The sequence below is a fragment of the Microcoleus sp. BR0-C5 genome (genome assembly GCF_036705045.1).
GTDB lineage: Bacteria > Cyanobacteriota > Cyanobacteriia > Cyanobacteriales > Microcoleaceae > Microcoleus.
Genome location: NZ_JAUBTR010000046.1, coordinates 1 through 55,233 on the forward strand (window position 1 = coordinate 1; position 55,233 = coordinate 55,233).

Annotated in this window: 39 protein-coding genes and 3 pseudogenes; 23 read left to right on the forward strand and 19 right to left on the reverse strand. The window is 45.8% G+C overall.

Features of this window, described 5'->3' with window-relative positions; all coding sequences use genetic code 11:
• Nucleotides 1-267: 267 nt before the first annotated feature.
• Complete coding sequence (locus tag QUB08_RS20535) at nucleotides 268-852, reverse strand: PAP/fibrillin family protein (RefSeq protein ID WP_333226602.1); 585 nt, start codon at nucleotides 850-852, stop codon at nucleotides 268-270.
• A gap of 154 nt (nucleotides 853-1,006) precedes the next feature.
• Nucleotides 1,007-2,683 (reverse strand): glycosyltransferase family 4 protein, encoded by a 1,677-nt coding sequence (locus QUB08_RS20540; protein ID WP_333226604.1) that lies wholly within the window; start codon nucleotides 2,681-2,683, stop codon nucleotides 1,007-1,009.
• A gap of 412 nt (nucleotides 2,684-3,095) precedes the next feature.
• On the opposite strand from QUB08_RS20540, the gene QUB08_RS20545 reads away from it, so the two are divergent.
• From QUB08_RS20545 to QUB08_RS20580, 8 genes are all read left to right on the forward strand, one after another.
• Nucleotides 3,096-3,335, forward strand: a complete 240-nt coding sequence (locus QUB08_RS20545; RefSeq protein WP_006631296.1) for a DUF3134 domain-containing protein — start codon at nucleotides 3,096-3,098, stop codon at nucleotides 3,333-3,335.
• A 130-nt stretch (nucleotides 3,336-3,465) separates the two neighbouring features.
• Nucleotides 3,466-4,581, forward strand: coding sequence for a phospho-N-acetylmuramoyl-pentapeptide-transferase (gene mraY / locus QUB08_RS20550; protein ID WP_333226606.1), 1,116 nt, complete (start codon nucleotides 3,466-3,468; stop codon nucleotides 4,579-4,581).
• Between the two features lie 413 nt (nucleotides 4,582-4,994).
• A complete protein-coding gene (locus QUB08_RS20555; RefSeq protein WP_333226608.1) occupies nucleotides 4,995-6,155 on the forward strand; it encodes a glycosyltransferase in 1,161 nt (386 codons plus the stop codon).
• A gap of 334 nt (nucleotides 6,156-6,489) precedes the next feature.
• Nucleotides 6,490-8,349, forward strand: coding sequence for an NAD(P)H-quinone oxidoreductase subunit F (locus tag QUB08_RS20560; protein WP_333226610.1), 1,860 nt, complete (start codon nucleotides 6,490-6,492; stop codon nucleotides 8,347-8,349).
• A gap of 104 nt (nucleotides 8,350-8,453) precedes the next feature.
• Entirely contained in the window at nucleotides 8,454-9,170 is a 717-nt protein-coding gene (locus QUB08_RS20565; RefSeq protein WP_333226611.1) for a carbonic anhydrase, read from the forward strand.
• A 203-nt stretch (nucleotides 9,171-9,373) separates the two neighbouring features.
• The gene (locus QUB08_RS20570) at nucleotides 9,374-10,924 is read left to right on the forward strand and encodes an NADH-quinone oxidoreductase subunit M (protein ID WP_333226612.1); all 1,551 of its coding nucleotides are present in this window, start codon (nucleotides 9,374-9,376) and stop codon (nucleotides 10,922-10,924) included.
• 201 nt (nucleotides 10,925-11,125) lie between these two features.
• Nucleotides 11,126-12,448, forward strand: a complete 1,323-nt coding sequence (locus QUB08_RS20575) for a CO2 hydration protein (RefSeq protein ID WP_333226613.1) — start codon at nucleotides 11,126-11,128, stop codon at nucleotides 12,446-12,448.
• Between the two features lie 260 nt (nucleotides 12,449-12,708).
• Nucleotides 12,709-12,915 (forward strand): hypothetical protein, encoded by a 207-nt coding sequence (locus QUB08_RS20580; RefSeq protein ID WP_333226614.1) that lies wholly within the window; start codon nucleotides 12,709-12,711, stop codon nucleotides 12,913-12,915.
• 41 nt (nucleotides 12,916-12,956) lie between these two features.
• On the opposite strand, the gene QUB08_RS20585 is transcribed toward QUB08_RS20580, so the two are convergent.
• On the reverse strand, nucleotides 12,957-13,427 hold the full coding sequence (locus QUB08_RS20585; protein WP_333226616.1) for a hypothetical protein: 471 nt from the start codon (nucleotides 13,425-13,427) through the stop codon (nucleotides 12,957-12,959).
• A gap of 131 nt (nucleotides 13,428-13,558) precedes the next feature.
• On the opposite strand from QUB08_RS20585, the gene QUB08_RS20590 reads away from it, so the two are divergent.
• The 4 genes from QUB08_RS20590 to QUB08_RS20605 all read left to right on the forward strand — a co-directional run bounded on the left by QUB08_RS20590 (nucleotide 13,559) and on the right by QUB08_RS20605 (nucleotide 14,700).
• On the forward strand, nucleotides 13,559-13,777 hold the full coding sequence (locus QUB08_RS20590; RefSeq protein ID WP_333158825.1) for a helix-turn-helix transcriptional regulator: 219 nt from the start codon (nucleotides 13,559-13,561) through the stop codon (nucleotides 13,775-13,777).
• Nucleotides 13,778-13,854: 77 nt separating this feature from the next.
• Nucleotides 13,855-14,067 carry a helix-turn-helix transcriptional regulator gene (locus QUB08_RS20595; RefSeq protein WP_333226618.1) on the forward strand — a complete coding sequence of 71 codons (213 nt, stop codon included), beginning with the start codon at nucleotides 13,855-13,857 and terminating at the stop codon, nucleotides 14,065-14,067.
• Nucleotides 14,068-14,152: 85 nt separating this feature from the next.
• Nucleotides 14,153-14,365 (forward strand): helix-turn-helix domain-containing protein, encoded by a 213-nt coding sequence (locus tag QUB08_RS20600; protein ID WP_006631308.1) that lies wholly within the window; start codon nucleotides 14,153-14,155, stop codon nucleotides 14,363-14,365.
• A gap of 140 nt (nucleotides 14,366-14,505) precedes the next feature.
• Complete coding sequence (locus QUB08_RS20605; protein WP_265239051.1) at nucleotides 14,506-14,700, forward strand: hypothetical protein; 195 nt, start codon at nucleotides 14,506-14,508, stop codon at nucleotides 14,698-14,700.
• Between the two features lie 451 nt (nucleotides 14,701-15,151).
• On the opposite strand, the gene QUB08_RS20610 is transcribed toward QUB08_RS20605, so the two are convergent.
• The 4 genes from QUB08_RS20610 to psaA all read right to left on the reverse strand — a co-directional run bounded on the left by QUB08_RS20610 (nucleotide 15,152) and on the right by psaA (nucleotide 21,885).
• Entirely contained in the window at nucleotides 15,152-15,691 is a 540-nt protein-coding gene (locus QUB08_RS20610; protein WP_333226620.1) for a group 1 truncated hemoglobin, read from the reverse strand.
• An 834-nt stretch (nucleotides 15,692-16,525) separates the two neighbouring features.
• Nucleotides 16,526-17,083 carry an AAA family ATPase gene (locus QUB08_RS20615; protein WP_333226622.1) on the reverse strand — a complete coding sequence of 186 codons (558 nt, stop codon included), beginning with the start codon at nucleotides 17,081-17,083 and terminating at the stop codon, nucleotides 16,526-16,528.
• 168 nt (nucleotides 17,084-17,251) lie between these two features.
• Nucleotides 17,252-19,480, reverse strand: a complete 2,229-nt coding sequence (gene psaB, locus QUB08_RS20620; RefSeq protein ID WP_333226624.1) for a photosystem I core protein PsaB — start codon at nucleotides 19,478-19,480, stop codon at nucleotides 17,252-17,254.
• A gap of 110 nt (nucleotides 19,481-19,590) precedes the next feature.
• Nucleotides 19,591-21,885 (reverse strand): photosystem I core protein PsaA, encoded by a 2,295-nt coding sequence (gene psaA, locus QUB08_RS20625; protein ID WP_333226626.1) that lies wholly within the window; start codon nucleotides 21,883-21,885, stop codon nucleotides 19,591-19,593.
• A gap of 643 nt (nucleotides 21,886-22,528) precedes the next feature.
• Between psaA and QUB08_RS20630 the strand changes: the two genes are divergently transcribed.
• The 3 genes and pseudogenes from QUB08_RS20630 to QUB08_RS20640 all read left to right on the forward strand — a co-directional run.
• Nucleotides 22,529-24,157, forward strand: a complete 1,629-nt coding sequence (locus tag QUB08_RS20630; protein WP_333226628.1) for a hypothetical protein — start codon at nucleotides 22,529-22,531, stop codon at nucleotides 24,155-24,157.
• A gap of 86 nt (nucleotides 24,158-24,243) precedes the next feature.
• Nucleotides 24,244-25,212, forward strand: coding sequence for an arsenosugar biosynthesis arsenite methyltransferase ArsM (gene arsM / locus QUB08_RS20635; protein WP_333226630.1), 969 nt, complete (start codon nucleotides 24,244-24,246; stop codon nucleotides 25,210-25,212).
• Nucleotides 25,213-25,332: 120 nt separating this feature from the next.
• A pseudogene (locus QUB08_RS20640) lies at nucleotides 25,333-26,934 on the forward strand (GAF domain-containing protein); the annotation flags it as partial.
• Nucleotides 26,935-27,078: 144 nt separating this feature from the next.
• On the opposite strand, the gene QUB08_RS20645 reads toward QUB08_RS20640, so the two are convergent.
• Nucleotides 27,079-27,522 (reverse strand): DUF2726 domain-containing protein, encoded by a 444-nt coding sequence (locus QUB08_RS20645; protein WP_333226634.1) that lies wholly within the window; start codon nucleotides 27,520-27,522, stop codon nucleotides 27,079-27,081.
• Nucleotides 27,522-28,232, reverse strand: a complete 711-nt coding sequence (locus QUB08_RS20650; protein WP_333226636.1) for a hypothetical protein — start codon at nucleotides 28,230-28,232, stop codon at nucleotides 27,522-27,524. The genes QUB08_RS20645 and QUB08_RS20650 overlap by 1 nt, the downstream gene beginning before the upstream one ends.
• Before the next feature lie 297 nt (nucleotides 28,233-28,529).
• On the opposite strand from QUB08_RS20650, the gene QUB08_RS20655 reads away from it, so the two are divergent.
• Nucleotides 28,530-30,170 carry a thioredoxin-like domain-containing protein gene (locus tag QUB08_RS20655; protein WP_333226638.1) on the forward strand — a complete coding sequence of 547 codons (1,641 nt, stop codon included), beginning with the start codon at nucleotides 28,530-28,532 and terminating at the stop codon, nucleotides 30,168-30,170.
• 290 nt (nucleotides 30,171-30,460) lie between these two features.
• On the opposite strand, the gene QUB08_RS20660 is transcribed toward QUB08_RS20655, so the two are convergent.
• Both QUB08_RS20660 and QUB08_RS20665 read right to left on the reverse strand, forming a co-directional pair.
• On the reverse strand, nucleotides 30,461-31,261 hold the full coding sequence (locus QUB08_RS20660) for a circadian clock KaiB family protein (protein WP_333226640.1): 801 nt from the start codon (nucleotides 31,259-31,261) through the stop codon (nucleotides 30,461-30,463).
• A 68-nt stretch (nucleotides 31,262-31,329) separates the two neighbouring features.
• Nucleotides 31,330-32,598: a type IV pilus twitching motility protein PilT gene (locus QUB08_RS20665; protein ID WP_333226661.1), complete on the reverse strand. Its 1,269-nt coding sequence runs from the start codon at nucleotides 32,596-32,598 to the stop codon at nucleotides 31,330-31,332.
• 305 nt (nucleotides 32,599-32,903) lie between these two features.
• On the opposite strand from QUB08_RS20665, the gene QUB08_RS20670 reads away from it, so the two are divergent.
• The 3 genes from QUB08_RS20670 to QUB08_RS20680 all read left to right on the forward strand — a co-directional run bounded on the left by QUB08_RS20670 (nucleotide 32,904) and on the right by QUB08_RS20680 (nucleotide 39,924).
• Complete coding sequence (locus QUB08_RS20670; protein ID WP_333226642.1) at nucleotides 32,904-34,301, forward strand: amidase; 1,398 nt, start codon at nucleotides 32,904-32,906, stop codon at nucleotides 34,299-34,301.
• 299 nt (nucleotides 34,302-34,600) lie between these two features.
• Nucleotides 34,601-37,360 carry an NHL repeat-containing protein gene (locus QUB08_RS20675; RefSeq protein WP_333226644.1) on the forward strand — a complete coding sequence of 920 codons (2,760 nt, stop codon included), beginning with the start codon at nucleotides 34,601-34,603 and terminating at the stop codon, nucleotides 37,358-37,360.
• 560 nt (nucleotides 37,361-37,920) lie between these two features.
• Nucleotides 37,921-39,924, forward strand: a complete 2,004-nt coding sequence (locus tag QUB08_RS20680) for a cation:proton antiporter domain-containing protein (RefSeq protein ID WP_333226663.1) — start codon at nucleotides 37,921-37,923, stop codon at nucleotides 39,922-39,924.
• Nucleotides 39,925-40,286: 362 nt separating this feature from the next.
• Here QUB08_RS20680 and QUB08_RS20685 read toward each other — a convergent pair whose 3' ends face one another.
• Entirely contained in the window at nucleotides 40,287-40,454 is a 168-nt protein-coding gene (locus QUB08_RS20685; RefSeq protein ID WP_333226645.1) for a hypothetical protein, read from the reverse strand.
• Nucleotides 40,455-40,529: 75 nt separating this feature from the next.
• Here QUB08_RS20685 and QUB08_RS20690 point away from each other — a divergent pair, with 75 nt between their 5' ends.
• Complete coding sequence (locus QUB08_RS20690; protein ID WP_333226647.1) at nucleotides 40,530-42,188, forward strand: alpha/beta hydrolase; 1,659 nt, start codon at nucleotides 40,530-40,532, stop codon at nucleotides 42,186-42,188.
• A gap of 833 nt (nucleotides 42,189-43,021) precedes the next feature.
• Here QUB08_RS20690 and ilvC read toward each other — a convergent pair.
• Nucleotides 43,022-44,020 carry a ketol-acid reductoisomerase gene (gene ilvC, locus QUB08_RS20695; RefSeq protein WP_246276732.1) on the reverse strand — a complete coding sequence of 333 codons (999 nt, stop codon included), beginning with the start codon at nucleotides 44,018-44,020 and terminating at the stop codon, nucleotides 43,022-43,024.
• A gap of 361 nt (nucleotides 44,021-44,381) precedes the next feature.
• Between ilvC and gloA2 the strand changes: the two genes are divergently transcribed.
• Together gloA2 and QUB08_RS20705 are read left to right on the forward strand one after the other, a co-directional pair.
• Nucleotides 44,382-44,768 carry an SMU1112c/YaeR family gloxylase I-like metalloprotein gene (gloA2, locus tag QUB08_RS20700; protein ID WP_333226649.1) on the forward strand — a complete coding sequence of 129 codons (387 nt, stop codon included), beginning with the start codon at nucleotides 44,382-44,384 and terminating at the stop codon, nucleotides 44,766-44,768.
• A 118-nt stretch (nucleotides 44,769-44,886) separates the two neighbouring features.
• Nucleotides 44,887-46,179, forward strand: coding sequence for an endonuclease/exonuclease/phosphatase family protein (locus QUB08_RS20705; protein ID WP_333226651.1), 1,293 nt, complete (start codon nucleotides 44,887-44,889; stop codon nucleotides 46,177-46,179).
• On the opposite strand, the gene QUB08_RS20710 is transcribed toward QUB08_RS20705, so the two are convergent.
• From QUB08_RS20710 to QUB08_RS20725, 4 genes are all read right to left on the reverse strand, one after another.
• Nucleotides 46,146-47,828 carry a dynamin family protein gene (locus QUB08_RS20710; RefSeq protein WP_333226653.1) on the reverse strand — a complete coding sequence of 561 codons (1,683 nt, stop codon included), beginning with the start codon at nucleotides 47,826-47,828 and terminating at the stop codon, nucleotides 46,146-46,148. The two genes, QUB08_RS20705 and QUB08_RS20710, sit on opposite strands and share 34 nt — an antisense overlap.
• A gap of 14 nt (nucleotides 47,829-47,842) precedes the next feature.
• Nucleotides 47,843-49,921 (reverse strand): dynamin family protein, encoded by a 2,079-nt coding sequence (locus QUB08_RS20715; RefSeq protein WP_333226655.1) that lies wholly within the window; start codon nucleotides 49,919-49,921, stop codon nucleotides 47,843-47,845.
• Nucleotides 49,922-49,954: 33 nt separating this feature from the next.
• Nucleotides 49,955-50,287: a hypothetical protein gene (locus QUB08_RS20720; protein ID WP_333226657.1), complete on the reverse strand. Its 333-nt coding sequence runs from the start codon at nucleotides 50,285-50,287 to the stop codon at nucleotides 49,955-49,957.
• Between the two features lie 441 nt (nucleotides 50,288-50,728).
• On the reverse strand, nucleotides 50,729-51,250 hold the full coding sequence (locus tag QUB08_RS20725; RefSeq protein WP_333149996.1) for a pentapeptide repeat-containing protein: 522 nt from the start codon (nucleotides 51,248-51,250) through the stop codon (nucleotides 50,729-50,731).
• A 227-nt stretch (nucleotides 51,251-51,477) separates the two neighbouring features.
• Between QUB08_RS20725 and QUB08_RS20730 the strand changes: the two genes are divergently transcribed.
• Nucleotides 51,478-53,016 (forward strand): SagB/ThcOx family dehydrogenase, encoded by a 1,539-nt coding sequence (locus QUB08_RS20730; RefSeq protein WP_333226659.1) that lies wholly within the window; start codon nucleotides 51,478-51,480, stop codon nucleotides 53,014-53,016.
• Nucleotides 53,017-53,059: 43 nt separating this feature from the next.
• Here the strand turns inward: QUB08_RS20730 and darG are convergent.
• Nucleotides 53,060-54,049 (reverse strand): annotated as a pseudogene (gene darG, locus QUB08_RS20735) (type II toxin-antitoxin system antitoxin DNA ADP-ribosyl glycohydrolase DarG); the annotation flags it as partial.
• A gap of 61 nt (nucleotides 54,050-54,110) precedes the next feature.
• A pseudogene (gene darT, locus QUB08_RS20740) lies at nucleotides 54,111-54,743 on the reverse strand (type II toxin-antitoxin system toxin DNA ADP-ribosyl transferase DarT).
• Nucleotides 54,744-55,233 lie beyond the last annotated feature (490 nt).

Sequence of the window (55,233 nt, forward strand, 5' to 3'; positions counted from 1 at the left end):
GGGATTTTAAAGTCCCAAAAGCCTTTCGACCCCAATTATTTGACTGCTACCCCTTGACAGGTCAAGACAGTATCTACATCAAATAATAACTTGGTAATTAGGTCGGGGCGGGTTTAAAAGATTGTGGGTCTTAGGCTGAGATTTTTCGTAAAACCCGCCCCTACATTAAATAATAACTTGGCAATTAGGTCGGGGCGGGTTTAAAAGATTGTGGGTCTTAGGCTGAGATTTTTGGTAAAACCCGCCCCGATATCAAATAATAACAAATCACTCTTTTGTCAAGACAAAAACACTGTCTTTATTCCCCCGTCCAATCCGCAAATCTTTATCCAAATAAGTAATATCCAGCCATCCCTGCTGTTCGCGAGTATCCAGCCCGAAATCTACAGCAGCGAACTTTTTCCCCGACTCAATCTCATCGATAAACTTCCCCGGAGATTCATAGCCAATCAACCTGCTTAAACCGACAATTGACCGCTCAAACTTCACCTGCACTCGCCGTTCTGAAGTTGGCTGAAATCTCGCCGCCACACTGACAATTCCTTCCAAATAAGGCAAGCCGTAAAGTTCGGCAATGTTGTAAATTTTAGATTCTTTGGCGCGGATAGATTGATATATTGACCCCAATTTTACTAAGGGAAAAGCGTCAAGATTCAGCAGGTCGCTGCTGCTGGTGTACAATAGTCGCCAATCGCCATTTAAAAGCTCTGCAGCTTCCACAGGGCGAGACGTGGGGTTGTAATCTTCCAATTGGGCGATCGCGCTTAAAATCGCTTGTTTGTCGCTGGGAGTAGCCAGCAAACCTCGATTCTTGCCAGCAATTATCTCTAAGAGTGCAGATTTTCTAAGCATGATTTTTTAAGAAGGAAGAACACGGGTTTTGACACGAATACACGGATTAATTATCGAAGGTGAGGCAAAAGTCAGACCGCTCTTTTCTTCTGTCTCAAGCGAGAGGGAGGAAATTTTGTGTAGTAGCGATTTTAATCGCCGAGTCCGCAGAGTATTAACAACTAATAACTAAGATACCAAATTTCACCAGATAGAGCAGAGTCCGATACAGGTCGGCTAATTCTTGCTCGTTTTTAACGTAGCGTCGGATAAGTTCCCCCACGCCGATCGCACCTTCCTGCTTAATTGTGTCCAATATCTCCATCTGAATGCTAACAGATGTTCTCCTATCCTCACCAAAACTGGTAAACCTAATTGTCCGTACCTGCTTTAAAAGTTCTGGTGTGGCGATCACACCCAGACTCAGCATCATCTCATTGCTTAAACTTCTAGTCGCATAATTAGCCAATACCCGAAACGGATCGTCGCCTAGGGGATAAGGCGACTTCCCAGGTTTTAAAGGTGCTGACTCCGGTGCCTCCAGGCGAATTTCTGCTAATTCCCGCCACAATTGTTCGTAAGCAGCAATTACTACTTTCCAATCATAAATTTCCCTCGCCCTTTGTCTGGCATTTTCCCCCATCCGCTTTCTCAATTCGGGGTTTTCAATTAATTGACACAACGCCAGGGTGCAAGCATCAATGTCTACTGCTGTCGCGAGGGAAGTGTGACCCATGTAAGTCGGCCAATTTAAGCTGTCGTCGAGATAATTTAGGGCTAAATCTAAACAAGATTCCGGGGGTGGGATGAGTGTGGGAATGCGGAAGCCGTCTATTTCGTGGCGTACAGATTCTTTGTATCCGTTCCAATCGGAGACTATGGCCGGCAGTCCGTTCGCCATAGCTTCTATTGGTGTCAGTCCAAAGGATTCTTGAATGTTGTCGGAAAGCGAAATGAAAATGTCGGCGGCCGACCAAATATTTATTCTAATTTCCGGCTGTCTCCCATCTAAAAAAATAGCATTCACCGAGGGACAAAATATTTGTGCGCTATTTTTAAAGTCGGGTTCTTCTCTCGGATCTTCGATCCAACCGGCTTGAATTAAGTGGATTTTGGCTTTTGTCTGTTGTGCTGCCCGTTCTAGGGCGATGTACATGGGTACCGGATGAGCTTTTGCAGAAAAAGTCAATCGACCTACAAATAACACAACAATATCTTCCGGAGAAATGCCGAGTTCTTGTCGCAGTTGGCGGCGACTATTAACTGCTTCCAAACCCTGCGGAAACGCGCTGCAATCGACTCCTAGGGGAATAACGGGGAATTTGACCAAAATTTCCGGTTTACCGCCGTTCCGCTGGGCTAAATATTCAGACCACTCCCTCATAACTCCTTCTACTGCTGTTTTTACGGCTGCAGAGGTGCAGATCAGGGCGTCCCAAGGCTGCATGGGTGCGGTGATCAAATCGCCGATCGCCCCCATGATGTATTTTGTACCGATCGTGTGAGTAACGCCGCAAACGCTGTAGGCCCGCTGATCGACAAATCTGCGCGCCCACACCATCTGCGACAGAACCGGATCGGGTCGGTAAATTGTGCCCGGTTGAGATAGCAAATCCGGTCGTTCCATCGGAATCCAGCGCACTTTCCGAGGTGTTTGCAGCCAAGGTTGGATGTGCGAACAAAACTCTTTAAAGGTTGTTTCGCTATCGGCGCAACAGTAGAGAGAGTCGGCGGTTCCGTGTTGGACTAAGCTTTTGAGAAACCCTTCTCCGGCTGAATGACGCCCCAGAAGTTTTTGCCCTCCGGTGTCGTAGCCCTCTTTGTTGTATAAAACCGCTGCCGTTGTATCCATTCTGAGATTTATTGCTTGAGAGTTGACTGAAGAAGCCAGAGGGCATTCGAGCTCAGGCTTTGATGAAAAACCAGGAGAATGTTGTGAATCAAACCCTTGCTGTTAGGGAGGCTTGCAGAACAGGATCGCCGCTTGTCCCGCGATATCTTAAAGACGATCGTCTTAGAGTACAATGCTTACGGCTAAAGAAGGATTGGCAAGAGCGGATTTTAGTGCTATCCTCATGCCCATGCTTGGGGGCGATCGCCTTTTCGGTCTCCCATCTTATCCGATCCGGAACCAAACAGTGCCTGTGGTATAATGCTTTAGCCTTGCTAAATGCCCGATTTGCAAGTGCTTGATCAAAGGAGCAGTTCGTCGGCAAAACGTTACCTCTACTCGATCGCGTCTTTGTCTTTAAAAACCGATAATCATGTACAACCCATCTCTGCGTCAAATTCCTCGCCACTTACCTGCGGATGTAATTCCATTAAAACAGCAATCTTCTCTTTTAGACTGGTTGGAATCTAACAATCGCCTGTTAGCAAGGGATGTCCAAGAACCCGACTATCTGCACGAAGAAGAAATTTCGGAACTGATGGCAGTTGACGACAGTCCTTACGATGATTTAGAAGAGGAAGTAGAAGAGGATGTGAGTGTAGGCGAAGAATAACGGGTAGAAGGGTGAAGAAATCAACCGGAAACAGGGAAGAAAAACTAAGAGATTTCTCAATCTCCTGTATCGCACCCTATTCCCACATTGTCAATTGCTTATTCTCAAATAGTGTGTGGTGAGGAGTGTTATGGATAACTTTTTGGATGAGAAAATCCCTTTTAGTCTGCCTTTCAAACTTACAGGCAAGAATTTATTCCTGCTGCTGGGTTTGGGACTCGGCATTGTAGCGATCGGTTTAGATGTAGCAGCGGGTAGATTTTTGAATTTACCTGCATCGCTATTTATGCCGCTAGTTGTTTGTGCTGTAGTTGCGTCGGGGTTGGGCTATGCAGTGGTGCCCGTACTCCAGCAACTAAAAGCAGGACAAATAATTCGCGAAGACGGCCCCCAAGCCCATTTGAAAAAAGCGGGAACGCCGACAATGGGAGGCATCTTTTTTATACCTGCTGGGGTAGCAGTCGCTTTACTTTGGTCTAAGTTTAACTCAGATGTTGTTGCCGTATCGGCTTTAACTTTAGCTTACGCTTTCATTGGCTGGATCGATGACTGGCAAATTCTGCGACGTAAGTCTAACAAAGGTATTTCACCTCGGATGAAATTGGCTTTGCAAATAAGTTTTGCTGCTCTATTTTGTCTGTGGCTGATGTTTCATCAACCAGCAATTTCTACGAATGTTGCTTTGCCTTTCGGTTGGGTATTGCCATTAGGTTTGCTGTTCTGGCCGCTGGCTGGTTTTGTGCTAGTTGCCGAAAGCAATGCTACTAATCTTACCGATGGTGTTGACGGGTTGATGGGAGGTTTGGGGGCGATCGCACTTTTGGGATTGGGCGCATCTGTAGCCTCAACTTCGCCAGAATTAATGATATTTTGCGCTTGCATCAGCGGCAGTTGTATCGGTTTCTTAGCACACAACCGCAATCCAGCCAAGGTGTTTATGGGCGATACAGGTGCTTTAGCTTTGGGCGGTGCGTTGGGTGCGGTAGCTTTATTAACAAATAGCCTTTGGATATTATTAATTATCAGCGGGATTTTCTTTATTGAAACGCTGTCAGTAATTGCTCAAGTAGGTTATTACAAAGCTACAAAAGGGCCGGATGGAATCGGCAAGCGTCTGTTAAGAATGGCTCCACTGCACCATCATTTAGAGTTGTGCGGCTGGTTGGAAACTCAGGTTGTTGGCATTTTTTATATAACTAACGTGGCGTTAGTGTTAATGGTTCTGATGTTGACGGGGAACAGTTGAGAACGGATGGGGTGACGGATTGTACAGGGGATGTAAGAGATATTTTCTACTATTTCAAAGAAACAGGCAAGATGCCTGTTCCACAAGAACTGAATGCAGTTGTGGAACAGGCATCTTGCCTGTTTAAGGGAAAGAAACAGGCAAGATGCCTGTTCCACAAGAACTGAATGCAGTTGTGAAACAGGCATCTTGCCTGTTTAAGAGTCCGAAGTTATAATTTTGACAAGTTATATCCCCGTTAATGCCATGGAACTTAGTAACACTTTTTAATTATTTGAAGAACCGCGAAGACGCTTATAGGACAAAGTAAGAACTACATTTGCTTATTTATCTTCCTTAGCGTCCTTAGCGCCTGCGCGGTTCGTTTAATCTTACTCAATATTAGTTATGCTATCGTTTACGGTTGTTTGTGAATGACTAAAACGTTTTTACCGCAAGTTTCGGTGGTTGTGCCAGTTTACAACGGCGAGATGGGTTTGCCGGAGTTGATCGAGTGCCTGCGATCGCAAACTTATCCGATCGACAGTGTAGAATATCTCTTAGTAGACAATAACAGTCGCGATCGCACTTCAACCATCATCCAAACAGCAGCCTCTAACCCCCCCTCACTCCCAGGGCTGTTTCGGGGCAACCACGGGGGGATTGCCCCTACGGAAAACCAGGCTTTTGTAGGGGCGATGCCCCCGTACCCGCCCCCACCCACAGATGATTTCATGGGCATTTCAGGCATCGGGGCTCTTCACGAGGGTTTGCCCCTACAAGAAAATGAAACCGCCCTGCCCTCACTCCCCCCCTTACCAAGGGGGGGAAGCAATTTCAATCGAATAACCATTCGCCACCTCACCGAAAACCAGATTCAAAGTTCCTACGCCGCCCGCAATAAAGGAATTCGCGCATCAACAGGCGAAATCATTGCATTTACTGATGCAGACTGTCGCCCGGAATCTGACTGGCTGGAAAATTTAGTTAAGCCATTTGTTGACTTAGAAATAGGAATTAGCGCTGGGGAAATACTCGCACTGCCCGGTAAAACTATTTTAGAACAACACGCCGATCGCCAAAATACTTTATCTCAAAAACATACTCTCGCTCACCCTTTTTGTGCTTACGGCCAAACCGCCAATTTAGCTGTACGGAGGCTAGTTTTACAACAAATAGGTTTGTTTCGCCCGCATCTCACCAGCGGCGGCGATGCGGACTTATGCTGGCGGATTTTGCGGGAAACATCCTATAAAATGTATTTTGCCGAAAATGCGATCGTCCGACACCGCCACCGTTCTACAATAAAACAGTTGCAAAGTCAATGGTATCGGTACGGCGAATCTAATAAATATTTGCACGAACTCCACGGTGTCGATTTGATGCGAGAATTCACAACAGGGGAATATTTTTACCGGCTGGCTAGGTGGCTGTTAAAGGAATTTCCGGTGGCAGCGGCCAAAAGTGCGAGCAGCCGATCCGATATGGTAGATTTGTTTAATACGCCGATCGGTCTTTTGAATGTTAGGGCAAGGGCGATCGGACAGCGCCAAGCCAAACTTCCCGAATCAGCTTGGCAGATTGAGCGGTTTTAATCGGTTTTAATATTTTAGAGCAATAAATAATTGTTCGATCGCACTTGCGATCGACAAATATTCGTTTGTACACAATCCCCCCTATATATACCTATAAGTATAGTTTATCAGTACAGATAAGTATGCTGAATCGGAAATATGAAAATTTAACGCAATACTTAATATAAAATTAATAAGTCTATTCTGAAGCGCTCGTTTTGACGAGGGGAAGAAACTCAGAGGCAAACCCCAAAATTTTCTTTACTTCTGCCTTCGGGCTTTTCACTGCTGTCGTCAGCGCGTTGGGAATTATTCTCATAATTTTAAATTTTTGTAACCTTTACAAGTAATGCCAATGGCTCAAATCTTACTCCAGACCGTTTGGTTTATACCTTGCTATCCACTCATCGGCGGAGTTCTGTCGATGCTGTGGTTTCCGGCTGTTACCCGCCGCACGGGGCCAAGACCATCCGGTTACGTGAACGCCATATTAACCTTGTTCGCTTTCTTACACGGCGTCATCGCCCTGACAGCTATCTGGAACCAACCAGCGCAACACCAGTTGATTCCCTGGCTGAAGGTAGCAGGTTTAGACTTAACCATTCCCGTAGAAATCTCTGCTGTCACCGTCGGCGCGACAGTTTTGATTACCGGACTGAACTTGCTGGCCCAGATTTATGCTTTCGGTTACATGGAAATGGACTGGGGCTGGGCTCGGTTCTTTTCTCTGATGGGGCTGTTTGAAGCGGGGATGTGCGGCTTGGTACTGTGCAATTCCCTGTTCTTCAGCTACATGATTTTAGAAGTTCTGACTTTGGGCACTTACCTGCTAGTCGGGCTGTGGTTCAATCAGTCTTTGGTGGTGACAGGAGCCCGCGACGCTTTCTTAACAAAGCGGGTGGGAGATTTATTCCTGCTGATGGGAGTAGTCGCAATTCTGGCGCTGGCTGGAACTTGGAATTTTGACGAGTTGGCTGTTTGGGCTCAGACTGCAAAGCTTGACCCTACTGTAGCGACGCTGTTGAGCTTAGCCTTGATTGCCGGGCCGATGGGTAAGTGCGCTCAGTTTCCCTTGCACCTGTGGCTGGATGAGGCGATGGAAGGCCCGCTGCCGGCGACGATTTTGCGGAATACCGTAGTTGTCGAAACTGGTGCTTGGATATTGATTAAGTTGCAGCCGGTGATTGCTTTGTCGCCGATCGGACTGAAGACAACTATTATTGTAGGTGCTGCGACGGCGGTGGGTGCTTCATTAATTGCGATCGCCCAAATTGACATCAAGCGCACGCTTTCCTATATAGTCAGCTCTTACATGGGCTTAGTATTTATCGCCGTCGGCACCGGACAAGCCCAGACAGCCCTGACATTAATATTTGCCTACAGCTTGGCAATGGGTTTGCTGGTGATGAGCATCGGTTCGGTAGTTTGGAACAGCATCACTCAGGATGTCCGAGCTCTCGGCGGTTTGTGGGGAAAGCGGCCAATATCGGCAATATCGTTTATTGTCGGTAGCGCTGGATTGGTGGGACTACCGCCCTTCGGCTGCTTCTGGGCTTTAGAAGACTTCACATCCGGGCTTTGGCAAACTCATCCTTTGCTGTTAGGAATAGTGCTGTTTGTAAACGGCGTCACTGCTTTTGGGTTGATGCGCGTCTTCGGTTTAGTTTTTGGCGGCCAACCAAAGCAAATGACCGAACGCTCGCCGGAAGTTCACTGGCCTTTTATCTTGCCGATGACTGTTTTAATGGGCTTTACTTTGCACGTTCCGCACTTGCTGGCTGCGTGGCATTTATTGCCGGGGGCAAGTTTGAATTATACCGCAACTGGACTGCTAGTTTTGTCAACGGCGATCGGCATCGGTGCCGGAGCATTTATTTACCTGAACGAAAAATGGGAAAAACCTGTACGAATTGGTTCTGAAGCTTTGCAAGACTTTTTTGCTTACGACTTTTACACGGCAAAACTTTACCGGGTGACAGTGATATTTGCAGTCGGTTTAGTTGCTCAAATCATCTCCTGGTTCGATCGCAATATTGTTGACGGATTCGCGAACTTAATCGGTTTCGCAACGGTTTTCGGCGGGCAAAGCCTCAAATACAACGTTAACGGTCAAACTCAGTTTTACGCCCTGACAATTCTGTTCGGAGTAGCAGTTTTGGGACTGCTCATAAGCTGGCCACTGCTAGCTCGCCTGTCGCTGATTGTAGGCGGGTAAAGAGATATAAATTTTAAGATTTTAGGTGACAATTTTAATCTAAAATCTTAAAAACATGAAGTCTTGAACAAAGATTTCCAACTCGTTCAAATAAGGCAGCATAAATGACCTCAAACAACAGACAATTCAATCTTTCCCGACGCAATTCCCTCAAATTGGTCGCAGGTGCTATTGGTACAGGGATACTCGCAGCAGGAGCAGGCGCTGATTTGGCTGCACCCGAACCGGCAATTGCTCAAAATGACTCGACTCCCGATGCAGCTCTCCAAAAGTTAATCGACGGAAACAAACGGTTTGTTGACAGCAAACGCCAAAATCCCAACCAAGACTTTGGGCGCCTCACCGAAGTTGCCAAATCTCAAAAACCCTTTGCTGCGATTCTGGGCTGTGCAGATTCCCGCTTTCCTTCGGAAATTATCTTCGATCAAGGATTGGGAGATTTATTTGTCTGTCGCGTGGCAGGAAATGTTGTTACTTCCGAAGAAACTGGCAGCCTGGAATTTGGCACGCTGGTACTGGGAGCAAAAGTGCTTGTGGTAGTCGGGCATAAAAGGTGCGGTGCGGTAGACGCAACCATCAAAGGAGCTCAAGTTCCCGGTCAAATTGGCAGTTTGCTCGACGCAATTAGGCCTGCTGTAGAAAGCTCGAAAGACCAAGCGGGCGACAAGTTAGAAAATGCCTGCAAAGCGAATGTTAGGCTGCAAGCTAACAAATTGAAAGCCTCTCCAGTTATCTCTAAGTTAATTGCGGAGAATAAACTGAAAGTTGTTGGTGGCTACTACGATTTAGACACGGGGACAGTCACTATTATTCCTGAGTAATGATGCAATTTGGAATTGATAATTTGGGATAATTTAACATCTAAACTTTCAACTTATCAAACCATAAAAGCGTGCTAAATTGAGAGTTAATATCAAATAAGTTAGCATCGGAATAGGAAATTCGAGTTAACTGTCAACCGTCAACCGTCAACAATCATTCCGGTGCAACCGGAATTGATATTACTCTTTACTCTTGACACATTATGCTTAGTGCCTTGCTCTGGTTGCCCGCGTTGGGCGCTGCGGTAGTCGGGTTCCTGCCCGGAAATATCAATGGGATGCGTCTGCGTTCAATAGCCTCGGCTTTTGCAGCAGCTATTTTCATTTTGAATATCTGGCTGTTGACTCAATTCGATCCAGCAAATTCGGGACTGCAATTTCAAGAATATTTGCCTTGGATTCCACAATTAGGTTTGAGCTACAACTTGGGCATTGACGGCTTGTCCTTGCCGCTGCTGGTTTTAAGTGCTTTGCTGACGCTATTAGTCATTTACGGCACGGGCGAAAAGATGGAGCGCCCCCAGCTTTACTACGCTTTGATTTTGCTAATCAATGCTGGTATTGCCGGAGCTTTGATGTCTCAAAATTTGCTGCTGTTTGTACTGTTTTACGAAGTAGAATTAATTCCTTTTTACCTGTTGATTGCGATTTGGGGCGGAAAGCAGCGGGAATACGCTGCTATGAAGTTTTTGATCTACACGGCAGTTTCGGGACTTTTAGTGCTGGCAGCATTTTTGGGTGTGGCTTGGCTGAGTGGTTCTTTAAATTTCGATTACAGTGCGATTACCACTCAAGAATTGCCGAGAAATATGCAGTTAATCCTGCTAACAATTTTGCTAATTGGGTTGGGAATTAAAATTCCCTTGGTGCCGCTGCACACTTGGCTACCGGATGCTTACGTGGAAGCTTCGCCAGCAACAGCAATTTTGCTGGGAGGGATTCTGGCGAAGTTGGGAACTTACGGTTTAGTGCGGTTTGGCTTGCAGATGTTTCCCGAAACTTGGTCGATTATAGCTCCGGGTTTAGCGATTATCGGGACTGTGAGCGTGATGTACGGGGCTTTGAGCGCGATCGCCCAAAAAGACATCAAACGCATGGTAGCCTATAGTTCGATCGGGCATATGGGCTACATCCTGGTTGCCTGCGCTGCGGGTACGAAGCTGGCATTAATCGGCGCTGTCGGGCAAATGGTAAGCCACGGCTTAATTTTAGCTTTGCTGTTTTATTTGGTAGGTATCATCGAAACCAAAGTTGGCACGCGGGATTTGGACGTGCTCAACGGTTTGATGAACCCGATGCGGGGTTTACCCACTGCCAGTTCCCTGTTAGTTTTGGGCGGTATGGCAAGCGCCGGAATTCCCGGTTTGGTGGGTTTTATTGCCGAATTTTTAGTATTTCAAGGCAGTTTTTCAGTCTTTCCAATTCCAACTTTAATCTGCATTTTAGCCTCTGGTTTAACAGCAGTTTACTTTGTGATTCTGCTCAACCGCACCTGTTTTGGGAAGTTGGACAATGCCACGGCTTACTACCCTCCAGTTACGTTTGCTGAAAATATGCCGGCACTGGTTTTGGCAGGCATCATTTTTGTGTTGGGAATTCAACCTGCTTGGCTGCTAAAGTGGAGCGAATCCACTACAAATGCGATCGTTGCTACTCTGCCTGTAGACAGAAATACCCAAGTAGCTATTAGCTATCCCCTAGAACATTCGGTTCTTGAAATCGCGTCTACACAAACGAAGTCCGCCAGGGAATGAATTCCACGGGGCTTATAGCGAAAGTCCTCGCTATGAGGACTAATGAGTTTTCTAGTCCTCATAGCGAGGACTTTCGCTTTGAGGCAGGGGTTTCAACCCCTGCCGGACTTCTGGACTATCGGTTTTACGTTAAGTTCTAACCAATAGGCAGAGGCTGGAAGTAGATAAATATTCAATTTCACTCAATCCAAGGAAGAAACAATGGTACAAACCCCTAATAAACCAGCAACTAAACTACCTCCTTCCAAACACGAATTTGCCGAAATAATTCACAGGCTGGAAGCGGGTGGCGCAATGATTCCAGATACGCCGGAAAATCTGATGCAAATCATCGCTATTTGGAAAGCTTACGCGGTGCCGATGGACTTTTACTGGCGGGATTTGCTTTACATCGCCGAACGAGTATTTTTACACCCGCTTCCCTTCTTTAAATACTTCTTGCCCCAGGAATATTTAGACTTGCAAAATCACTATGCAGGTGACGGTGCAGATTTGCGGATTTGGCGCGGGACTGGAAGTGTTCACCCGGAACTCTTGGAGTTCATGGAAAAGGGTGAAACTGGGAAAAAGCCGCGACTGTTTCACCATTTGTGGCACGATCGCATTAACATGGAATTTGCCGAAGAGTGCATGAGGTCAATGCTTTGGCACAGGGGCTTGTACGTGCCCACCAATCAATTCGATCCTTATTTGGACAGTGACGAATATAAGGCTAATGCCGATCGGGCAATTAAAGCTTATTTCAAAAAAGACCCGTTCATGCTGGCACTTCACAAAGCATTTCCCGAAATGTTTTTAGAACAGTGCCGCCAAATGTCTTATTACAGCAATCTCGGTTTATTCTGGGAAGTAATGGCACCAGTATTTTTTGAGGTTTCGGATCTTTATGACGAAGGGAAAGTTACCACAGTCCCTCAAGCTATGGATTTTCTGGTAAATGGCATATTTGCGATCGCCGGACGCCCGATTTACCACCACGTTCAAATCGACGGCGAAACCTACGAAATCATCCCCAAATCTAAGGGTTTCACTTGGCTTTACGAAGCAGCGTTACCTTACGTGGAAGCTGTATTTTATCGCACTTCGCCATTCCGAGGCACTAAATCTTACAACGCTCAGGCTAAGGAAGTTCCTGACGACCAAAAAGACTTCCACTTCGGAGTATTGTATGCAGACAAATTCCCGGTAGGTACGGCGGGGATTCCGCCGACTTTGCTAGCACAAGATATGCTGCATTTCCTGCCGCCTTATTTGAGGGATTTCTACAAACAGCGCTGTCGGGGCGAAGATGATATCCTCAATCAAATTGGGGTGACATTTCAGCGATCGATGTACTGCGTTACTTCGGCGGTGATTCAAGCTTTGCGGACTGCTCTTTTGTATCCTTTAGATGACCCGAATCCCAAGCATTTGAAGGCAAATCGGGCTTTCTTTGAGTCTCAGATTGATCGCTTCTGTCGCCCGGAATACGGCATGAAATATGCGGCGAAGCTCAAGAATATTCAGACTTCGGATTATAGGTAAAGCATGTTTTCGGGCGGGCAAGATGCCCACCCCACAAGAAACCTGATGTTTTGTGGAACAGGCATCTTGCCTGTTCTGGAGAATGGTTCAAAATATCGGTTAAAAGCGACGGGAAAAAATGAGGTTTTTTTAAAGGGATTTCAAAATTGGTATAATATACCAGTCCACCTACCAACAGATAACAAATAACAAATAACAAATAACAAATAACAAATAACAAATAACAAATAACAAATAACAAATAACAAATAACAATAACTATGGACAGCAACGATCTAGCCAAATATATCGAAGCAACGGATGGGATTTCCAAACCTTGGCTGTTGGTGCAACTGCGGCTGAAAAAATTGCAAGAAAGGCGATCGGAGATTTCTGCTGAAGAGTATATGACAGAACTTACGGACATTCACAAAGATTTAATGAATCTGGGGGAATGGTGGCTGGGAATCGAAGATGAAGTGTTTTAAAATTTAATTGAAAGTTCAAGTAGGATTAAGTCGATCGCACTTTAAAATTTATCCATCAAATCTTTTTCTTGGGCATAGACATCTCGTAGCTGTTGCAGCGCGGGCCCAGAAATGACCGATTTAACAGTAGCTACCAATTGGCCCCACTCTAGCAAGCTGTCAACTGAAACAGCTTTTTTGAACTTGTACGTGTAGAATTTCGTCCAAAATGCTGGTGCTTGCTTGCTTTTCCAGCGTTTGTACCACCTGCCAAAATCTTGAAGTGCGATCGGCTTTACTTCTACAATAGGGGGAAAATCGGCGTAGCTGACAAAGCGACTAATGCCTTTGGCGTGCACGTAAACCATGTAGCGACAGCATTCGATGCGGTAAATCTCCTCTGCTGAGATATTGAACAGGAGTGCGACTGTTTCTTCTGTGACAAATCTCGCCATCGGATGCAGGATTGGCGATTTGTGGAAAATTTTTGAGCAGGTGAGGGTGCTTGATTTTAGCTGGGATGATGCTATCATGGCTGGTAGACAGCTAGTAACTGTCTATTTAATTTTTGAAGGCGATCGCCCTTAGTTGTTCAGACGTGAGGCGATCGCTTTTTCAGATATCTAATATTAAACGACAGCAGATTGTCATTTGTCAAGTAAGTATGAGCAAAGGCTTGGTGAGGTTGCGGATTCGGGAGTTTGCAGACCAGAACGGCTGGACACTTAAGGAAGTTTCAGATCGATCGGGTGTTGGTTACAGCACCATTAGAAACTACGCCCAATGTCAAGGCATGACAACCGTTAATTTTGCCTACTTGCACAGGCTGGCTCGCATTTTCGATATTATGATTGAGGATTTGGTGGAGATTTTAGAGGAGTAGCCGATCGCCGCTAAGTATTCTTGGTCAAAATAATCTATCTTTACAAAAACACTACGCAATTGCATGAATTGTCAAGCATGGGTTTAGTAAGAATTAAAGTCAGAGAACTAGCGGCCGAGAAAGGGTGGACATTCAAGGAAGTTTCAGAACGTTCTGGCGTGGTGTACAACACTGTCAAGCATTATGCCCGCTGTCCAGGGCTGACAACTGTTGACTTTACTTTGCTGCGGAAGTTAGCTCGGACTTTTGATGTGATGATTGAGGAGTTGGTTGAGGTTTTGGAGGAATAGCCGATCGACCTTTAGTTTTCTAGACCGGGGCGATCGCTTTTTCAGATGCAATTATCTTAAAACGCAACTGCATTATTTGTCAAGCATGGGTTTAGTCAGAGTAAAAGTGCGAGAGTTAGCGGCCGAGAGGGGCTGGACATTCAAGGAGGTGGCTGAGCGATCGGGCGTGATCTACAGCACCATAACCAGCTATGCTCGTCGTTCAGAAATATCAATGGTTGACTTTACCGCCCTGTACAAGTTAGCGCGGGCATTTGATGTGATGATTGAGGACTTGGTGGAGATTATTGAGGAGTAGGCGCTCGGCCTTTCCAAGTTTCTACTATAAACTTTTTGTCACGTCTTGTCAAGACGCGCTTAAGCATTTTGCATCGCAGCTAAAAGCTCAGCTTAAAGGTGCTACGATTTAGTCAAAGTTGTTAATCTCCCGTTACCTTTGTGACTAGAGCCAGTACCGCCATTGGAGTCAGCCCGATTATCAAGGATCTTGTGCAGAAAAAGGCGCTAGCAACCCGACTAACGCTGAAGGAAATTATCTATGTAGGGATGCTGGCGATCGATGATTTAGATGAAAAGCGCTTGCAAGAATTGGCTGACAAGGTGCATCAGATGCAGGTGAATGGTGAAATTTGAGGCGATGAGGGCGATTCCCTACGGGATAGCTACGCTTCACACACTTCGGGTGAAGTAAGGCAAGGGCGCTCCTATGGAATTCGTCTACTGAAACAAATTCTCATTTTTCTACCAATAAATTGGGGTCTTCTTCTCCTCAACAGGAGCGTTCTCCCATCTAGTATTTGTACCCGTTTCGGTGCTCTTAGCCCCACAAAGTCTGCTCAAATCAACTATCGTGCTATCGGAGCGCTGATAAAAACAAAAAGGTTGATCGTTCGATTGAGCAGGGGGTGGAGCAAAAATAGCAGGCATGGAAAAGCGCTCAGAAGACTGCCTTGGCATTGGGGATACTGGAACTTTCATCTCGGTGGTTGGCTCTGACGGTTTTGCACGGGCTGCCTCGGCCGTTACCATTCCTGACAGTAGCAGAAATGCCACCGAAAGCAGGAGGAGAGGGGAGCGTTTCATCTTACTTTTCGACAATCTTGCTTCTGAGACTATTAACAAATGCCAGGACTTGGACTTTTTCTGGTTGATTGACGCTATTTTTATCGAGAGCTTGGGATATATCATTAGCAAAAGCATTAAATTCAATGTCCGTCAGGCCTCCATCCATTCCACTATGGGAAAGCTTCATAGTCCGCCCTGTATAAACACAAGGCCCCCCTGCTGCTTGGCAGAATTGATCCACTAACAACTGACGCAGCCTCTGTTGTGAGTTTGTGCCCAAGCCAATAAAGTATTTACCAATTACTGGATCAGCGAATATGAAAGTTGCTGAATCATCAATGACCTTTGCGATCGCGTTGTAGCCTCCTAGCCTATTGTAGAGAGAATTTCCTCCGGGAATTTGTGCAATCAGATCTGTAGTTACTTTTTCTGCTGATTCTTGTGCTGAAATCACCGACGTAGAACGAGCGAAACTAGGGCTTAATCTGAAAGTAGTCACAACTATGACTGTGATACAAATTAATGTCAACAACATGGCCAAAGATTTACTGAGTTTCATTGAAAAATCTCCAATTGTGATGGTAATACGGTTAATTGAATCTTCAGCACTCAGTCATTTACAGATACATAGGGTTAAGAAGCCGGAAGCCGAAGTATAAGCCGAACTAAACTTAGTCTTTCGCTCTGTGCGATCGTAAAGAGGCGAGGGTAAAGAGCGAGCAATCGTCACATCACTTGATAAGTTTAGCATCAAATTATCTTACGGTAGATTTTGTAATATTTCTTAGATAAGTCAGCATTTGCTCATTGATTGACTTCACATTGTGTTGCGTCTTGTCAAAACGCGGTTAAACAAGTTGCATCCCAGCTAAAAGCTTAGGTTAAAAGTGCTAAGATTTAATCGAAGTTGTTAATCTCCGATTAGTTTTGTGACCTGAGCAAGTACCGCGATTGGAGTCAGCCCCATTATCCAGGATATTGTGCAGAAAAAGGCGCTAGCCACCCGACTAATGCTGAAGGAAATTTTCTATGTCGGGATGCTGGCGATTGACGAGTTGGACGAAAAGCGCTTGCAATAATTGGCAGATAAGTTACATCAGATGCAGGTGAATGGGGATATCTGAGGGGAGAAGGGCTCTCGCACTTTTGGTGAAATGAGGTTCGGGGCGAGCGCACTTCTCAAAACTTCAAGAACTGGGGAAATTTGTATATATTCTTTGTAGTTAAAACTTTTGGTGTCATAGTCTTTCAAAAACTCTATAACTTCTTTTCTATCCTGAAAAAAATCCAAAACCTTATCAAATTCTTCTAAGGTAGAGGCTTTGTCAAATTCGTCAGCTTTGTTGACTCCCAAGGATAGGCTGGCATGGGCTTGATCGTCTAAGTCAATAACTCAAACTCTGTTACCTATTTTTGCCACCTCATAGGCAATATTGACAACTAAAGTAGTTTTACCAACCCCACCCTTGGATGTATGAATTGCAATTGTACGCATTTTAACTGTCTCCAAAAAATTCCTAACGAAATTTGCTACTGGTTGAACTTGTTCGGGGTTTTCTATATTGTGCTTACATTTTAGAGTCGCGTACCCTTGTGTATATTCGTAAATCTCCACTGAAAACGGATCAATCAGTATCCCAAATCTTGTATGAGAGTATTTCAGATACGTTTCTAACTGAATGCGAGCTGCCGCATCAAGTCTAATTTTAGCCGTCTTAATTTCAACCAGAAAGTTAATATATCTACTCAAGTCTTCTACTAAGAAATCAACTTCTTTTTGAGTCCAAACTATCTGACTATTGGCAGTCAGTTTAGGTACTTTAACCTTAAACTCTGGAATCCAGTGAGAATAACTACTCTTGCGAGGCAAACCCGCCATCTCCAGCATTGTCTGAACCAGATGCAGAGACACATAAGCCTCATTATTCCAGTCAGAAGACAGTTGAACCATGTTGAAGACTCAGGCTTTTCTCTATTATTACCTAAAAGGAGGTTTAATGGACAGCGCGCTCGCCCTCAGATTCCTGATTAACAGCTTCAGTTAAACAAAAGACCTAAAAAAATCCCCCGCCATAAGGCAGGGGATTTCATTTAATTACCTAGAAACCAGAGTTCAGAGTTACCCGAATTTCCCGGCCGTCGAGGCAATTACAAAGGCCGCGTAAGTGAGGACGTTGCCCACAGTAAAGTGAACTAAGCCAACCAAACGACCTTGGACGATCGACAAAGCAACAGGCTTGTCTTTCCAGCGAACCAAGTTAGCCAAAGGAGTGCGCTCGTGAGCCCAAACCAAAGTCTCGATCAACTCTTGCCAGTAACCTCTCCAAGAGATCAGGAACATGAAACCAGTTGCCCAAACGAGGTGTCCGAATAAGAACATCCAAGCCCAGACTGACAAGTTGTTAGTACCATACGGGTTGTAACCGTTGATCAACTGAGAAGAATACAGCCAGAGGTAATCGCGGAACCAGCCCATCAGGTAGGTAGAAGACTCATTGAACTGAGCCACGTTACCTTGCCAGATGCCCAGGTGCTTCCAGTGCCAGTAGAACGTTACCCAAGCTAGGGTGTTCAACATCCAGAATACAGACAGGTACATCGCGTCCCAAGCAGAGACATCGCAAGTACCGCCACGGCCGGGGCCGTCGCAAGGGAAAGCATAACCGAAGTCTTTTTTGTCCGGCATCAGCTTAGAACCGCGTGCATCCAGAGCGCCCTTGACCAAGATCAAGGTGGTGGTGTGCAAGCCTAGTGCGATCGCGTGGTGAACCAAGAAATCGCCAGGTCCGATCGCCAAGAACAGAGAATTAGTACCGCTGTTGATCGCATCCAACCAGCCTGGGAGCCATACGTTGCCGTAGTTCGGCCAAGCGGTAGAAGCAATGCTGTCAGGGTTAGACAACAGCACGTCCATGCCGTAGAGAGCTTTTCCGTGAGCAGCTTGGATGAACTGTGCGAACACTGGTTCAATCAAGATTTGCTTTTCAGGAGTACCAAAAGCTACTACAACGTCATTGTGAACGTACAAGCCGAGAGTGTGGAAGCCCAAGAACAGCGACACCCAGCTCAAGTGAGAGATAATCGCTTCTTTGTGCTGCAACACGCGATCGAGCACGTTGCCTTTGTTTGCTTCAGGATCGTAGTCCCGCACCAAGAAGATAGCTCCGTGGGCGAAAGCGCCGACCATGATGAATCCAGCAATGTACTGGTGGTGGGTGTAAAGCGCAGCCTGAGTCGTGAAGTCCTTACCTATGAAAGCGTAGGGAGGCATCGCGTACATATGCTGTGCTACCAAGGAGGTAATTACGCCCAAAGCAGCGAGGTGAAATGCCAGTTGGAAGTGCAGCGAGTTGTTGTAGGTTTCATACAAGCCTTGGTGAGGCAAGTTGAACTGCCCTTCACTCTTGCCGCCGACCAAACCAGCCTTAGAATCCAACATCTCTTTGATGCTGTGACCGATACCGAAGTTAGTCCGGTACATATGACCGGCAACGATAAACAGAACTGCGATCGCCAAGTGGTGGTGAGCGATGTCTGTCAGCCACAGGGATTCTGTTTGAGGGTGGAAGCCACCCAAGAAAGTCAGAATAGCGGTTCCAGCGCCTTCGGAAGTACCGAAGACATGGTTCGCTGTATCTGGGTTCTCGGCGTATACGCCCCAGTTACCACTGAAGAACGGAGCCAAACCAGCCGGGTGAGGCGGGGTTGACAAGAAGTTGTCCCAACCTACGTGCTGTCCGCGAGATTCGGGGATAGCAACGTGAACCATGTGACCAGTCCAAGCCAAAGAGCTGACACCGAACAAACCAGCCAAGTGGTGGTTGAGGCGAGATTCAGCATTTTTGAACCAAGACAAGCTGGGGCGGTACTTGGGTTGGAGGTGCAACCAACCTGCGAACAGGAAGACAGCGGCCAGCAGTAGCAAGAAGATAGCTCCTTGATACAGGTCGGCGTTTGTCCGAATCCCTTGGGTGAACCACCAATGGTAGACACCAGAGTAAGAGATATCCACCGGGTTAGAAGCGCCCCCTTGAGTGAAAGCTTCTACAGCAGGAGCGCCAAATTGCGGGTCCCAAATCGCGTGAGCGATCGGGCGGACGTTTAGAGGGTCTTTAATCCACTGTTCAAAGTTACCTTGCCATGCTACGTGGAACAGGCTGCCCGATGTCCACAAGAAAATGATTGCTACGTGGCCGAAGTGAGAAGCAAAAATCTTTTGGTAAAGATTTTCTTCGGTCATGCCATCGTGGCTTTCAAAGTCGTGTGCTGTGGCAATCCCGTACCAGATCCGCCGTGTGGTCGGGTCTTGGGCAAGGTCTTGGCTAAATTTTGGAAATTTCGTTGCCATAAGCCTTGATTAATCCTGAATCCTGAACAAAATTGAAGGGATTCGGTTCGGAGTTTGGATTCTCGATTTGAGATTCCTCCCAAATCGAGAATCCAAAACCTAGGGGTAGTTTACCCTACCGAAATGATTCGCGCTAGGAAAAATGCCCACGTAGTGACAATTCCTCCTAGGAGGTAGTGAGCTACACCCACAGCCCGACCCTGAATAATGCTCAGAGCGCGAGGCTGAATCGACGGAGCTACCTTGAGCTTGTTGTGAGCCCAAACAATCGACTCAATCAGTTCTTGCCAGTAGCCGCGGCCGCTGAACAGGAACATCAAGCTGAAGGCGAATACGAAGTGTCCAGCTAGGAACATCAGACCGTAGGCCGACAGTGCCGAACCGTAGGACTGAATCACCTGAGAAGCTTGCGCCCAAAGGAAGTCCCGCAGCCAGCCGTTAATCGTGATCGCACTTTGTGCGAAGTTGCCGCCGGTAATGTGAGAAATTGTGCCGTCTGGCGATACTGTTCCCCACACGTCCGACTGCATTTTCCAGCTAAAGTGGAAAATCACGATCGAGATGCAGTTGTACATCCAGAACAAGCCTAGGAACACGTGATCCCAACCAGAAACTTGGCAGGTGCCGCCACGGCCAGGGCCGTCGCAAGGGAACCGGAAGCCCAAGTTGCCTTTGTCAGGAACCAAGCGAGAACTGCGTGCAAACAACACGCCTTTCAAAAGAATCAGGACTGTAACGTGAATGGTGAAAGCGTGGATGTGGTGGATCATGAAATCCGCCGTACCCAACTCGATCGGCATCATCGCTACTTTGCCGGCTACTACTACTGCACCGCCGCCAAAAGCGTGGCTAACGATTTCCGTAGCATTAGGCGCTGTTGTGCCCGGAGCCAAAGCGTGGATGTTTTGCACCCACTGGGCAAATATCGGACGCAACTGAATCCCGGTATCCGAGAACAAATCTTGAGGACGACCGAAAGCGCGCATCGTGTCGTTGTGAACGTACAAACCGAAGCTGTGGAAGCCCAAGAATATACAAACCCAGTTCAGGTGGGAAATGATCGCATCTCTATGACGGATCACGCGATCCAACAAGTTGTTGACATTTCCAGCGGGATCGTAATCCCGAACCATGAAGATTGCTCCGTGAGCTGCTGCTCCAACAATCAGGAATCCGCCAATCCACATGTGGTGGGTGAACAGGGATAGCTGAGTCGGGTAGTCGGTCGCGATGTACGGATACGGAGGCATCGCGTACATATGTTGGGCGACGATGATGCTCAAAGAGCCCATCAGTGCCAAGTTAATCGACAGTTGCGCGTGCCAAGAATTAGTCAGGATTTCGTAGAGACCTTTGTGACCTTCACCAGTGAAGGGGCCTTTGTGGTTCTCTAGGATTTCTTTCATGCTGTGGCCGATGCCCCAGTTCGTCCGGTACATATGACCAGCGACGATGAACAGCACTGCCAAAGCTAAGTGGTGGTGTGCTGTATCAGTCAGCCACAAACCGCCTGTGGTGGGGTTCAGACCGCCTTTGAAGGTCAGGAAGTCTGTATATGCGCCCCAGTTGAGGGTGAAGAAGGGGGTTAAACCTTTAGCGAAACTCGGGTAGATGTCAGCCATCAAGCCCGGTGTCAAAATCCACTCGTGCGGCAGGGGGATGTCGGCAACTGTTTTGATCAGCTTGCCGCCGACTGTCAGCGGTGAACCTGCATCGATCGCGTCCATGCAAGCATTGATCGGCAGAGCAACGTGAATTTGTTGTCCTGCGAAGCCCAAGCACCCGCAGCCTAACAAAACTGCCAAGTGGTGGTTCATCATCGATTCCACGTTCTGGAACCATTCCAGTTTCGGAGCGCGGACGTGATAGTGGAACCAACCGGCAAACAGCATCAAAGCTGCCATTACCAGGGCGCCGATCGCAGTGCAATATAGCTGGTATGAGTTAGTGATGCCGTTGGCGCGCCACAGTTGGAATAGACCAGAGGTGATCTGAATCCCATGAAAGCCGCCGCCTACATCTGCATTTAAAATTTCTTGACCAAAAATCGGCCAGACCACTTGAGCGCTGGGCTTGATGGCTGTAGGATTTGTCAGCCAAGCTTCGTAATTGGAAAATTTAGCGCCGTGGAAATATGCGCCGCTCAACCATACGAAGATTACTGCCAAGTGGCCGAAGTGAGCGCTAAAGATTTTGCGCGAAACGTCTTCTAAGTCACTTGTATGACTGTCAAAGTCGTGAGCGTTAGCGTGGAGGTTCCAAATCCAAGTGGTGGTTTTTGGCCCCTTAGCTAGAGTGCGATCAAAATGACCGGGTTTTGACCACTTCTCGAAAGAAGTTGGAACCGGATTTTTATCGACTACTACCCTAGCTTTTACCTCTCGCTCTGGAGGACTAATGGTCATGAAGACTCTCCTCTCGGTAAGACAAGGAACGAGAACTGAACACTGTACCGGACACTCCCCACGCTTGATTAGGCGGGGGATTCTCGAAAAAGCCGACACTACACGGCACTTTACTCTTTGCAGAGCTAGACGCAGGTGCATCGTCTCCCCAAGCATTTTGCTTCTGTGAAGAAGCCAGTTTCCCAGTGTCGCTAACAATGTGCCTGGGTACTGCCAACTCTTCTCTCCAGATGAGCCGCCGATCGCGTCCTTGATTCAGACTTGATACGGCTGCTCCTTTTGAGGGAGTTTTATGAATTATAAGCTTGCTAGAGAAGTATTAATCGCTTGTTAACAATACTTAAAAAAGGCTCAATTCTTGATGTAATAACGCCTTTAAATCCCACAGTCCCTCAAAAAAGTCAAGGGGTACTGCCATTAACTTTACAAAACTCAAAGATAAGGTAATTTAGGAATACTCATTTGTAGATATATGTTTGGGAAAAAGGCTGCGGCAATTAAGAGTGGGAGAGGATGGGTTGCCCGCTGCTGCCTCAATCCGGGTTCCTACGCGACTTGGGAATTCCTCGCCGGCAATTCCCCAATACTAAATTCATTTTTGGGCTATAGTTCCCTATGAGAAGGCTTCTAGGAGTATGGTTGCGTGATTGGGATCAATTGGCACAGAACGGTTGCGGGCAGGCTGCTGGCATTGTTGGCAGCAGCAATATTAATGTTGGGTTTAGCAAGTTGTGGCGCGGGCAATCCCGAATTGCCCAAACCAGGGAACAAGAGCGGCTCAGCTACAGCCCCAGTAAACAGAATCTCAGAGGTTTCTCCCCCAGAAGCCCTTCAACAACTGCGTCAGGCTCTAGAAATCTACCAGCCTCAAATTAGTATTTTGAATCCAAAACCTGACGAAGTGCTTCAGGATATAAATGTGTCTGTTGAGTTCCAAGTTAAGGACTTGCCCATTTTCAAAGATGCAAACTTGGGTTTGGGCCCCCATCTGCAAGTTTTATTAGACAACCAACCTTATGCAGCAGTTTACGACATCAACCAACCTTTAACGCTCTCGGACTTAGATCCCGGAACCCATACTCTGCAGGTGTTCGCCGCTCGTCCTTGGGAAGAAAGCTTTAAAAACGAAGGTGCCGCAGCTCAAACCACCTTTCACGTTTTTACCAAAACAGACGACAATAATCCCGATCGAACATTGCCCCTATTAACGTACAACAGCCCCCAAGGCAGCTACGGGGCAGAGCCCATCCTGCTGGACTTTTACTTGACAAATGCCCCCCCGCACCAAGTGGCGCAAGAAAATTCCCAAGATGAAATACTCGATTGGAAAATTAGAGCCACAGTCAACGGCCAAAGCTTTGCGATCGACCAGTGGCAACCTCTATATCTTAAAGGATTCAAACCAGGGAAAAACTGGGTACAGCTAGAATTAATTGACGAACGGGGAAATATCGTCAAAAACGCCTTTAATAATACAGTCAGACTGATAAATTTCCAACCGCTCGGCCAAGAGCCTCTTTCTAAATTAGTGCGGGGCGAACTAACAGCAGCAGAAAGTCGCGGTATAGTCGATCGTAGCTACCAAGCCCCCGAACCGACACCAACCCCAACCCCCGAACCGACACCGACACCTGCATTAGAAAAAACACCAGTTGTCCAACCCTCACCAGCTGTTCCAGAGACCCCTGTTACCCAACCGAGCTTAGAGCCAACAGTCGCTCCCGAAGTTGCTCCCATTCAAGTAATAGAACCGACACCGACAGCAACCCCCCAACTCGAAGCGCCGAAAATTGTAGAACCAGTTCAAGTAATAGAACCGACACCGACAGCAACCCCCCAACTCGAAGCGCCGAAAATTGTAGAACCAGTTCAAGTAATAGAACCGACACCGACAGCAACTCCACCGTTAGAAACCCCGAAAGTTGTTGCACCCGTTAAAATAATAGAACCGACCCCAACAGCAACTCCCCAAACAAAAAAACAGGAATATAAAGGATACTACAATCGGTTCCGCAACTTCTTGCATCAAGAAACCCAACCTGGTACTCCTTCATATCCACCAACCCTGCCAGAAATAACAGAAAAAGCTCCAGTACCAAAAGTAATCGCTCCCGCGATACCAGAAGAGTCTCCCAATCTTGTACCGCCAACGCCACCAGTTGCCGCTGAAACTCCTAGCCAGCCAACCACTGAATTAGTAGCTCCCAAAACAACTGTTTCCGAACCCGAAAATCCGCCCAAATCCGAACAAAAAGTCGAATTTGCCACTTAACAAAAACTTTCTGGGCTTCTTTGTGGCATGGGCGTCCCGCCCGTACTCCATCTGCGGTCAAAAATCCCAAATTAGGACACTAAAAAATGACCTACCTCGAAACAGCAGCCAAATTCTACAGCGATGTTGCCGAAACACCCCAAATCGGACTTTGCTGCGTCCAAAGCAGCCCCTTGCAATTGCCAGGATTAAAAATTCCCCAACAAATGCAAGAAATGAATTACGGCTGCGGCACAACCGTTCACGCCGCCGAACTCGTCGGCAATCCCTTCGTGCTTTATGTAGGCGTCGGCGGTGGCTTAGAAGCACTACAATTTGCATATTTTTCTAGACACAAAGGAGCGGTTATTGCCGTCGATCCGGTTCCAGCCATGCGAGATGCGGCTGCACGAAACTTGCAACTAGCGGCCCACGAAAATGATTGGTTCGATCCGAGTTTTGTAGAAATTTGTGAAGGCGATGCTTTTGCATTGCCCGTGCCGGATGCTTCTGTAGAGGTTGTCGCCCAAAACTGCTTGTTTAATATCTTTGAACCAGCGGATTTAGCTAAAGCATTAAAAGAGACTTATCGGGTGTTAAAGCCGGGTGGCAGATTGTTGATGAGCGATCCGATCGCAACTCGACCCATTCCGCAGCATTTGAAGGAAGACCAACGCTTGCGCGCCTTGTGTTTGTCCGGTGCTATGACATACGCAGAATACGTTCAACAGCTTGTAGACGTAGGTTTTGGGCAAGTGGAAGTGCGGGCGAGAAGGCCTTACCGATTGCTGGATAAACATAATTATCAATTGGATGCGGATTTGCTGTTAGAAAGCCTTGATTCGGTGTCTTTCAAAGTGGATGTACCGGATGACGGAGCTTGCATTTTCACTGGCAAGACGGCGATTTATGCGGGAATTGAAGAGCTATTTGATGACGGGGCTGGCCACGTTTTGCAGCGGGGAGTTCCGGCGGCGGTGTGTGATAAAACTGCTGGGAAGTTGGGCGGATTAATGCCAGATAAGGTGTTAATTACGGATTCGACTTGGCATTATAATGGCGGCGGTTGCTGTTAGATTTGGTTGGGAATGGGGGAGGTAGCTTTCACCGCAGATATACCTCTTTCAACTCTTTCTGCTGATAGTTATCTCTAGACAGTGCCTGATGAAAATTATCATAGGAGTTATTGTATGAGTTTGAGCGATATTTTAAAACCTCTGAACCCTGATGATTTTGCAGATATGATTCGAGATGTTTGTTGCAAGGGACATCGAGAGCGTCAAACTCTCAATCAAATTCTATCATTGATAGATTGTATAATTGACGGTGTAGGATTTGAGCCAGTCATTTATGAAATGATCCAAGACATTACTCTAAAAACAGGGGAATGGTTGAAGGCAGATAGAACGACAATTTTTATATTCGATCAAGAGCCAAATGAACTGTGGGCTATTGTAGCTAAAGACGAAAACGGCAAAAATTTAGAGATCAGATTTCCCGCTAATCTGGGCATTGCGGGAGAAGTAGCCACGGAGAAAAAAGTGGTAAATATTCCCTATGATTTCTATGATGACCCACGTTCTGTCAAGGTCAAAAAATTTGACGAAAGAACAGGATATCGCTGTTATACCATGCTGGCGATGCCTCTGCTCGATGAAGGAACAGGCGAGTTAATGGCAGTAGTCCAACTGATTAATAAACTCAAGCCGAACCACAAAGATTATGATACTTTAGGCGAACAGATTGACAATGTAGGGTTTACTCAAGCAGACGAACAAGTTTTTAGAGAATTTGCCTCGTCCATTCGCTTAGTTGTAGAGTCGTCCAAATCTTTCTACGCCGCAAGTCAAAGACAACGGGCCGCGACAGCGCTGATGAACGCCATCAACGCCCTTTGTCAGAGCAGTCTAGACTTAGATGATACCTTGAAGCGGGTGATGGATCAGGGCGAAGAACTCATGAACGCCGATCGCAGTATCTTGTGGCTAATCGATGAAGATAAAGACGAACTGTGGACGAAAATCCCGATCAGCGGCCAACTTCAAGAAATTCGCATACCTAGAACCGCAGGTTTCGCAGGCATCGTCGCCCAATCGGGGGAACCCCTGCTGATTCCCTTTGACGTGTACGACGACCCCCGCGCAGAAAATGCCCAAAAAATAGACCCACAAACTGGCTACCGTACTTGCAGTATGCTGTGTATGCCAGTATTTAATTCAGACCGAAAATTGATTGGAGTCACCCAATTAGTTAATAAAAAACGACCAGGAGAATTCCCCTCCTACAACCCGGAAGATTGGCCTCACGCCCCCGATCAGTGGAAAGCGAGTTTCAATCGCAACGACCTGGAATTTATGAAAGCATTTAACATCCAAGCAGGAGTCGCCCTGCAAAACGCTATCCTATTTTCCGAGGTCAAACAACAAGAAAACAGACATAAAGATATAGTGCGCTCGCTCCCTAATGGTGTCATCTCCACAGATGAAAAAGGTAAGGTTATTACCGCTAACTATCGGGCTAAACAATTGCTAGGTGGCGCTCAAGAACTCGTAGAGGGTGTACCTTTGGGTGATTTAATTAAAATCGACAATGATAATTTTAGTCAATGGTTAAATGCGGCTTTGTCACCAGAAGGCGATCGAGATAGAGAGCAATATTACCCCAATCTGGTTCTAATGCCATTGCAAGGAGAACCGCAGAATATCAATCTGTGGGTTAACTCGATCGCAAGTGCGATCGACCAGAATAAAATTAACGGTGTATTGGTTATTTTGGAAAATAACAGCAGGGAAAACCAAGGATAAAAATTGAGAGAAGCAAGAAGACTATATTGTTGGTGTCCCGCGCGCAAGCCATATATTAATTAGCTTGGTATTTTCGGACATAAATAACTTAACTATTCCTACTTACCAAGCTATAGCCGGGACTTGAGGCGCGACTGATTACCTGCAATATTGCGTGATTAGCGCTTGGGCATTTTCCCTGTTTTGTCCTGTGAATAAATTGAAAACTACTTCCTCATCTTGAGAAAAGAGATATAACAAACCATAGTCTTTTACCCGCGAGTAAATTAAGGGAACTTTGGCAAACTCAAGTAAAGTAGCTTTTTTGCGATCGCGCTCTGTCGCTTCTGGGCTATCGTGGTAGTGAGACTGAAACTCTACTACTAGACAAGGATTGTAGTTTAAGTCTGTGATTAGAGCATCCACAGAACTGGGGCTAAATAAAAACTTTCTTAGTTCCCAGTCAAGGTTGCTAACTTGTTCGCACATTTGGGATAAGCTCACCTGTGTATGAATTTTATAGTTGTTGTCTACACAGGTATGAAGAAATTCGAGCATTCTTGCTTCGTAAGAGTTGACAATTGGTTTGGCTATTACAGACATTATTGTGCCTCCATGAGAATTTTTGCAAAGTGACCAAGGAACTCTTCTAGAACTTCACTTGAATTGATAGATACTTGCCATGCGTAGGGAAACAGTTTATCGGGATTAATTATTAGATAAGATTGGGGGTCATTGCTCAAAGTATCTGCTTGAAATTCATCCAGTATCTCGCTGGGAAAAACTTCTACCCAATTTGTATATGAGTTTTCGTAATCTTTATAAGAATTTAGGTAAACATCTCCTTTGATTTCCCTCTTGACCCCTATTTCAAATTCCTCAAAAAGATGCCAATATTCTCCTTTTATGGAATTCAAAAACTGCTCTCTTTTACTAGGTAATATCCAATAACTTGCTTTGAGATTTTCACCTCTAACCACTTGTTCTTGGATGACTACATGAGACTTCATGTTGAGGAGATATGGTTCTAATCTGTCTTGGGGAATGGAAATACATAAACCCTCTTTCCGCTGAGCTAAAACAAGTTGATAGCGCTTATCTCCTTTCCTCGGGTTTTTAAGTCTGTACCCTATATATTGAGATGTGCGCTTTTCGTCAAACTTGTCATAGAAGCCCAGTTGCTTGAGTAAATTTGCAGCTAAAGACATCAAATCTTCGCCACCTTCAATCACTTGAATATTGGTTGAAATCAGGCGGGGTACGCCTTTTTCTACCTCAAAACGCTGGATGACATCATAGATAGTTTTGGACATTGGGTGATTTCTCATAACCTTAGCTAAAGTTCCTAGATATAGCTTAAGCTTGTCATCCTGAAATGTCAAGTACCTTTGATAATTGTTTTAGATTTTAGATAAAGAGAGATTTTTTGAGTATTTATACGCAATAAGGGCGGTGATGCTCGATCGCACCTCTCGCCCCCCTGTTGTAGTACAGACACTCCGAACTGTACCACAAGCCCTCGTTTAACCTCCCCTTTTCCCCATCCTGCCAAACTTCCCGCTAAATTAAAGAAGTAAAAAAAATCATTCACCCGCTACCCAGGAGATGCCATGCCCCGCGTCAGAGCACCAGAATTCCCCGGAAACTACCCCTGGCTGAACACCGAAAAACCTTTATCCATTGAATCTCTAAAAGGGCGCGTCGTCCTTCTCGACTTCTGGACATACTGCTGCATCAACTGCTTGCACGTCCTGCCCGACTTAAAATACCTCGAACAAAAATATAAAGATTCCCTCACCGTTATCGGCGTTCACTCGGCTAAATTTGAAAACGAAAAAGAAGTAGAAAACATCCGCCAAGCTATCCTCCGCTACGATATCGAACATCCGGTAATCGTTGATAGCGGCATGAAAGTTTGGCAAAGCTACGCGGTTCGCGCTTGGCCGACTTTAATGGTGCTCGATCCTGAAAGTTATGTCGTTGGCTTTGTTTCAGGTGAAGGCAATAGAGAAGCACTTGACGAGTTAGTTGGCAAGTTAATTGCTGAATACAAAGATAAAAATGCACTCAAGTTTAAACAACTCAGTTTTAGCTTAGAAAAACAGCGCAAACCTGTATCAACACCGCTGGCTTTTCCCGGTAAAGTGCTGGCATTTGCGATCGCTGCAACGGAGGCAAAACATCTTCACCAACAGGTCGCGCTTTTGGGCGAAATGAGTCAGGAAAATGAATCTGTAGATGAAACTGTATTGCCCGGGCCTGCTAATTCAGTTATACAAAACTTAGTCGGTTCTTGCTTATTTATTGCCGATTCAGGACACAATAGGATTGTTGTCAGCACCCTCGAAGGTGAGGTGCTGCACGTCATCGGTAGCGGCAAACCGGGTTTAACTGATGGGGACTTTGAAGAGGCTGAGTTTTATGCACCTCAAGGTATGGCTTTTGATGCAGAAAGTCAAATTCTATATGTTGCTGATACGGAAAATCATGCTCTCAGAAAGATTGATTTTACGACTCAACGGGTGGAAACTGTTGCTGGTACGGGCGAACAAAGTCACGAAATTTCACCCCGCAGCGGCAAGGGTTTAGAAACGCAATTGAATTCGCCTTGGGATTTAGAAAGAGTTGGAAATAGACTTTTTATTGCAATGGCTGGTTCCCACCAAATTTGGGAAATGCAGTTAGACACTGGCACGATCGGCACTTATGCGGGTATTGGCCGAGAATCCTGTGTGGACGGGAATCTTGCAGAATCTGCTTTTTCTCAGCCCAGTGGCCTGTCTACCGATCGATCGGAGTTGTTTGTTGCTGACAGCGAAATTAGTTCGATTCGGGCTGTGGGTATTGATGAAGACCCGAAGGTTCGCACTGTTTGCGGTAGTGGTGAATTGTTTGGTTTTGGGGATAAAGATGGTCGCGCTGAGGAGGTAAGGTTGCAGCACTGTATGGGTGTTGAATACGCTCAAAATTACCTCTGGGTTGCTGATACTTACAATCACAAAATTAAGCGGATCGACCACCGGGGGGGTACGTGCAGAACAATGATTGGAGATGGTAAAGCAGGTTTGGTTGATGCTAAAGGTCTCAAGGCTCGATTTTTTGAACCTTCAGGGTTGAGTGCGATCGGGCCTCATTTGTTTGTTGCTGATACGAACAATCATGTAATTCGGAGAGTTGAGTTGGATACGCTGGAAGTCACAACTTTGGATTTCCCCAGTTTGTGTCCTCCTGATGTTTGTCTTCCTGATTGAGTCGATCGACTTTTTTGACTTCAGGCAGGGTTTTCAATTCTCGTGATTGCCCGATTGATTGTGGTAAAGTAGGGTGCTCTTCGGCGCACCTTACCACAATTTTCAAGCAAAGTAAGTTAACCTAGCACGCAGAAACCGGGTTTTTTACCGAATCTGCGGCCTACAACAGGTCTTTTCGTAAAAAAAACCCGGTTTCTAAACAATCGTGCATAAGTCTTATGTGGTTAATTCAATGGTGAGTTAACCCGCGATCGCCAGTATTAAATAATCGCAAAACTCCCCGCCCCAATCTAAAATTCCGAATAGCTCAGCAGCCGCACTATTTTTTCATTATCATTCAATTCGCCGACAATTCGTCGCACGGGTTTCGGCCAGATTTTAATCAAAGTAGGAGTTGCTGAAATCTGATCTGCCTCAGCTTGGTCTGGATGTTTCAAAACATCAATTACTTTTAAAGTGTAGGGACGATCGAGGCATTTCTCTAAGAACTGGTGTAAAGTTTCTAGGGTGCGTTCGGTGCTGGGGTTGCTGCCGGAAACAAACAGACGCAAAACGTATCCTTGAGTTTGTGGCGGTGGGGTAAGTGCTGTTGGTTTGGGAAGCCGAGTCTGCTGCGATGGCGGAAAGCCCAAGGGAGGTACTATGGAACTGCTCCAGTCCGATCGAGCTTCGGGGCTGGCATACTGTACAACTAAGTCGTGATTTTCCCAAAGTTCGGGGAATTGTTCGTGATAAGTAGCGATTGCCATCGGTTCGCACATTTCTTCGCTCCGGGGCTGCCACACTAAGTCGCCAGTCCCAAAAATGGCGTTCAGCAGCGTTTGATGTCGCAGCACGGGGGGGTAAGCCTCGGCAGCAACCCGCACCTGCCGATCGCCTGGATCGAGCCAGGAGTCAACGGTTGCCGTGTAGCAAGGTATCAGAAAATGCGGCGGTTCCGACAAACCGAGGATCTCCTGTAGAGCTACGCACAACTGCAAATGCCAGCGAGTTTGCTTGTGGGGGTCTATGCAATAGATTAAGTCTCCCCCTGGTGTAAACAGCGCAATGCCTTTGAAAATTTCTGGCAAAATCGGGCGATCGACTTTCAATTCAGTACACCAATTAAAGTTAACAGTTAACAGTTAACTTTTAACTGCTAACTGTTAACACTCCACCTTTAGACTCGACCGCGAAGCATCTGAGCCATTTCGTTCGGGAACGGCGAGTTCTCTACACAAAGTTCTTCAGTAATCCGACCTTCTTGATAAAGGCCGTAGAGCGACTTATTCATCGTCGTCATGCCTTCATAAGTATCTTTGATCATGATTTGATTGATTTCCTCATTCTGCCCCTTCAGAATGTATTCCTTAACCACGTCGGTATTGATCATAACGTCGTGGAAAGCAGCCCGCTTTCCGTCTGTGGTTTTGCACAGCAGTTGAGCAATAATTGCCACTAGGGATTCGGAAATTGAGACCCGTATGGCATCCTGTTCTTCCGCCCCGAACATATCCAGAATCCGGTTCAGGGTCTTAACCGCACTGTTGGTGTGCAGGGTTCCTGCAACTAAGTGACCGGTTTGAGAAGCTTTGAGGGCGATTTCCACCGTCTCTCTGTCCCGAATTTCTCCTACTAGCAGCATATCCGGGTCTTGCCGCAGAGCGCCTTTGAGAGCGCTCATAAACTTGAGGGTGTGCCTGCCGACTTCCCGGTGCTTAATCAAGGATTTTTTGCTTTCGTGTACGAATTCTACGGGGTCTTCGATCGTGATGATATTGTAGGCTTTATTCTTATTGATGTAGTCGATCATCGCGGCCAACGTGGTAGACTTACCCGAACCTGTCGGGCCTGTCACCAAAATCAGCCCTTTGTGGTAGCCGCATATTTTCTTAAAGACCTCCGGCAGCTTCAATTCCTCCATTGTCAATATTTTGGCAGGAATTAGCCGCAGCACCATCGCCGGACCGGCCAAGGAGTCCATGCAACTGATCCGGATGCGGACGAAGCCGAAGTCGAAAGCGCCGTCAAAGTCTAGGGTTTTTTGGAAAATTTCAATTTCTTCATCGCTCATGCACTCCCGCAACCAGCCAAAAAACGTATCTAAATCCGTCGGTGGATAGCCGATGTCGGCAATCTCGCCCCGCGTGCGGAAGCGGGGAACTTCGTTTACTCCGAGGTGAAGGTCGGATACTCCTTCTTCTTTGGCTCGGATTACTAGCTCTTTCAAACTCGGAACTCCGCCGCTGCTAGAGCTCTGGCCTTTAGGTGTGGCGAAGGATTGCGGCGCTGGTGCGGGTGGCGCTGCTGGTGCTGGAGCCGGGGGCGGTGCGGGTGGCATTCCTGCTGCTCTGGGGGGCATTCCGGGAGCAGGAGGGCGGGGCATTCCTGGCGGTGGAGGGGCTCCGGGTACGGGCGGGCGAGGAGCGGGCGGATGCTGTTGTGTCATATGCGCTACCTTAAGTTGGTGAGAAGGCTGACTCGAACAGATGATTTGTGGGAGTTGAACAATGCCGATCGCCATTGTGCGTCTCTTGCACAAGAGCTTAACTGTTGTTCTCAGTCTATCCCAAGAGGGGGTCGTAGTGCTGCACTACTAAGGAACTATTCTGCCAATTGGAGGATGCCATCACTCTCGATATATGATCAAATATGGATTTTTGACTTTTTTGAATAAATTTCTTCAGGAAAAGAGTTTGCCGCAACTCAACAGTATTAAATTATACTTTGCCCAACTATTAAGGAGTTAAACGGATGAATTCTGTCGATCTGGCTTTTACTCCAGCTTTGGAGTTGGCGGAGTCGATCCGCACCCTGGAAGTGTCGCCTTTAGAAATTGTCAATCTGTACTTGGAACGGATCGATCGATTAAACCCTGAGCTTGGCAGTTATTTTACTGTAACGGCCGAGCGGGCGATCGCCCTAGCTAAATCTCAAACCGAAAAACTAGCTGGGTTAAACAAGCCACAGGAATTGCCACCTTTTTTCGGAGTGCCGATCGCCATTAAAGACTTGACACCAGTTACGGGCGTTCCCTGTACCTACGGCACTCAGGCTTTGCTGGGTAACATCTCTGCCTACGACGAGTCAGTAGTATGGCGGATCAAAGCAGCGGGATTTAACATTCTGGGCAAAACAGCCACCTCTCAAATTGGCTCATTACCTTACACCGAACCAGAAGGTTTCCCGCCCGCGCGCAATCCCTGGAATTTAGACTATACGCCCGGAGGTTCCAGCGGTGGCTCAGCGGCCGCTGTAGCAGCGGGTTTGTGTGCGATCGCCCAAGGTTCAGACGGCGGCGGTTCGATTCGAGGCCCAGCTTCCTGCTGCGGTTTAGTGGGCATTAAACCATCGCGGGGGCGAGTTTCCTGGGCACCTGTCGGAGATTACCTCAGCGGCATTTCTGCCAACGGCCCCCTGGCGCGCACAGTAGCTGACGCCGCCGCACTTTTGGATGTAATGTCAGGCTACACAACAGGCGATCCGTACTGGCTACCAGATGCAAATCCGACTTTTCTAGAGGCTTCGCGTCAACAGCAGGGCAAACTGCGAATTGCGTTTTCTACGACTATTTCCCCTGTGGGCGAGGCTGCGCCTATCTGTCAGCAAGCGGTACTCGAAACAGTAAAATTATTGACTGATTTGGGTCATGATGTCGAACCTGGATGCCCGGATTTTACGGGTTTAATCGAACCGTTTATCGCAATTTGGCAGTCGGGGGCGGCGGCAAGTGGCATTCCCGGCCCTGCTTTGGAACCGATGAATCGCTGGCTGTTAGAAAGAACTATTTCGGCTGGGGAATATTTGCGGGCGGTGAATCAAATGCAGGTGATTTCACGGCGGATTGTGGGATTCTTTGAAAAATTTGATGTGTTAGTTTTGCCCACTTATATGCACTCGCCAATCCGGGTTGGGGAGTGGGCGGATTTGAGTTTTGAAGAAACTTTGCAGCACATTATTAATTGGGTTGCTCCTTGTCCGCCGTTTAATGCTAGCGGTTTGCCTGCGATCGCACTTCCTGCCATTTTAGATAACAACGGTTTGCCCGTGGGAATTCAAATTATCGGGCGGCCGGCGGCGGAAGCAACTTTAATTGCTTTAGCGGCGCAGATGGAAGCGGCGAAACCTTTCCCGGTTTTAGATTTTAAATAGGGAAGAGCAAGGGATAAAATCACTTTTCCCTTTTTTAGGGGTATGCCAAATCAGGACTTGTGCGCGGGGAACAAGAAAGCCTGTTTTTGGCAGAAATTTCTATTGACTGTTGACTGTTTGACCTTTGAACAATACCGATGCAACGGCAAACGATAGGATTGAGAAAGGGGACAAATTTCAGCTTTAATTTTGGTAAGCAAATATAAAACACTTCTTAAGGTACTTGACATTTTTTGGAAAGAGGCTATAATTTTTTCAAAATTATTCCCGATGGCGGGTGTATCTAAAAAAAATAGCTTATGTTTAACACAGCAGGACGGTTTCCAGAAAATCCGATTCCGGGAAATGTTGAGGGTGTTTCAGCGGAAATACTAGACTTATTTGACAGTAAGTTCGATCGCTTAAATCCGCTCAGCCCAAGTGCCGTCGGCGATACCAATGGTTTATTTAATACCAGCTACGATTTGACTGAAAAACCAGATTGGGCGGCTGCTGCGACTGGTAGTGCGATCCTCTACGAGGGCTTCGCTAACGGCCTTTTTGGGCCATCCACCGACTTCGGTCTCCAATCGTCAGGAAGCGACAATATTAAAGTTGATAGTAGTCTAAAATCCCAGACCGCTACCTCCACTCAAGGTGAGATAGACGAACTGACAGGGATAGCTTTACCTGTTGGTGAACTCTCCCTATCCCAAACTTCTTCCCTATTTCCTGATGAAAACTGGGCTTTCAATTTTAAAGATTACACCATCGAACACCAAGGTTTAAACACCCTCAACCTTAAAGTTGGTTACGGGTTAAAACCGGGAATTACCCCGAACGAATATCCCGATTTTGTTCCCATTTACCAAAGTATTGATAATTTCCTAGTTAACTACCCGAACGAAACAGATTTTTGGGAAATTCTAAACAAAAATTTGACGGAAAAGGTGCTAAATGAAAATCCGGTACTGACAGATGTTACGATTCAACTGGAAGTTTTGCCAACGGAGATATTGCCCTACGATCGCGCCAGTACAGTTTTCCGCAGTCAATCGGGCAAAAGCACAGAAGATTGGAATTTTTCAGTCAAAGACTACGCCATCAATCACCAAGGATTGAACAAGCTCAATCTCGATATAGATTACCAGTACAAGCCGGAAATCGCTCCCAATGAATATCCCGATTTTGTGCCAATCTACAAGAGCATTGATAACTTTTTAACCACATATCCGAACGAAACTGATTTTTGGGAAGTTGTCAATAAAAACTTGATTCAAAATATCCTCAACGAAAATCCTGCATTGGCGGCAATTAAGATAGATTTCAACGTTCTGCCAAGCCAAACCTTGCCCTACAACCGCACCAGCAAAGTTACTCGCACTCAACCCAGCAATCCTCAAGGAACTTTCCTAGTTGGCAATAGCCGGGGAAATAATGTACTTCGGTTTGACGGCAAGACCGGCAATTTTCTAGGCGAATTTGTTTCACCGGGAAGTGGCGGTTTGTCCAATCCAGATACGATCGTTTTTGGACCCGATGGTAATGGCGATGGTAAGTCGGACATTTACGTTAGTAGCGGCGACAAGCCCGGAAATTCGGGAGAACCGACAGCATCTGCGGTATTGCGGTATGACGGAATGACTGGCGCATTTATTGACAAGTTTGTCGCCGATAATCCGAACACGGCGGCCGATGAAACTGGCGGATTGTTTCGCCCTTACGGTTTAGCTTTTGGCCCTGACGATAATTTTTATGTCAGCAGTTTTTTGAGTGACCAAATTCTCCGATATAACGGCAAAACAGGACAGTTTATTGATGTATTTGCTTCGGGAAATCAGCAAGCGGGAGGATTGAATGGCCCGAACGGTTTACTGTTTGCTCCTGACGGCAATTTGTACGTGACAACGCAGGGGAGTGTTGCTCGCAATGATAAAGCAGATTTTAGCGCAGGTTTCCCCAGTCAGGTGCTGCGTTACAACCCGCAAACCCGGCAGTCAAGTATCTTTGCTTCGCCCGATCCTTCGCCTCGGAGTCAGGGATTTGCAAGTCTTTTGGGAATGGCAATCGGACCCGGTGACGGCGACCTTTATGTCAGCGATTTTGCTAACGATATCAGGCGCTACAATTTAAGAAGTGGGGAATTGGTCAAGGTTTTATCTACCAATTATACTGATACTTCGCCCAGTAGCAATTATGTAGGTAGTTTGGCCTTTTCGCCGATCGGCAATTTGTTTGCAGTTGGCTTTGACAACCGCACCAATGCTAACGGTGCCGGCGCTGTTTTGCGGTATAATGGCAAGACTGACGAACCGCTGCCAATATCGGGAAATCCTGGGTCGAGTAACAGTTCTATTTTTGTCCCTCCCGACAGCAAGCTACAGCGTCCAATAGGAATTGCTTTCTTTCCGTCCGATGCTCAACTGACGCAGAAATGGAATTTTACATTGGCAAATTACCCAATTAATCATCAAGGGTTAAACAACCTGAATATTGATGTAAATTATCAGTACCAAGACGGAATTCAAAATTATCAGTATCCTGATTTTGTGCCGATTTACAAGAGCATTGACAATCTTTTAGTTAACTACCCGAACGAAACAGATTTTTGGGAAATTGTTAACAAAAATCTGACCGAAAAAGTGCTCGCTGACAATCCGGCACTTTCGTCGGTGACGGTTAATTTGGATGTTTTACCGACGAACCGATTGCCTTACGATCGCAGCAGTACCGTTACTCGTACTCAAGATGGTAAATTAGGCGAAGCATGGGATTTCAAGATTCCTAATTACTCGATCGATCACCAGGGTTTGAATAACCTCAATATGGATGTCAAATATCAGTACAAACCAGGAATTACGCAGGATGAGTATCCAGACTTTGTGCCGATTTACAAAAGCATCGACAGTTTCTTGACTAATTATCCCAATGAAACGGATTTCTGGGAAATTCTTAATAAGAGTTTGACGCAAAAGCTGCTAGCAGAAAATCCGGCTTTGGATTCGTTGCAAATTAATCTGGAGGTTTTGCCGACAAACAGATTGCCTTACGAGCGAGCTAGTATTGTTTCGCTCGCTTAGCCTATCATTGAAAATTAGATGGGAAAATCTTGACAACAAATACATACTTAGCTACCGTAAGGGTACGGTTAAGTATGTTGCGTAGAAACCAGGTTTTTTCGCGTCCAAGACTAACCCATTTAAATAGTCGGTTGTGGTGAAAAACCCGGTTTTTTTAAGAAACCGGGTTTCTGAATTAGGAGCGAGTTTGCCAAAGTCCATCTTGGGATATATGTCTGTTTCCCCTTGCATTTGATACATACATAGTGGGGGACGTAAATAGGATAAAAAACCAGGTTTCGGCGTTAAAGTCGATCGCTCACAACCTGTTATTTTGACTCTTAACTAGGTTTTTGTGCCTCCAAATAAAAATATACTTTTTTTAAGCGGAGTTCGCGAGCCACCCAATTTCTAGTTATCAAACCCATATTTTACCAATAAACCGAGTTACTCGCGCCCAGTATTACTTATTACCAATTACCCTGTAATATATTGAGAATACCTCTTTAGATTGATAGACATTTTGATTATTTCCTTTTAAATATGGTAGCAGTTCGCTGCCAATATTTAGGGTGAAATTTATGTTAACTTCCGGGCCAATTACCGCCCCCGTTCCCGTTTTTCTAGTTCTTTTAGCAATCATGCTACTCGCGCCGCTGTTATTTGAGCGCTTGCGACTGCCGGGAATAGTGGGTTTAATTATTGCTGGCGTAATTGTCGGGCCCAACGGTCTCAATTTGCTGCAACGAGACGCTACTATTGTTTTGTTAGGTACTGTAGGATTGCTGTTTTTGATGTTCCTAGCGGGGCTGGAAACTAGCCTCGATGACCTCAAACTCAATGCGGACAAAGCTGTCATATTTGGGCTGGCTACTTTTTCGCTACCGATGATATTGGGAACAGCAGCTATGCTGCTGTTGGGATATAGCTGGCTGGCTGCAATTTTAGTCGCTTCTTGTTTTGCTACACACACCCTTTTAGCGCTGCCAATTCTCACAAAATTGGGATTGATGCGAACTCAGACTATTACTACGACTTTGGGCGGGACTTTAATTACGAATGTGTTGGGGCTGTTGGTGCTGGCAATTGTTGTTAAAGCTTTCAAAGGAAATCTAACTCTCGAATTTTGGCTGTTTCTCATTCCATCTCTTGCTATCTACACTTTTGGTACTTTGTGGGGAGTTCCCAAAATCGGTCGCTGGTTCTTTAAGAAATTCGGACACGACGAAAATGCCGAATTTATATTTGTATTGGCAACCCTATTTCTAGTTTCTTACGCAGCAGAACTAATTGAAATTGAGGCAATTATTGGTGCATTTTTATCGGGAATTGCCATTACTCAAATTATTCCCAAAATGAGTCCCCTGATGAATCGGATTGAGTTTATTGGCAATACGCTGTTTGTGCCGTTTTTTCTGATTTCTGTGGGGATGTTAATTGACCCGCTAATTTTGGTAAAGCAGCCGCAGTCTTTGTTGGTGGCTGCGGTGATGATTTTAGCTGAGGTGGTGAGTAAGTTTTTGGCAGCTTGGCTACCGGGGAAATTATTTCGTTTTGAGTTTCCGAACATTATGGTAATGTTCGGTCTTTCTGTTGCTCAAGCTGCTTCTACTTTGGCGGCGATTACGGTTGCTTTTGAGATTAAATTGGTCGATCGCGTAACGGTGAACGGCATCATTGCCATGATTTTAGTAACTTGTGTCGCTTCTCCTTGGATTGTATCTCGGTGGGGTCAAGAAATGCAGCAGCCGGGGTCGAGTTTGCCGGCTGGTACTTCGGGAAAGCATTCCTGGGGAGACCGAGTTTTAGTGCCTGTTGCTAATCCGAATACGGAAGATAATTTGCTGCGTTTGGCTTTGATTTTAGCAAAAACATCTCAGGGAACTTTGCTGCCACTGCATATTTTGTCCGATCGCGGGGAAGCCATTTCGCCTGCAGATAAAATGCAGCAAACTCAACTTTTGACGGCTGCGGAAACTGTGGCCCATGCGGCTGCTTGTGCGGTTGAACCGATCGCGAGGATAGATGATGCGATCGATCGCGGAATTCTGCGGAGTGCAACCGAACGCGAGGCTAGTTTAATAGTTTGCGGTTGGAAGGGATTTTCCACGACTCGCGACAATTTTTTTGGCAGCATCATTGACAATGTGGTAAGGCGATCGCCCGTACCCGTAATGATTGCTCGATTTCCCGATCCTCTCCAGAATACAGCCAGAGTTATTTTGGCGGTAACTGACAGCGAGTTGACTCGGTTTGGATTTCAGGAAACCGTGGATATTGCTAAGAGTTTAGCCGAGGAACTTAAGGCGAGTTTGCAAGTGTTGTTGGTGGCGACAAAACGGGAACAAAGCAACCAAAGTGGGGCGGAGGTGGAAATTCTTTCTGAGATACCAGTAAATCGGGTGCGGGGAAATTTTATCAAGCTAGTTTCGCAGAATTTGTTAGAACACGATTTGCTGATTTTAACAACAATTTCTCAGCAACAGAATTTGTGGGAAAAACCGGGAACTCTCAAGGAACCTGAAGCCATCGCCCGGACTCACCAAAATATTTCGATGCTTGTTGTTTATTTTCCTGTATCTTGAGGAATATTTTAACTGCAGATTACGTTAGGAATCTGCCCTCATCTGCGGTTAATATTTTAGGACTAAAGCCAACTGGCAAATTAAACAAAGGTATAGCCTTTCTCAGGAACATGAGGTGCTCTAGGGCATAGGGCATAGGGCATAGGGCATGAGGCTCTCCTCACTTTATTGAGAACTGCTATATGTAGTTGCGCTCGACTCGCTCTTTTCCTAACTAAGAGCGGACAAGCGCAACTACATACCTAAACTTTAAGCTTTATTTGTGACAATTGTATAAGTCTTATATTTAATCCTAATCCAACGGAATTGCTATAAAAATTTCCGCACCTTTGTGCGGTTCGGAAAAACACTAGATCGCTCTTTTAACTCGCGAAGTTTGTATTTTTTGGGCGGTCGATTAAAAAATCCTTCAACTCCTCATCATTAGCACCCGCACCAGAAGTGCACTTAGGTACTGAATGTGCGATCGCCAAGTAAATATGCGTAGAGGTCTTGACGATCGCACCCCGATGGAGGCAGTTTCTCGGCATCTAGAACAATTTCTCGGTATCTGGGAGAATTTTGAGAATATGGTGATATACCCCCTCTAGTTCAATAAGGTAAAAATGAGCATCAGACCAAATTTCAGATGGTTTTCTTCGGTGGCGAGTGTTTTGGGTTCGATTTCGATTAATCCTTTCAGCGGGGCGACATCCTCTGCAAAAGCGGCAGAAACGGTTGTTGTCCGCAAAGGTATTTTAGAATCGTCAATATCGGTTGCGGATTTGCGCGAACTCGCAGAAACAGGAAAAGTCCCCGCCAAACTCCAAGCTTATGCCAATCTCCTGTCTGAGGAACAGCGGAGTAAAATTTTTCGGGCGCTGCAAGCGAAAATTCCCCTAAATGTAGTCGGCCTGAGCAACTTGCTAAATACGGGCATCGGCACTGCCATCCTGACGGATTTGACTACAGTGATACCCAGGCGCGACGGTGGGGGTGTGGAAGCGCTGCGAGCCGCTCTGGTGCAGGGAGCAAAAGCACCGGAAGGCTTATCTGTCTTGAGTTTCATTGAATCTTATCCGAGCTCGCGGGTCGTGGTGGATCTCGATCGAGCTTTCGCAGTTTTGGGAAATTTGAACGTAAGTTTTTGGCAAACTCAGCGGTTTATGACGGCGATCGCACCTCAGTTAGCAGTGGCTAAACCCGCGTTTAACCTGCCTTTCGATCCCACCCAGCCCGGGCCTAATTTCGTGCAGGTACGGGCGCTAGATTTGAACGATAGCACCCGCAATCGACATATTCCGGTTGATGTGTACTGGTCGAAAGCTGCGACAGCCGACAAACCGGCGATCGTTTTTTCTCACGGGTTGGGTTCCGTCCGCACGGATTTGCGCTACTTAGCCGAGCATTTGGCGTCTCACGGCTATGTAGTAGCAGCTTTAGAACATCCGGGCAGCAATGAAACGAATACCAATGCTGCGATGGCGGGGAAGTGTCCCTTGCTAGCTCCTCAAGAGTTTTTAGAGCGTCCCAAAGACATCAGTTTTGTACTCGACGAACTGACAAAATTGAACCAAACTGATGATAACTTGCAGGGGAAAATTGCGATCGACCGATCGGTAATAATTGGCTATTCATTTGGCGGCGCTACGGCCTTGTGCTTGGCCGGCGCCGAACTGCAATTGAGCGGACTCAAACAAAGGTGTCAGGGGGATTTGATTGGGTTCAGCTTGGGCGAAGGCATTCAGTGTGCGGCGGCCGGATTGCCCGCAGAACGGTATCAATTGCGGGATGGGAGGATTAAAAGGGCGATCGCCATGAATCCGATCACATCATTACTATTTGGAGAAACTGGTTTAAGTGCAATTCAAATTCCCACATTAATAGTAGCATCTTCTGCAGACAAAACCACTCCCGCCTTAGCAGAACAAATTGCCGGATTCCCAAAAATTCCCTCTCTCAAATGGCTAGTCGGTTTTGTAGGAGGAACCCATTTAAGCGTCAAAGATCCCAGTACAACTTTAGACCAATTTCGCAGGCCAAGCACAGGAATTACCGGAGATGAAGTTGTGGGCGACCAAGCTGTTAGCATACGCAATTATATTAAAGCTGTAAGTTTGGCTACCGCCGCTCAACTGACTGCTGAAGCTGACAAATATGCAGTCTTTCTAACACCAGAATACGCGCAATTTGCTTCCACATCGGCAATCCCGGTGCGGCTAATAACAGAAATTTCCCCGGAAATTAATGCAGTAGTGCAAACTTTTATTCAAGGGAATAAGTAGTGATTAGTCCTTAGTCGTTAAGTAGGTAAGCGCCAAAAACCATAGTATTTTGTAGAGTTCTCGACCGAACACATAATTATGTATGGTTCGCACTGCGAACCTTACCACTATTAGTCATTAGCTAATAATCTGATCTCCGCTCGAACACCTATAATAAAGGTGTTTGTAGTGGTAGTTCGAGAGGACATCATATTGCGACTAGCAGGCTTTCCTGTTGTAGGCGGCGCGCCTTAGCCCCCAGGGGGGTATTTTCTTCTTAAGCTGTTTCTGATATATTTTGTCCGTGCAAGGGCAAAATATAACAAACTGCTTTCACAAACTCTACTCCCAAACTGCCATGCCTAAAAAAAATATTATCCCGCTATTGCTTCTGTTGGCAGCCCTGTTTACCCTTTACGGTGACACTTTAACTTTTCTCCCCAAACCTGTAAGAGATACTAGCGTGGCAAGCCGAAAGTTCTTCGTCGGGTTGTGGCCAGATTGGTTGAGGCCGAGAGATTTCAACGAGCAAAGGCAACAGGATATTGAGAAATTGCAAAAAAGTCCTAGCCCGAAACGATAGTTTTGAGCTACCAGCGAGAAACCCGGTTTCTTTAATAATACCTAGCCATTTTCTTGTAGGTTGGGTTAAGCGAAGCCCAACCAAACATGACGATTTGAGATTGTAGATTTGAGATTTTTCCTTCAATCTCAAATCGATTAAACTTGAGATTTTAGATTTTCCTCAAACCAGTAAGGTGTGCAATGCACACCCTACAGATAGAGGTTATGCGTCCAGACTGTTTTAGATTGGTCTTCCCATCTAAAATCTAAAATCTAAAATCTAAAATTGATTAAGCGTGCTTTTTCAACCAGCTAAACATAGCTCGCAAATCTTTACCAACTTCTTCAATAGGATGTTCTGCTTCCTGACGGCGCATGGAGGTAAAGCCCGGTTTGCCGGCTTGGTTTTCCAGAACGAATTCGCGGGCAAATTGACCGGATTGAATTTCGCTGAGAATTTTACGCATTTCGGCGCGGGTTTGATCCGTGACGATGCGGGGGCCGCGAGTTAAATCGCCGTATTCTGCGGTATTGGAGATGCTGTCGCGCATTTTGGCGAGGCCTCCTTCTACTACTAAATCAACGATAAGTTTAACTTCGTGCAAACATTCAAAATAAGCTAATTCCGGTTGGTATCCGGCGTCAACTAAAGTTTCAAATCCAGCTTTAATTAAGGCGCTCAAACCGCCGCACAAAACTACTTGTTCGCCAAAAAGATCCGTTTCTGTTTCTTCGCGGAAAGTGGTTTCCAGGATGCCAGCTCTGGTGCCACCGATACCTTTAGCATAGGCCATTGCCCGATCGCGCGCTTGACCGGAAGCATCTTGATATACTGCAAACAAACTCGGAACACCTTCCCCTTGTTCGTAAGTCCGTCGCACCAAGTGTCCGGGGCCTTTGGGGGCAACCATTACTACGTCTACATTGGCAGGGGGAACAACTTGGCCGAAGTGAATGTTAAAACCATGAGCAAATGCTAAAACATTTCCTTCAGAAAGGTTCGGTTCGATTTGTTCTTTGTAAATAGTTTTTTGAACTTCATCGGGCAATAAAATCATGATGAAGTCAGCGGCGGCGGCTGCTTTGTCTACCGGGTGAACTGTTAAACCCGCGTCGGTTGCTTTGGCTGCAGATTTGCTACCGGGATACAAACCGACAACGACATTCATGCCACTGTCTTTGAGGTTAAGGGCGTGGGCGTGTCCTTGGGAACCGTAGCCGATGATAGCAATCGTTTTGTTGGCTAAGAGGTCTAGGTTCGCGTCGGTGTCGTAATACATACGGGCCATAGTGCTTGTCTCCTGAGATGCAAATAGGGGTGATTGACTGCAAAACTCTCATTTTATCAAAGTAAGGTGCTTTTTTTGCAGAAATTTTTCAGATTAAGATTTGAACGAGGGAAAATAAAGGGCGATCGCGCTGAATTTCGCAGGGTTTCTCGCAGAGTTTGCGATCGTCAAATATAATTGTTAATAGCGTGCTGTGCATTTGAAAAAACCTCACATCTGGCACGATTCTCAAGAACAGGCTTTTCGGCCTGTTCCACAAGAAAATTCACTCTTTGTGGAACAGGCATCTTGCCTGTTCATAAAAAGCTTATTGAGAATGGTGCAACATCTCAGAAAAACGCAACTAACTAACTTTTTTAAGATGAAAATAAAAGCAATACATCATGTGGCGATTATTTGCTCGGATTACGAAGCATCGAAGAAATTTTATGTAGAAATATTGGGATGCTCCATTATCAAAGAAACTTTCCGAACCGAGAGGAATTCTTACAAACTAGATTTGCGAGTCGGAAACGGCGACACTATCGAGCTTTTCTCATTTCCCCATCCTCCTGAAAGAGTTAACAATCCTGAAGCTTGCGGTTTGAGACATTTAGCTTTTGCCGTAGAGGACATAGAAGCATCCGTTGCTTACTTAAAATCCCAACAAGTAGAAGTAGAACAAATTCGCCTTGACGAGATTACCGAAAAACGGTTTACATTTTTCAGAGATCCAGACAACTTACCCTTAGAAATCTATGAAATTTAAGGAGTATCCCGATTTTGTAAAGTCGCTCTTAAGTCAATAGGTGGGGTGTGCATTGCCCTAAAAACTGCATGATTCATTCCCAATCTAAAATCTAAAATCTAAAATCTAAAATTGTATAATGGACTATATCATCAGAAACACAATCACGATCGGATTGCCTGCTTTAATGCTATTTATCGCCATAGCAGCTACAGGGAAAACAGGTGACGCAGCCGTTTGGTCGGGTTTGGTCAAAGTCGGCGGTTCCTTTGGTATGCTGGTCGGTTTAGGTGTGTTGGTATTTGTAGGATTTGTTGCCAATTATTTTAGTTATTTTGTGGTAGATAGCTTGCTGGTGAGATTTTATCAAAAGCGGCGAGAGTTGGAACAGCCAGAACAATTGGTAACAGAAATTGATAAATTGCCGATTACCAATGACCTCAAAATTAAGCTGAAATGGGCGGTGATGCACAGCAATCCCAACAAAAGCCTTAGCTTGAAGCACGTAATTTTAAAATGGTTTATTATCGCAGCAACGGTAAATGCCGTATTGTCAATAGTCGGTTATTTGGGAGAATTCAACATTTTTTTTGAATTGAGTTCTCATTTTAAACTACAATATCTGCTGGTTGGTTTCTCTACTTTTATATTATTCGCTCTCGTGCGCTCAAAAAAAATATGGTGGCTGGTGAGCGCATTTTGCATTATCATTAATTTGGCAGAAATTGTTCCTTGGTATTTCCCAGCGCCAGCCTTTGCAGGAGCGACTCCCGGACACAACTTGCGGATTTTGCATTCAAATGTTTTAAGGAGTAATCGGCGATATTCTGAGGTGATATCGCTGGTTAAAGCAGAACAACCTGATATCGCAGTTTTTGTAGAAGTCAACTCAACTTGGGCAAAACAGTTATCGGTTTTAAGCGAGATTTTTCCTTACTCTTCTACCCAGCAAGAATCTGAGAGATTTGGCAGTGCAATATACAGCAAGCTACCTTTAGAAAAATCTTCTGTTAAAGCCTTTTCAAATAGAAGAAAGAGCTTGTTTGCGGATGTTAAATTTCAAGGTAAAATCATTTCTCTGATTCTTGCTCATCCGACTGTGCCAGTCAAACAGGAGAGTTTTATCAATCGCAATAAACAGCTAGCCGGCATCGGCGAGTATGCAGCCCAAGTCAAAAATCCGCTGATTGTGGTTGGGGATTTCAATACCACAATGTGGTCGCCATTCTACAAAAATATGGTCAAAACCGCAAACCTGCGAAATGCGCGATCGGGCTTTGGCATTTTACCGACTTGGCCAACTTTTATGCCGCTGGCTTATATTCCGATCGATCACTTTCTAGTCAGCAAAGAAATTGGTGTTTTAAAGATTCGTACTGGCCGCAATGTCGGTTCGGATCATTTGCCGTTAATTACAGATTTGGTCATTTGAAGGCAGGATTCGATATTTTCTAACAAATTATTGATTAACTGGATCTGGTATTGCTGAATATTTGTCTGTAGTGGCTCTTTGCTGTCTTGAAAACAGATAACTTTTCCGGCGATTTCCTTGTAGTGTTGCAGCATGGAAAAAGTATCGGTGCTGAAGCGAGCGAGATAGTTTTTAGCAGCCTCGTTGCAAATTTCCGTTACTTGATTTAGATAAGCTTGTGGCGATTCAGGCGGCTTTTCATACCCAGTTCTTTTATTCAAAATATAGCTAGCACCGCCGACTACTGCTGCTCCCACAGGCCCGCCCAATAGCCAACCTAAGCCGGTGGCGATCGCCACTGGAGCCACTTCGCTGTCGATCGACTTTTGAGCGGGAGGTGGTGGCGGCTCCGGTAAACTGACTTGCGGGGATGGGGGAAACGAAATCAAAAGGGCGATCGGCTGTTCTTTCTCAAAGAATTCGCAAGCTTTATTTACCCATTCTGCGATGGTTTGCTGCTGATGTAAGACCTCTCGCTCAAATTTTAGCTTCCACGCATCAAAACTCCCTTCCTGGAGCGAGAGCGCCATTTCCGATTGATATCGCTGCAAAAGTGTGGGCTGGTAAAGCCAAATCTCGAAATCGGAAACGCTGGCGTGAAAGCCTTTTAATATCAATTTTTCTGCTTTTTGTTTAATTTCAATTTTGTCTTTGTGCTTTTTTTGAGCTGCAGCTATTTCTGCGGTGACAGTTTCAGCTTTTGCCCGGAGAGATTGGCAAATTTTAGTAGCTATGGCTTCAATTCTGGGCAACTTAACTGCTAGTTGTTCCTGTTGATCTGCCACAATACTTTGCAAAGCCGATTCAAACATCGCAATTCCTGAAGTTTGGGCGGCCGCCACATCTCCTTTCAGCCTGGCCCTCAAAGCCGGCAAAGCATCGACGCGGTAGATATTGCTGATATTGTTCGGCAAATTGGATCGAAAACTTTCGGCAACAAACAACAAGCGATTGTAAACTTGTTTTTGGTCGTCTGGTTCGAGTAGATTGAGAAAATTGGCAACAAAGACGACAGTGTTGATGTTGCGATCGCTCAACCAATCTCTCAAGTTCTCCCGTTCGCCTAAAGTCATCAATTTGCGAGCATCTAAAACCTGCACAACTAAATCAGCCGTTAACAATTTATCCCGAACCAAATTATCCTGTTCTTCGCGATCGTTGGTTCCCGGCAAATCCAGCAATTCCACACCGGTTTGCAGGAATGGATGGGGACAGTAAACATTCACGGCCGCCACATCATCCCGCATTTGTCTCGCGTCGTCAAGGATGGCGTAGCGTTTCAAAACATCAGTCCCCGGTTCGCTAATTTCCGTGCCGTCTTTCAGGGTAATTTTTGCGTGCAATTCCTCGCCGTAGTTGACATAAATGGCAGCACCTGTAGTGGGCACAAGGTCGATCGGCAAAGCACGATTTCCAAGCATTGCATTGAGCAAAGTTGACTTGCCGTAATTAAACGGGCCAAAGACAGCTATTTGAAAAGTTGGTTTGGCGAGATAGTCGCAGATTGAGGTAGTATCTCGATACAGTTGGGAGTTTTTTTCAAGTTCGAGAATACCGAGTGCTGATTTGAGATTGTCGGTCAGGTATTGATAAATTTCGGGTTGTTGCATATTGTTGTTTTATTTCATTTAGCGGATGCTAAGAAAGCTTGATATAGCGATTCAATACTCTGCGACTCGGCAGAAACATCAGCCTCCAACTTTTTCAACCGCTGCGATTCAGCCTGACAATTAATCTCGCGAGATTCCTTTTGGTTCAGCAAATTATCTAACTCAGATTTCCGAGAAGTAATATCAGCATTCATGCGATCGCCCACTTCCCGCCCGTAAACATCAAAACACTCTTTTACAGCATCATGAATCGGCTGCCACTGCTCTTGAGCCACCTGCGGCAGATATTTCACTAGCTCTTTTTTCGCCGCTTTCACCAACTGTTTATGAGCTCCGTCTGCTTGCAAAACCCCAACACCCATCCCCAATAAAGCCAAGTACAGCGGCCCCAAAACAATCCCCGTCAAACTAGCAAGAATCGTACTGACGCTCAACACAGTGATTAAGTTGAGCAGGATATTTTTCCAATCAAAACCCGCTCCTGCCATTGCTACACCTGCCAGATTTCCAGTCGTTAACGAGAACAATCCCATCGCCCATTTTGCCCAACCTGGCGAGTTATCTTCGTTCGAGTTGCTGACTGCTGCTGGTATTTTTTGTCCCGTTAGTTTTTCGGTAATTTTTTCAGTCACTTTCGTGTAAGATGCTCCGTAATTTGCGGCACTTTTCGATAGCTGCGAAAATGCTGAATTCATTTCTTGTTCGGCCGTGAGAGTCCAAGCTGCTAGTTTGTCGTTGATGTACTGCTCGAATGCTCGTTTGAGCGATGCTTCAAAAGCTTCTCGCTTGCCTTGGCTGAAGAAATCCAGAAATCTCAGTTCAGGTTGATATCGTAAGAAATCTGTTTCAAAGGTATTTTCTAAGTTGAGAACGTAGGCACGGAAAGAATCTGCGATCGCCCGCGATTTACTATCTCTAACTTCGATAATTTCTTGTTGAAATTCATCGCGAATCTGAGTCAGCTTCTTAAACTCCGGCTCAACTGAATTAATCTTTTCCTTCAACTCATTGACATCGCGATCGAGTAATGGTAGTCGGCGCCCAACTGCTTCGCGGACTCGATCAGAAATTTGACGCGCCAAAGTCCTGGCCGGACGCAATTCCGAAATCGCCCTTTCTTGCGTCAAAAACGTATTTAGTGCCGCCATGAATTCGGGAAAACCAGTTCCTGCCAAATCCGCATCCGGGTTTTTTATCCGCAACCTGAGCGCCTTAATTGAGGTAATTGCAAACACTCGCTCGTCGTAAATATCGTGTCCTTCTGTTAAACAATATTCAGCCAAATTAGCTTGAAAAACCCGCCGCAGTTTCCCTTCTGCTTCTGCTAATTCTTCAGGATCATCTGGGTCTATCAAACTTTCCCGCACCTGATCCCAAGCATTAATCAGAAAGAAAATGCTCAAACCGCGACCTTTGATGTAATTTTCTAGATAGCGTCTTTCCCCCATTGTGCAAGGCTGAGTTGCCCTGAGTACAAACAAAATAGCGTGGCAGTTGTTGATGTAACCAAGAGATAATTCGTTACGGGCTTCTGTATCGTTCAGTCCGGGACTGTCTACTATTTCTATGCCTTTTTCCAGCAAAGGTAAGGGATATTCTACTACGGCGCAATCGATATCTGGAAATGCTGGTTTCTTTTCTTCTTCTAAGCGTTTTGCCTCAGCGGGGTCAATTGTGTAGTTCTGTTTAAAACTTTTAAAATCTAGCTGTTTTGGGCTTTTGCCGTCATTGAAATAAACGGTAACTTTTTTTTCTGAACCGTAGCGCAAAATCGTCAGCAAAGCTGTACAGGGATTTACATCGCTGGGCAGTAAGTTTTCGCCGATTAACGCATTGAGAAAAGTGCTTTTCCCGCGTTTCATGTCGCCTAGCACTAGCAGGCGAAAGACTCCTTGGCGCAAGTTTTTACTAGCGATATCAATGTCGGCGTTGTCTGTTTCTAAACCGAGTTTTCCCGATGCTTCTCCTCCTGCTAATTCTGATTGGTTGATGGCTGTGGCGATGTTGCTGAGGCGAGTGGCAATTTCTCGGCGCACGGCGGCTACTCGCTCTAAATCGTTGAGAAAGTTGCTAGTTTCTACTTTAAGGTTCATGGGTGTTTCCTGATAGTTTCCTGCTTGAGCTTTTCAACTTCTCTCTTCTTCAATAAACATTTTGTAAGCGATCCAAGCAATGCCTCCAACTATCAGGGCGGCTGCCAGCCAAGATGCTATGCGAACTGCAACGACAACAGCAATGACAATGCCTGTAAATTGAGCCGCTGCTATAATTTTTCGGCGCCACTGTTTGAGTTTGCCGTTAACTTGGCTGTCTGGTTCTTGGTACTTGCTTGTTAGATGTTCTGGCACGGAGCGGTCGATTTCGGATTCTAGTTCGCGGAGCCGAATTTCTTGTTCTCGCTTCCGCAGTTCTTGTTCTTTGCGCCGGAGTTCTCTGGATTTGTTGTCAGGAGAATTCATAAATTTTAGCCTGTTTTCCGCTGGAAAAATGTGTTATTTATTGTCAATGTTGCGGAGGGATAAGTTCTCTACGACTGTAACTCACATTTTCCGGCGTGTCGAGAAATGTTAAGAAATTTTAAAAATGGCGATTCCCTAGGGGATAGCTACGCTGTCGCGCATTTAAATTGTATATTCAGGGCGGGCGGGACGCCCACCCCACCCCACAAGACGGGGAATTGTTTTTTAACACACAATTTAAGTGTAGAACAGCTTACGCTTCACGACTAAGGATCGCGAATTAAATAATTTACACTCTTGAAAGTGGGTTGGGCGTCCCGCCCGCCCTTTCTGGACGGGCGGGACGCCCATCCCACAAGAGCCATCAAAATTCTAAGTTATTTAATTCTCATTCCTAATTAAGCCGATCGCCCTACGCCCTAGACTAGCCGATGCAAGTCATCAATAGCCTTCGGGCCCGATAGTAGTGCGATCGCACTCGGCTTCCGACAAATCAACCAAGCGCGATCGAAATAAGTTGCAGCCCGCTAATTGAGCTTTACTTAACTTTGCTTTCTCCAAATTAGCTCGGCTCAAATCCGCATATCTCAAATCGGCATTCGTCAAATCTGCATTGTACAAATCTGCACCTTGCAAATTGGCTTTCTGCAAATTAGCACCTTGCAAATTGGCGTGACGCAAATTTGCTCTTGATAAGTTGGCTCTTGATAAAGTTGCTTCCGACAAGTTAGCTTGATAAAGTTGAATGTCGCCCAATTCAGCCTCTTGCAAATCAGTTTTATAAAGATTGGCTTGAGTCAAATTTCCGTAGGGCAAATAAGCTCGCCTGAGAACGCTACCCGAAAGATTTATTTCTGTCAAATCTGCTTGAAACAAGTTATCTTCACTTAAGTCAACGGCGTTAAAGTTTCGCTGGCCCTCAGCATACTGAGCAAGCAATTCCTCAGCGCTTAGCTTTTGCATTTTCATTCCTCATGACGACAGCTACTGCAGCCAATCCATAACAGTAATTAATGGTTATTATTCTGTGTATTTATACTTAGGCATTGTTTTATGTTAAGCTTGTGTAACAACGATCTCATTTTTTCTAAGATTTTTTTTATATTTGTAAATTTTTGCCTTGCTCGACCAGTAAGCGGTTAGTAATGTCAAGATCGATCGAGAAACCACAGCGAATCCTCTACTGAAATATGCCAGAACTTCCTCTCTCCATTGCTCAGCACTACCACGAACGGACAAAATACGACCCTGAAACCATTGCGGCCAAAAGCAAACAGCTAGATTGGACAGAGCAACCTGTGCCTTTCAAAGAATATAAAATTGGAGCGTATTTTGACCTCAAGCCTTATCTAAAAGATCCCTCGGAGGATGCCGATGCCGATCCCGATGCCGCTTGGTGGCATCGGTTATCTAGCTTGTTGCTGTGCAGCTACGGGTTGACGGCGAAAGTGCAGACGGTAGACGACAGCTACCTCTATTTGCGATCTGCACCGTCGGCGGGTGGACTCTACCCAGCAGAGGTTTATTTAATTTCCCGTGGCACTGCCCAGTTGCCACCCGGACTCTACAACTATCAGTGCAGAACTCATTCACTTGTTCATTTTTGGGACAGTCAAGTTTGGCCGACATTGCAAGCAGCTTGTTTCCAGTCGCCCGCGCTAGAAAATACCCAATTGGCGATCGCCATTACCACTGTTTTTTTCCGTTCTTCTTGGCGTTACGAAGACCGAGCTTATCGGCGAATTTTTCTAGACACCGGCCATTTATTGAGTAATATCGAGTTAGCTTGCGCCGTCAACGATTACCGACCTCACCTGATTGGAGGATTCGCCGACGAAGCTGTCAATGAATTACTGTACATCGACTCGGAGCAAGAAGGAGCGATTTGTGTAGTTGCTTTAGCCGACTTGCTAGATATTGACCAAAACTTGCCTAAATTTAAAACAGCTTTGCCCGGAAACACCACCACAGATTACCCGAAAATTTCCGAAGGTCAACTGTTAAAATACCTCCACAAAGCCACGCATTTAGAATCAGACCCTACCGGAGCGGATGGCTGGAAACTTGATGAAAGTGAAGGGGAATTAGAGGATAAATACAACTTTCCATTTTGTACTAAAGTTTCGACGGTCACTCCTTCGATTCCTTGGGGAGTGAACCTGGAAACTTTAGAAAACACTATGCTTAAACGGCGTTCGACTCGTGCTTATACAGGTGCTTCTTTGAGCTTGGGCGAATTGCTAGCTATGCTCGATTTTACTTACCAGCCCCAGCACTATATCGACCAAGGATTAGACGGTTCTCCCGACTATTTTGATCTAAGTTTAATCGAGACTTTTATTGCTGTTTCGGGAGTGAATGGGTTAGAAGAAGGCTGTTACTATTACGCTCCGAAAGCTCAAGAATTGCGGCAAATTCGGTTTAAAAATTTCCGCAGGGAACTGCATTTTTTGTGTTTGGGGCAAGACTTGGGCAGAGATGCGGGGGCGCTGTTGTTTCACACGGCGGATTTGAACAGGGCTGTAGCAAAATATGGCGATCGAGTTTACCGCTACTTGCACATGGACGCGGGTCATTTGGGCCAGCGGTTGAATTTAGCAGCTATGCAACTGCGTTTGGGTGTCAGCGGTATCGGGGGCTTTTTTGACGATCGCGTCAATGACGTTCTCGGTATTCCTGCGGGTGAGGCTGTGCTTTATATTACAAGTCTCGGAAGACCTCGATCGTAACAATTAGTCCTCAGTCAGCATTAGTCAGAAGGCAGAAGGTATCCTAAAAAAACCAACTCTGCTCGCGAAGCCGCTGCCACGCTTTGCGAATATGTTGAGGCTTAAATAGTTCGTTCTTGCGAATGTTCCATTCGCGTACAAGTTCGATCGCTCTTTCGCAATCCTCTGCTGCTTCCCTATTTTCCCTAGCAACCCAGTGAACAGTAGCCAACAGTTCCATGCCGTAAGGAGTTTCAAAACCATTAATTAACCCGCTCACACGCTCTAGTCTAACATTAGCGTCAGCAGCATTTTGTAAAAAATCCCGCGCGGCTATTTTACCTTCAGACAACACATAGATTTGTGCCTCTCGGCTTCTGTCTCCATAACCTCGAATATAATGGCCTTCCAGCTTCTGCAAAACATGATTGAGATTATTTGCATAAGGCCCGTACTTTTCTTTCACATACTGCAATTTTAGTGGTTCACCTGCTACCTGAAGAAAATAAGCTAGCTTTTGAATTTCCAGCATTGTCAAGCGATAGCCAGGAATTCCGTACAATTCGAGCAAGCTAATAAATAAGGCACGAGCGCGAGTCATTTGGGATTTTTCGGTAGCAATCCGCATTGAATCAGCTTGCGGAGTAGCCTGGGGTTCAAACAGCAAAACTTGCACATTTGGCAGTTCCGAAAAAGCTGATTCAATTAGCGGTTTGACTGTCTTCCAAGACAAGCCACCATTTCCGCAGCCTAGCGGAGGAACGGCAATAGAAGTGATGCCTAATTGCTTTACTTCCTGAATCAAAGCTTTTAGTCCTGTTTTAATATCTTCGATTTTTGATTTGCCTCTCCAGTGACGTTTAGTCGGAAAATTAATAATGTATCGGGGATTAAATAGATTGCCAGAAGATACTACAAACATTCGGCCCGGCTGCACTTCACCGGCGCGACAAGCCTTTTCATACTGGCGGAAGTTTTCGGGATATGCCTGCTTGAACTGCAAGGCAATTCCTTTGCCCATAACTCCCACACAATTAACTGTGTTGACTATGGCTTCTGCATCTGCTTATAAAAGGTTGCCTTCCTTGATTTCAATCACTTTTACTTCCCTGTTTTTATTTATTATAATACCAATTTTTCTGCACAATTACGGAGGGTTTATGCGTAAATTTTTGTAAAATATTTTCTGTTTTTGCTTTGATTGTATAATTGATGACGCCGATTTCTGTGATTAACTCCCAAGGGAAAAAGTTGCGAACTAAGAACTCGGCTTGACGCCTGCGCTTTCTGTCGTTATCTTCGTTTGTGTCGTTCCAGTAATGGGATTCCATCACCTTCCAGTCGATCGCACCTAGATAGTTGAGGTCGTCAAAAAAATCGGTGAATCCCATGACTGCATGACCGTCAGTAAAAACAAAATCTAAACCTCTAGCATATATATCTTCTACATCAGAAACTAGGTGAATAACTGTTGCTTGACCTTGAATATAGTTTGGTACATTGCCCTGATTAATGGTGTATAACATCGGAGAGCGCGGTGCAAAATAAAAGGGAACATAATCGTGCAGTACGCCACCTGCACCGCAGGGAACGCGGATTCTAGCGCGACGATCTTGGATATTTTCCTAGGAGATATTAGTGTAGTTAGTTCCTGTCTCAAGCATAACGTTGTAAGCTAACAATCCACCTTCAGAAATAATAGATTCTAGATTGTCAATGGGGGTGATGTGGTAGATAGGTAATGGCACTGCTGTTATCTGTTGGCTGTTTCAGGTTTAACACATAATTATAATACAGCACTTTGCGTGACTAAGAGGTACAGTAACAGCAGTGAGCAAAATAATTTCTGATTGGCTTACTTGAACATAATTTCACTCCCAAATCCAAGAGTTTTTCCACTATTTGTACACTTTTAGGTATGAATCTCCTGAGCAATGCCTTTAGTTCCCACCATAAATGTTCTATTGGATTAAATTCTGGTGAGTTGGCGTGATAAATACACTAAGCTGTTGTGCATCTAATTTGACAGTCAATTTGTCTACAATTGTGGAACGGGCATCCTGCCCGTTTCTGGATGCAATTTAAATGCGTAGCAGCTTACTCTTGCTCCCACTGCCTCGATCATTTCTGACACCCCTTCTACCTTATGTACTCTCAGATCATCCATTACTACTACCGCTCATGACCACAATTTCGGTGCCAGTTCTTCTTGCACAAACTTCAAGAATTCCTCTCCGT

Excerpts from the sequence above, each read along its gene's own strand:
- QUB08_RS20725 (WP_333149996.1), bottom strand. The coding sequence starts at position 51,250 with ATGCAAAAGCTAAGCGCTGAGGAATTGCTTGCTCAGTATGCTGAGGGC.
- QUB08_RS20585 (WP_333226616.1), bottom strand. The coding sequence starts at position 13,427 with ATGATAGCATCATCCCAGCTAAAATCAAGCACCCTCACCTGCTCAAAA.
- QUB08_RS20560 (WP_333226610.1), top strand. The coding sequence starts at position 6,490 with ATGGCTCAAATCTTACTCCAGACCGTTTGGTTTATACCTTGCTATCCA.
- QUB08_RS20580 (WP_333226614.1), top strand. The coding sequence starts at position 12,709 with ATGGACAGCAACGATCTAGCCAAATATATCGAAGCAACGGATGGGATT.
- QUB08_RS20680 (WP_333226663.1), top strand. The coding sequence starts at position 37,921 with ATGTTAACTTCCGGGCCAATTACCGCCCCCGTTCCCGTTTTTCTAGTT.
- QUB08_RS20535 (WP_333226602.1), bottom strand. The coding sequence starts at position 852 with ATGCTTAGAAAATCTGCACTCTTAGAGATAATTGCTGGCAAGAATCGA.
- QUB08_RS20690 (WP_333226647.1), top strand. The coding sequence starts at position 40,530 with ATGAGCATCAGACCAAATTTCAGATGGTTTTCTTCGGTGGCGAGTGTT.
- psaA (WP_333226626.1), bottom strand. The coding sequence starts at position 21,885 with ATGACCATTAGTCCTCCAGAGCGAGAGGTAAAAGCTAGGGTAGTAGTC.
- QUB08_RS20600 (WP_006631308.1), top strand. The coding sequence starts at position 14,153 with ATGGGTTTAGTCAGAGTAAAAGTGCGAGAGTTAGCGGCCGAGAGGGGC.
- mraY (WP_333226606.1), top strand. The coding sequence starts at position 3,466 with ATGGATAACTTTTTGGATGAGAAAATCCCTTTTAGTCTGCCTTTCAAA.
- QUB08_RS20555 (WP_333226608.1), top strand. The coding sequence starts at position 4,995 with ATGACTAAAACGTTTTTACCGCAAGTTTCGGTGGTTGTGCCAGTTTAC.
- QUB08_RS20685 (WP_333226645.1), bottom strand. The coding sequence starts at position 40,454 with ATGCCGAGAAACTGCCTCCATCGGGGTGCGATCGTCAAGACCTCTACG.
- QUB08_RS20670 (WP_333226642.1), top strand. The coding sequence starts at position 32,904 with ATGAATTCTGTCGATCTGGCTTTTACTCCAGCTTTGGAGTTGGCGGAG.
- QUB08_RS20710 (WP_333226653.1), bottom strand. The coding sequence starts at position 47,828 with ATGCAACAACCCGAAATTTATCAATACCTGACCGACAATCTCAAATCA.
- QUB08_RS20665 (WP_333226661.1), bottom strand. The coding sequence starts at position 32,598 with ATGACACAACAGCATCCGCCCGCTCCTCGCCCGCCCGTACCCGGAGCC.
- psaB (WP_333226624.1), bottom strand. The coding sequence starts at position 19,480 with ATGGCAACGAAATTTCCAAAATTTAGCCAAGACCTTGCCCAAGACCCG.
- QUB08_RS20730 (WP_333226659.1), top strand. The coding sequence starts at position 51,478 with ATGCCAGAACTTCCTCTCTCCATTGCTCAGCACTACCACGAACGGACA.
- QUB08_RS20570 (WP_333226612.1), top strand. The coding sequence starts at position 9,374 with ATGCTTAGTGCCTTGCTCTGGTTGCCCGCGTTGGGCGCTGCGGTAGTC.
- QUB08_RS20645 (WP_333226634.1), bottom strand. The coding sequence starts at position 27,522 with ATGTCTGTAATAGCCAAACCAATTGTCAACTCTTACGAAGCAAGAATG.
- QUB08_RS20610 (WP_333226620.1), bottom strand. The coding sequence starts at position 15,691 with ATGAAACTCAGTAAATCTTTGGCCATGTTGTTGACATTAATTTGTATC.
- QUB08_RS20715 (WP_333226655.1), bottom strand. The coding sequence starts at position 49,921 with ATGAACCTTAAAGTAGAAACTAGCAACTTTCTCAACGATTTAGAGCGA.
- QUB08_RS20540 (WP_333226604.1), bottom strand. The coding sequence starts at position 2,683 with ATGGATACAACGGCAGCGGTTTTATACAACAAAGAGGGCTACGACACC.
- ilvC (WP_246276732.1), bottom strand. The coding sequence starts at position 44,020 with ATGGCCCGTATGTATTACGACACCGACGCGAACCTAGACCTCTTAGCC.
- QUB08_RS20545 (WP_006631296.1), top strand. The coding sequence starts at position 3,096 with ATGTACAACCCATCTCTGCGTCAAATTCCTCGCCACTTACCTGCGGAT.
- QUB08_RS20720 (WP_333226657.1), bottom strand. The coding sequence starts at position 50,287 with ATGAATTCTCCTGACAACAAATCCAGAGAACTCCGGCGCAAAGAACAA.
- QUB08_RS20650 (WP_333226636.1), bottom strand. The coding sequence starts at position 28,232 with ATGTCCAAAACTATCTATGATGTCATCCAGCGTTTTGAGGTAGAAAAA.
- QUB08_RS20595 (WP_333226618.1), top strand. The coding sequence starts at position 13,855 with ATGGGTTTAGTAAGAATTAAAGTCAGAGAACTAGCGGCCGAGAAAGGG.
- QUB08_RS20705 (WP_333226651.1), top strand. The coding sequence starts at position 44,887 with ATGGACTATATCATCAGAAACACAATCACGATCGGATTGCCTGCTTTA.
- QUB08_RS20565 (WP_333226611.1), top strand. The coding sequence starts at position 8,454 with ATGACCTCAAACAACAGACAATTCAATCTTTCCCGACGCAATTCCCTC.
- QUB08_RS20575 (WP_333226613.1), top strand. The coding sequence starts at position 11,126 with ATGGTACAAACCCCTAATAAACCAGCAACTAAACTACCTCCTTCCAAA.
- QUB08_RS20615 (WP_333226622.1), bottom strand. The coding sequence starts at position 17,083 with ATGGTTCAACTGTCTTCTGACTGGAATAATGAGGCTTATGTGTCTCTG.
- arsM (WP_333226630.1), top strand. The coding sequence starts at position 24,244 with ATGACCTACCTCGAAACAGCAGCCAAATTCTACAGCGATGTTGCCGAA.
- gloA2 (WP_333226649.1), top strand. The coding sequence starts at position 44,382 with ATGAAAATAAAAGCAATACATCATGTGGCGATTATTTGCTCGGATTAC.
- QUB08_RS20655 (WP_333226638.1), top strand. The coding sequence starts at position 28,530 with ATGCCCCGCGTCAGAGCACCAGAATTCCCCGGAAACTACCCCTGGCTG.
- QUB08_RS20675 (WP_333226644.1), top strand. The coding sequence starts at position 34,601 with ATGTTTAACACAGCAGGACGGTTTCCAGAAAATCCGATTCCGGGAAAT.
- QUB08_RS20590 (WP_333158825.1), top strand. The coding sequence starts at position 13,559 with ATGAGCAAAGGCTTGGTGAGGTTGCGGATTCGGGAGTTTGCAGACCAG.